Origin of the sequence: Marinomonas spartinae, from assembly GCF_016461715.1 — a bacterium.
Lineage (GTDB): Bacteria > Pseudomonadota > Gammaproteobacteria > Pseudomonadales > Marinomonadaceae > Marinomonas > Marinomonas spartinae_A.
On sequence record NZ_JAEMUI010000015.1, the window covers coordinates 1 to 57,457 of the forward strand.

Annotated in this window: 59 protein-coding genes (1 of these 59 cut by a window edge); 47 read left to right on the forward strand and 12 right to left on the reverse strand. The window is 43.2% G+C overall.

Annotation, left to right across the window (positions count from 1 at the left end; translation table 11 throughout):
• The 13 genes from JHD45_RS14095 to JHD45_RS14155 all read left to right on the forward strand — a co-directional run.
• Positions 1 to 295, forward strand: a 295-nt coding sequence (locus tag JHD45_RS14095; protein ID WP_199477151.1) for an HAD-IA family hydrolase, incomplete at its 5' end; no start/stop codon positions are given.
• A gap of 160 nt (positions 296 to 455) precedes the next feature.
• Complete coding sequence (locus JHD45_RS14100; RefSeq protein WP_199477152.1) at positions 456 to 1,058, forward strand: class I SAM-dependent methyltransferase; 603 nt, start codon at positions 456 to 458, stop codon at positions 1,056 to 1,058.
• A gap of 92 nt (positions 1,059 to 1,150) precedes the next feature.
• The gene (locus tag JHD45_RS14105; RefSeq protein ID WP_199477153.1) at positions 1,151 to 1,633 is read left to right on the forward strand and encodes a hypothetical protein; all 483 of its coding nucleotides are present in this window, start codon (positions 1,151 to 1,153) and stop codon (positions 1,631 to 1,633) included.
• A gap of 243 nt (positions 1,634 to 1,876) precedes the next feature.
• Positions 1,877 to 2,188 carry a cupin gene (locus JHD45_RS14110; protein ID WP_199477154.1) on the forward strand — a complete coding sequence of 104 codons (312 nt, stop codon included), beginning with the start codon at positions 1,877 to 1,879 and terminating at the stop codon, positions 2,186 to 2,188.
• Between the two features lie 226 nt (positions 2,189 to 2,414).
• Positions 2,415 to 3,017 (forward strand): class I SAM-dependent DNA methyltransferase, encoded by a 603-nt coding sequence (locus JHD45_RS14115; protein WP_199477155.1) that lies wholly within the window; start codon positions 2,415 to 2,417, stop codon positions 3,015 to 3,017.
• 1,118 nt (positions 3,018 to 4,135) lie between these two features.
• Complete coding sequence (locus tag JHD45_RS14120) at positions 4,136 to 5,707, forward strand: ABC transporter substrate-binding protein (protein ID WP_199477156.1); 1,572 nt, start codon at positions 4,136 to 4,138, stop codon at positions 5,705 to 5,707.
• A 61-nt stretch (positions 5,708 to 5,768) separates the two neighbouring features.
• Positions 5,769 to 7,883, forward strand: coding sequence for a methyl-accepting chemotaxis protein (locus tag JHD45_RS14125; RefSeq protein ID WP_199477157.1), 2,115 nt, complete (start codon positions 5,769 to 5,771; stop codon positions 7,881 to 7,883).
• 415 nt (positions 7,884 to 8,298) lie between these two features.
• Complete coding sequence (locus JHD45_RS14130; RefSeq protein WP_199477158.1) at positions 8,299 to 8,937, forward strand: hypothetical protein; 639 nt, start codon at positions 8,299 to 8,301, stop codon at positions 8,935 to 8,937.
• A gap of 178 nt (positions 8,938 to 9,115) precedes the next feature.
• Entirely contained in the window at positions 9,116 to 9,598 is a 483-nt protein-coding gene (locus JHD45_RS14135) for a YbaK/EbsC family protein (RefSeq protein WP_199477159.1), read from the forward strand.
• A 240-nt stretch (positions 9,599 to 9,838) separates the two neighbouring features.
• Positions 9,839 to 11,083 carry a cystathionine gamma-synthase family protein gene (locus tag JHD45_RS14140; protein WP_325097301.1) on the forward strand — a complete coding sequence of 415 codons (1,245 nt, stop codon included), beginning with the start codon at positions 9,839 to 9,841 and terminating at the stop codon, positions 11,081 to 11,083.
• 87 nt (positions 11,084 to 11,170) lie between these two features.
• Positions 11,171 to 11,401 carry a helix-hairpin-helix domain-containing protein gene (locus JHD45_RS22620; protein ID WP_199477161.1) on the forward strand — a complete coding sequence of 77 codons (231 nt, stop codon included), beginning with the start codon at positions 11,171 to 11,173 and terminating at the stop codon, positions 11,399 to 11,401.
• Positions 11,402 to 11,629: 228 nt separating this feature from the next.
• Entirely contained in the window at positions 11,630 to 12,904 is a 1,275-nt protein-coding gene (locus JHD45_RS14150) for a glycosyltransferase (RefSeq protein WP_199477162.1), read from the forward strand.
• Between the two features lie 119 nt (positions 12,905 to 13,023).
• Complete coding sequence (locus JHD45_RS14155; protein ID WP_199477163.1) at positions 13,024 to 13,509, forward strand: GNAT family N-acetyltransferase; 486 nt, start codon at positions 13,024 to 13,026, stop codon at positions 13,507 to 13,509.
• Between the two features lie 78 nt (positions 13,510 to 13,587).
• Here the strand turns inward: JHD45_RS14155 and acnA are convergent, their stop codons facing one another.
• Complete coding sequence (acnA, locus tag JHD45_RS14160; RefSeq protein WP_199477164.1) at positions 13,588 to 16,332, reverse strand: aconitate hydratase AcnA; 2,745 nt, start codon at positions 16,330 to 16,332, stop codon at positions 13,588 to 13,590.
• A gap of 624 nt (positions 16,333 to 16,956) precedes the next feature.
• A complete protein-coding gene (locus JHD45_RS14165) occupies positions 16,957 to 19,335 on the reverse strand; it encodes an aminotransferase class III-fold pyridoxal phosphate-dependent enzyme (protein ID WP_199477165.1) in 2,379 nt (792 codons plus the stop codon).
• A gap of 275 nt (positions 19,336 to 19,610) precedes the next feature.
• Between JHD45_RS14165 and JHD45_RS14170 the strand changes: the two genes are divergently transcribed.
• From JHD45_RS14170 to JHD45_RS14200, 7 genes are all read left to right on the forward strand, one after another.
• The gene (locus JHD45_RS14170) at positions 19,611 to 21,119 is read left to right on the forward strand and encodes an aldehyde dehydrogenase family protein (protein ID WP_199477166.1); all 1,509 of its coding nucleotides are present in this window, start codon (positions 19,611 to 19,613) and stop codon (positions 21,117 to 21,119) included.
• A 72-nt stretch (positions 21,120 to 21,191) separates the two neighbouring features.
• Positions 21,192 to 22,022 (forward strand): helix-turn-helix transcriptional regulator, encoded by an 831-nt coding sequence (locus JHD45_RS14175; RefSeq protein ID WP_199477167.1) that lies wholly within the window; start codon positions 21,192 to 21,194, stop codon positions 22,020 to 22,022.
• Positions 22,023 to 22,127: 105 nt separating this feature from the next.
• Positions 22,128 to 22,883, forward strand: a complete 756-nt coding sequence (locus JHD45_RS14180; RefSeq protein WP_199477168.1) for an SDR family NAD(P)-dependent oxidoreductase — start codon at positions 22,128 to 22,130, stop codon at positions 22,881 to 22,883.
• 86 nt (positions 22,884 to 22,969) lie between these two features.
• Positions 22,970 to 23,386, forward strand: a complete 417-nt coding sequence (locus JHD45_RS14185) for a GNAT family N-acetyltransferase (RefSeq protein ID WP_199477169.1) — start codon at positions 22,970 to 22,972, stop codon at positions 23,384 to 23,386.
• A gap of 133 nt (positions 23,387 to 23,519) precedes the next feature.
• Entirely contained in the window at positions 23,520 to 23,966 is a 447-nt protein-coding gene (locus tag JHD45_RS14190; protein WP_199477170.1) for a GNAT family N-acetyltransferase, read from the forward strand.
• A 120-nt stretch (positions 23,967 to 24,086) separates the two neighbouring features.
• On the forward strand, positions 24,087 to 24,302 hold the full coding sequence (locus tag JHD45_RS14195) for a DUF6434 domain-containing protein (protein WP_067020862.1): 216 nt from the start codon (positions 24,087 to 24,089) through the stop codon (positions 24,300 to 24,302).
• 113 nt (positions 24,303 to 24,415) lie between these two features.
• The gene (locus JHD45_RS14200; protein WP_199477171.1) at positions 24,416 to 24,796 is read left to right on the forward strand and encodes an OsmC family protein; all 381 of its coding nucleotides are present in this window, start codon (positions 24,416 to 24,418) and stop codon (positions 24,794 to 24,796) included.
• Positions 24,797 to 24,891: 95 nt separating this feature from the next.
• Here the strand turns inward: JHD45_RS14200 and JHD45_RS14205 are convergent, their stop codons facing one another.
• Positions 24,892 to 25,752 carry a LysR family transcriptional regulator gene (locus JHD45_RS14205; protein ID WP_199477172.1) on the reverse strand — a complete coding sequence of 287 codons (861 nt, stop codon included), beginning with the start codon at positions 25,750 to 25,752 and terminating at the stop codon, positions 24,892 to 24,894.
• Between the two features lie 325 nt (positions 25,753 to 26,077).
• Between JHD45_RS14205 and JHD45_RS14210 the strand changes: the two genes are divergently transcribed.
• Positions 26,078 to 26,833 (forward strand): sulfite exporter TauE/SafE family protein, encoded by a 756-nt coding sequence (locus JHD45_RS14210; protein ID WP_233407841.1) that lies wholly within the window; start codon positions 26,078 to 26,080, stop codon positions 26,831 to 26,833.
• A gap of 109 nt (positions 26,834 to 26,942) precedes the next feature.
• Positions 26,943 to 27,392, forward strand: coding sequence for a GNAT family N-acetyltransferase (locus tag JHD45_RS14215; protein WP_199477174.1), 450 nt, complete (start codon positions 26,943 to 26,945; stop codon positions 27,390 to 27,392).
• A gap of 196 nt (positions 27,393 to 27,588) precedes the next feature.
• On the opposite strand, the gene JHD45_RS14220 is transcribed toward JHD45_RS14215, so the two are convergent.
• Complete coding sequence (locus JHD45_RS14220; RefSeq protein ID WP_199477175.1) at positions 27,589 to 28,710, reverse strand: FAD-dependent monooxygenase; 1,122 nt, start codon at positions 28,708 to 28,710, stop codon at positions 27,589 to 27,591.
• 215 nt (positions 28,711 to 28,925) lie between these two features.
• Between JHD45_RS14220 and JHD45_RS14225 the strand changes: the two genes are divergently transcribed.
• The 6 genes from JHD45_RS14225 (at position 28,926) to JHD45_RS14250 (ending at position 32,598) form a co-directional block, all read left to right on the forward strand.
• Positions 28,926 to 29,300, forward strand: a complete 375-nt coding sequence (locus JHD45_RS14225; protein ID WP_199477176.1) for a PaaI family thioesterase — start codon at positions 28,926 to 28,928, stop codon at positions 29,298 to 29,300.
• Between the two features lie 90 nt (positions 29,301 to 29,390).
• Positions 29,391 to 29,807 (forward strand): TIGR03067 domain-containing protein, encoded by a 417-nt coding sequence (locus JHD45_RS14230; protein WP_199477177.1) that lies wholly within the window; start codon positions 29,391 to 29,393, stop codon positions 29,805 to 29,807.
• 60 nt (positions 29,808 to 29,867) lie between these two features.
• Positions 29,868 to 30,653: an alpha/beta fold hydrolase gene (locus tag JHD45_RS14235; RefSeq protein WP_199477178.1), complete on the forward strand. Its 786-nt coding sequence runs from the start codon at positions 29,868 to 29,870 to the stop codon at positions 30,651 to 30,653.
• A 376-nt stretch (positions 30,654 to 31,029) separates the two neighbouring features.
• A complete protein-coding gene (locus JHD45_RS14240) occupies positions 31,030 to 31,557 on the forward strand; it encodes a hypothetical protein (RefSeq protein ID WP_199477179.1) in 528 nt (175 codons plus the stop codon).
• Positions 31,558 to 31,620: 63 nt separating this feature from the next.
• The gene (locus JHD45_RS14245; protein ID WP_199477180.1) at positions 31,621 to 31,980 is read left to right on the forward strand and encodes a MerR family transcriptional regulator; all 360 of its coding nucleotides are present in this window, start codon (positions 31,621 to 31,623) and stop codon (positions 31,978 to 31,980) included.
• A 45-nt stretch (positions 31,981 to 32,025) separates the two neighbouring features.
• Positions 32,026 to 32,598, forward strand: a complete 573-nt coding sequence (locus tag JHD45_RS14250; RefSeq protein ID WP_199477181.1) for an NAD(P)H-dependent oxidoreductase — start codon at positions 32,026 to 32,028, stop codon at positions 32,596 to 32,598.
• 372 nt (positions 32,599 to 32,970) lie between these two features.
• Here JHD45_RS14250 and JHD45_RS14255 read toward each other — a convergent pair whose 3' ends face one another.
• Positions 32,971 to 33,747 carry an SDR family NAD(P)-dependent oxidoreductase gene (locus tag JHD45_RS14255; protein ID WP_199477182.1) on the reverse strand — a complete coding sequence of 259 codons (777 nt, stop codon included), beginning with the start codon at positions 33,745 to 33,747 and terminating at the stop codon, positions 32,971 to 32,973.
• A gap of 291 nt (positions 33,748 to 34,038) precedes the next feature.
• Here JHD45_RS14255 and gcvA point away from each other — a divergent pair, with 291 nt between their 5' ends.
• From gcvA to fos, 4 genes are all read left to right on the forward strand, one after another.
• Positions 34,039 to 34,962, forward strand: a complete 924-nt coding sequence (gene gcvA / locus JHD45_RS14260) for a transcriptional regulator GcvA (RefSeq protein WP_199477183.1) — start codon at positions 34,039 to 34,041, stop codon at positions 34,960 to 34,962.
• A gap of 221 nt (positions 34,963 to 35,183) precedes the next feature.
• Positions 35,184 to 35,564, forward strand: a complete 381-nt coding sequence (locus JHD45_RS14265) for a VOC family protein (RefSeq protein WP_199477272.1) — start codon at positions 35,184 to 35,186, stop codon at positions 35,562 to 35,564.
• A 48-nt stretch (positions 35,565 to 35,612) separates the two neighbouring features.
• Positions 35,613 to 36,398, forward strand: a complete 786-nt coding sequence (gene panB / locus JHD45_RS14270) for a 3-methyl-2-oxobutanoate hydroxymethyltransferase (protein ID WP_199477184.1) — start codon at positions 35,613 to 35,615, stop codon at positions 36,396 to 36,398.
• A 25-nt stretch (positions 36,399 to 36,423) separates the two neighbouring features.
• Positions 36,424 to 36,822 (forward strand): FosG/FosC2-related fosfomycin resistance glutathione transferase, encoded by a 399-nt coding sequence (gene fos / locus JHD45_RS14275; RefSeq protein WP_199477185.1) that lies wholly within the window; start codon positions 36,424 to 36,426, stop codon positions 36,820 to 36,822.
• A 97-nt stretch (positions 36,823 to 36,919) separates the two neighbouring features.
• Here fos and JHD45_RS14280 read toward each other — a convergent pair whose 3' ends face one another.
• Entirely contained in the window at positions 36,920 to 38,239 is a 1,320-nt protein-coding gene (locus tag JHD45_RS14280) for an APC family permease (RefSeq protein WP_199477186.1), read from the reverse strand.
• A gap of 12 nt (positions 38,240 to 38,251) precedes the next feature.
• A complete protein-coding gene (locus tag JHD45_RS14285) occupies positions 38,252 to 38,998 on the reverse strand; it encodes a carbon-nitrogen hydrolase family protein (RefSeq protein WP_199477187.1) in 747 nt (248 codons plus the stop codon).
• 176 nt (positions 38,999 to 39,174) lie between these two features.
• Here JHD45_RS14285 and JHD45_RS14290 point away from each other — a divergent pair, with 176 nt between their 5' ends.
• From JHD45_RS14290 to JHD45_RS14300, 3 genes are read left to right on the forward strand one after another with little or no spacing between them, the layout of a single operon-like run.
• On the forward strand, positions 39,175 to 40,269 hold the full coding sequence (locus tag JHD45_RS14290; protein ID WP_199477188.1) for an ABC transporter substrate-binding protein: 1,095 nt from the start codon (positions 39,175 to 39,177) through the stop codon (positions 40,267 to 40,269).
• 8 nt (positions 40,270 to 40,277) lie between these two features.
• Positions 40,278 to 42,071 carry a sensor histidine kinase gene (locus tag JHD45_RS14295; RefSeq protein WP_199477189.1) on the forward strand — a complete coding sequence of 598 codons (1,794 nt, stop codon included), beginning with the start codon at positions 40,278 to 40,280 and terminating at the stop codon, positions 42,069 to 42,071.
• Positions 42,064 to 42,708 (forward strand): response regulator transcription factor, encoded by a 645-nt coding sequence (locus tag JHD45_RS14300; protein WP_199477190.1) that lies wholly within the window; start codon positions 42,064 to 42,066, stop codon positions 42,706 to 42,708. Before JHD45_RS14295 ends, JHD45_RS14300 begins: the two co-directional genes overlap by 8 nt.
• A gap of 150 nt (positions 42,709 to 42,858) precedes the next feature.
• Here the strand turns inward: JHD45_RS14300 and JHD45_RS14305 are convergent, their stop codons facing one another.
• The 3 genes from JHD45_RS14305 to JHD45_RS14315 all read right to left on the reverse strand — a co-directional run bounded on the left by JHD45_RS14305 (position 42,859) and on the right by JHD45_RS14315 (position 45,906).
• Positions 42,859 to 43,839, reverse strand: coding sequence for a TauD/TfdA family dioxygenase (locus JHD45_RS14305; protein WP_199477191.1), 981 nt, complete (start codon positions 43,837 to 43,839; stop codon positions 42,859 to 42,861).
• Between the two features lie 176 nt (positions 43,840 to 44,015).
• On the reverse strand, positions 44,016 to 45,140 hold the full coding sequence (locus JHD45_RS14310) for a Gfo/Idh/MocA family protein (RefSeq protein ID WP_199477192.1): 1,125 nt from the start codon (positions 45,138 to 45,140) through the stop codon (positions 44,016 to 44,018).
• A gap of 43 nt (positions 45,141 to 45,183) precedes the next feature.
• Positions 45,184 to 45,906, reverse strand: a complete 723-nt coding sequence (locus JHD45_RS14315; protein ID WP_199477193.1) for a GntR family transcriptional regulator — start codon at positions 45,904 to 45,906, stop codon at positions 45,184 to 45,186.
• Positions 45,907 to 46,210: 304 nt separating this feature from the next.
• Between JHD45_RS14315 and JHD45_RS14320 the strand changes: the two genes are divergently transcribed.
• The 11 genes from JHD45_RS14320 (at position 46,211) to rho (ending at position 55,436) form a co-directional block, all read left to right on the forward strand.
• Positions 46,211 to 47,113 carry an aldo/keto reductase gene (locus JHD45_RS14320; protein WP_199477194.1) on the forward strand — a complete coding sequence of 301 codons (903 nt, stop codon included), beginning with the start codon at positions 46,211 to 46,213 and terminating at the stop codon, positions 47,111 to 47,113.
• A 36-nt stretch (positions 47,114 to 47,149) separates the two neighbouring features.
• On the forward strand, positions 47,150 to 47,704 hold the full coding sequence (locus JHD45_RS14325; RefSeq protein WP_199477195.1) for a TRAP transporter small permease: 555 nt from the start codon (positions 47,150 to 47,152) through the stop codon (positions 47,702 to 47,704).
• Between the two features lie 180 nt (positions 47,705 to 47,884).
• Positions 47,885 to 49,177, forward strand: coding sequence for a TRAP transporter large permease (locus tag JHD45_RS14330; protein ID WP_199477196.1), 1,293 nt, complete (start codon positions 47,885 to 47,887; stop codon positions 49,175 to 49,177).
• A 33-nt stretch (positions 49,178 to 49,210) separates the two neighbouring features.
• Positions 49,211 to 50,290 (forward strand): TRAP transporter substrate-binding protein DctP, encoded by a 1,080-nt coding sequence (gene dctP / locus JHD45_RS14335; RefSeq protein ID WP_199477197.1) that lies wholly within the window; start codon positions 49,211 to 49,213, stop codon positions 50,288 to 50,290.
• A gap of 488 nt (positions 50,291 to 50,778) precedes the next feature.
• The gene (locus tag JHD45_RS14340; protein WP_199477273.1) at positions 50,779 to 51,261 is read left to right on the forward strand and encodes a tetratricopeptide repeat protein; all 483 of its coding nucleotides are present in this window, start codon (positions 50,779 to 50,781) and stop codon (positions 51,259 to 51,261) included.
• 96 nt (positions 51,262 to 51,357) lie between these two features.
• Positions 51,358 to 51,972, forward strand: a complete 615-nt coding sequence (locus JHD45_RS14345; protein ID WP_199477198.1) for an FMN-binding negative transcriptional regulator — start codon at positions 51,358 to 51,360, stop codon at positions 51,970 to 51,972.
• 7 nt (positions 51,973 to 51,979) lie between these two features.
• Positions 51,980 to 52,504 (forward strand): GNAT family N-acetyltransferase, encoded by a 525-nt coding sequence (locus JHD45_RS14350; protein ID WP_199477199.1) that lies wholly within the window; start codon positions 51,980 to 51,982, stop codon positions 52,502 to 52,504.
• A gap of 114 nt (positions 52,505 to 52,618) precedes the next feature.
• Complete coding sequence (locus JHD45_RS14355; RefSeq protein WP_199477200.1) at positions 52,619 to 52,840, forward strand: hypothetical protein; 222 nt, start codon at positions 52,619 to 52,621, stop codon at positions 52,838 to 52,840.
• Positions 52,841 to 53,088: 248 nt separating this feature from the next.
• Positions 53,089 to 53,739, forward strand: coding sequence for a hypothetical protein (locus JHD45_RS14360; protein ID WP_067020790.1), 651 nt, complete (start codon positions 53,089 to 53,091; stop codon positions 53,737 to 53,739).
• A gap of 261 nt (positions 53,740 to 54,000) precedes the next feature.
• Complete coding sequence (locus JHD45_RS14365) at positions 54,001 to 54,189, forward strand: hypothetical protein (RefSeq protein WP_199477201.1); 189 nt, start codon at positions 54,001 to 54,003, stop codon at positions 54,187 to 54,189.
• 299 nt (positions 54,190 to 54,488) lie between these two features.
• Complete coding sequence (gene rho / locus JHD45_RS14370; protein WP_199477202.1) at positions 54,489 to 55,436, forward strand: transcription termination factor Rho; 948 nt, start codon at positions 54,489 to 54,491, stop codon at positions 55,434 to 55,436.
• 62 nt (positions 55,437 to 55,498) lie between these two features.
• Here the strand turns inward: rho and JHD45_RS14375 are convergent, their stop codons facing one another.
• Together JHD45_RS14375 and JHD45_RS14380 are read right to left on the reverse strand one after the other, a co-directional pair.
• A complete protein-coding gene (locus JHD45_RS14375) occupies positions 55,499 to 55,963 on the reverse strand; it encodes a bactofilin family protein (RefSeq protein WP_199477203.1) in 465 nt (154 codons plus the stop codon).
• Complete coding sequence (locus JHD45_RS14380) at positions 55,867 to 56,817, reverse strand: M23 family metallopeptidase (protein WP_199477204.1); 951 nt, start codon at positions 56,815 to 56,817, stop codon at positions 55,867 to 55,869. Before JHD45_RS14380 ends, JHD45_RS14375 begins: the two co-directional genes overlap by 97 nt.
• Before the next feature lie 607 nt (positions 56,818 to 57,424).
• Here JHD45_RS14380 and JHD45_RS22625 point away from each other — a divergent pair.
• Positions 57,425 to 57,457, forward strand: the beginning of a protein-coding gene (locus JHD45_RS22625) for a zinc ribbon-containing protein (protein WP_082038639.1). The gene runs 102 nt beyond the window's last position; only the first 33 of its 135 coding nucleotides appear in the window; it begins with the start codon at positions 57,425 to 57,427; its stop codon lies off the right edge, out of view.

Below are 57,457 nucleotides of genomic sequence, written 5' to 3' on the forward strand. Positions count from 1 at the left end.
CAATCAACAAAAGTCGAAATTAAAAAAATTACGTATAGATCATTATTTTTCTTTCGTTGTTACGCCCGCAGATGTTGGTGAGGCAAAGCCAAGCCCAAAAATATTTGAATATGCTAATAAATTAGCCGGTGTTTCAGCTGATGAATGTTGGTATGTTGGCGATGATTACGAAAATGACTATCTTGCATCAAAACAATTAAATTGGAATTCCATATGGTTAAATCGAAGAGTATCTAATAATAATCTAGAAGGTATGTATAGCAGTTTGCTAGAGTTTTCAAAAAGTATTATCTGAAAATAGATATTCACTAGCAATTTTATGGAAGTGTCACAAAACATTGAAGTCGACTGTAAACCTTCGATTTAATTTAATGTTACCCTTTCGCTATGCGACATTATAATATTAAATTTTACTGCAGTTTATTTCGGCTTAAATAGGGATTAGGCAATACATTATGAATCCTGTAGAAACAGGTAAAAACTACGATACAATTACGGATCTTTGGTCTGATGATCGGTTTAATATGAAAAACGGAATCGATCAACACAGAAGAGCCATAAACTTTATAAAGTCGAGAGGTAAGGCTCTTGATGTTGGTTGCGGAAGAACTGGGAGAATAATGGATTTGCTAGCCAAAGAAGGCTTTAAGCCAGAAGGCTTAGATATCTCAGAGAAAATGATCGCACTAGCTCGGAGTCGTAATCCAGAATGGAATTTCTACCAAGAAGATATCTGTTCCTATCCATTATCAGAAAAATATGACTTCATAACCGCTTGGGATAGTATTTGGCATATCCCATTGGATGAGCAAGTTAGTGTGATATCAAAATTGGCAAGTGCGTTAAATCCCAACGGCATCATGATATTTTCATTTGGTGGAGTTAATGAGCCAGGAAATCACACTGACGATACGATGGGGCCAATGATGTATTACTCATCTTTAGGAACAAATGGCTTTATAAAGGTTTTCCTCGATAATGGTTGTACTATCAAACACTTAGAATTTGACCAGTACCCAGAGTTACACACCTACATAGTTGCGCAAAAAATAGCCTAACAAAGCAATAAAGTGGGGCATCTAACACTCCGTTGCTTTCCAGTTATTATTGCAAAAAATGGAATTTCAATAGATCTTATGAGTCAATCAGAATGGATAAAATAAAAGCCATGATTTTGAGGCTAATTGGCAGGTCGTCAATGGCAAGTGCTAAGGGGGATATGCAGTATTATCCGTCGCCAAATGGTGCATTTGGGTTGGTAGCGCCTGTCGGCTGGCTGCAAAAAACGGACTCTGACTTCCTTTCGATCTCTAGCCCAGATGGGAGCGTTTCTATTACTGCTAATGCGTTCACTAAAAATGACGGAAATTTGGAAGAGTTTGCCGAGTATCGCTTCTGGTCATTACAAGGCTTATACACCCCTCAAAGTGAAGTCTCTCCAATTAAATACGGTGTTTTGCGCGAGTATGAAAGTGCATACCCGAGTGAGTCGGAGAAAACCTATTATGTCACAGCAGCTGTTCAGGTGAGAAATGCCTTTGTTGGTATGGCAGTGGTTACTAGTCGCAAGGACTATAACGAAAACAAGTCCATGTATATAAAGGTTTTTGAATCTATTAAAGTGAACTTATAGTAAGGCCTAAGTACATGATGGGGGCGTGTTGGCAGTGTTAGGTTTTGGGGGAGGCTATTATTCTCAAGTCGTTAGCTTCAGTGGAAAATGCCTTATAACACAGCCTTTAAAGCCGATTCTCAATGCTTAACGCTTGGCGATTTTTTTCAAATCAGTTTAGGTGTATAGGATACAATGGATTGGTCGTCTCGTTGTTCACCGCTTTACGGGGTGTTATACGCTTATTGATCATTTGGAGGCGTTATGAAAATAATCAGAAGTAAAGGGTTTAAACCTGAGCGTGCTTGGGTGGCAAAAGATATCGCTAATATGAATGGCATTACGACGCGCTTACATTGGACTGATCAGCCTTATAAGTGGCATATAAACGATGGTGAAGAGGTGTTTGTTGTTTTAGATGGTGTTGTTGAAATGCTATTTAAAGAAAATGGAATTGAGAAATCAGCGGTTTTAGAGATGGGTGATATATTTTATGCATCTATTGGTACTGAGCATGTTGCGCACCCTCGTGGTGAGGCAAGGGTATTAGTTGTAGAATCAGAAGGAAGCGTATAATTGGTTGCTTAAACGGAAAATTATAGTTGGTCATCGTTTCGAGGTTATAACCGACCATGATTTTTCGCTTAGCAAGGCATTATATAAGACCAGAATGAATAGTCCTTTAGCCAAAAAAGTGGTTTTTGCTGTTTAAAGGCAAATTAATCGAGTAAAACCAATCAAGAGAAAGTTCTATGCTTGAGGTGAGACTCGGATGTGAATGTTCCTATAGGTAGTAAGTGGTATGACAAAAGATTATTTTAAAAACAAAGCGGCTTCTTATGAAAAGGAGAGCAGAAGGGTCTCAAACGTAGACAATATCGCCAACCTGATTGTGGAAAGGTTGGATCTAGAAAAGGGCATGCATTTATTGGACTTTGGCGCGGGTACGGGGCTGTTATTGGAGCGCGTTGCACCGTATGTTGAAAAAATCACTGCGGTAGATATTTCCAAAGCCATGATTGAACAGCTTGAGCAGAAACGTGATGGGCTACACTGTGATTTAGCCATTCTTGAAGTGAATTTAGAGTCTTCGTCCATTGATCAGACATTCGATGGCATTATCTCTTCGATGACCATGCACCATGTGCAACATATCGATGCTATGTTCGAAAAGTTCTATTCCATGCTTGATGAAGGCGGAGTGATTGGTATTTCTGACTTGGATAAAGAAGATGGTAGCTTCCATGGTGAAGATACTGGTGTTTTCCACTTTGGTTTCGAGCGTGATGTTATTGCTGAGTCAGCAATAAAAGCGGGTTTTAGGGATTTGAAAGTGGAGGATGCCAGTGTCATCAGCAAACCATATGGTGATTTTCCTGTATTTTTGCTGACGGGGAGAAAGTAGAAACACAGATTGTCAAACCTCATCACAGATCGATTAAAATCAACAAATTAGTCGTTTTTGATACGAGCTTTCTGTGTTCATAAACTACCAGAGCTTATGAAAATGAGTGTTGATTCAGGTGTACTAGCCCACCCCTTAACACAGCATTATGTACACCTGTTTTCTATCTCAGTTTGCTTGAGAGCTTTCATTCGGTTCTGGAACCAAATCATGTAAAAAGCCAGCTACTGCATTGCGGCTATTCTTTAGCTTCAGCCCGCCGCGTTCAGATTGCGAATATGGCAGCTAATGCTATTGAGTGCCTACTGTAAACACAGTACCCAGCACTGGAGTGTTCTGGTTCACGCAAACCCTCTTGCTCGTAGTAATGAAAACAAGGCCCTCTGACAGCAAAATTACCCCCCAATTCCCCGAAAAGCGGCCGACGATATGCAGTGTTATGGCGGTAGAGTGGTTCAAAACAATCAATGGTAAAACCACCATAGATCGGTCGTATTACAGAACTCGTTCTCTCTTAATCATAAGTCTCTGCATCATTACAGGCGCCAGCAGTGGCACATTAAGAACCGTCAGCACGGTATTTTTGCCACGGAGTTTAACGAAGAAAAATCCAGAATAGTCATGGGAGATGCACTAGAGCATAGGCTCTATTTAAGCGTTTCGTCATGAACATACATTAAAAAAATGTGGTGAGTGAACTCGAATGATTTAGGGCGTTGATTGGCAATAGAAGACAAAGTAGATATACCGCGCCAAGCTGCCAGCAATAAAACATTAACAGAGAGTAATGATATGTAATTTTTCATTAAAATCAACATATTATTTTTGCACTCCAAAAAACAACTGCTATGCTTTTTTTGACGCGAATAGAAATAGATAAAAGCGTGATATACCTGAATTATTGACCCTAGTTATCTCCGTATAGGTACGTCAAGTCAGTGATGACCTTAGATATATGATGATGCTAGATAGTGAACAGGACTACACATCTTCCTAAGCATCATAATAGATTAATAAATCGGACTTTTTAGTCTGGTTCAATCTTTATTAAAAATACTAGATGAATGAAAAAAACGAATGAATCATTCGCCCTATGTTGCTGAATTTTGGAGAAATATATGTGTAGTTCATTTTTAAGAAACGCACGCTCATTATTTTTTGTGTTTTTGGTTTTATCTTTTTTTCCGACAGCTGGTGCAGCACCAGTGAAAGGTTCCCATGTTAAAATATATGTCTCAAGCCTTCCTTATCTTTACACATCCCATGCGGTAAATGGTTCACTTTTAAGACCCGCTAACAATGAACGTGGTTGGGAATACTATATGGCCACATCTTATTCGCAAATTAGTGATACTGTCTATGAATTTAAGTTACGCCAAGGTGTTCAGTTTCAAGATGGAACGCCATTCAATGCCGATGCCGTCATTGAAAATATGGAGTATTTTAAAAAGAAACCTTTTTTGTTTAGCAAAATTAATACCGTATATGACCGTACGGAAAAAGTTGATGATTATACAGTAAGGTTCTATCTAAAAGAAAAGTATGGGGCATTCTTGAATGATGTTATTTGGATTCAGTTTTATACAACAAAATATCTCGAAAAATTTGGTTGGAATGGTAAAGCGACCTGTCCAAATTTGGCTGAGGCTGGTCCTTATGGATTAGGCCCTTATATTCTTAGTGAAGGTTATATCGAAGGTGATAGAAAAACAGATAAAGCAGTATTGATTGCTAACCCTAATTACTATGATAAAGATTTAGTGAAAGTAGAAAAATTCACTATTTATACAAATCTAGATCCAAAGGTTGCATTTTCGGATGTTATTGAATCTGAAGGCTATCTGGATATTATGCCAATTGCATTTTCTGATGTTGAATTAGTCAATTCTTCTCCTTACGCAAAATTAGTTACAGGGCCATCAACAGATAATATAGCTATTCATATAAATATGGTTAATGGTAATGAAAAACTAAAAGATAAAAAAGTTCGTCTTGCTCTGAACAGAGCAATAGATCAACAACAGTTATTAACTTATGCGTTTTCTGGTTATGGTCAAATAAAGCCTACACTGGCTTCACCTAATTTTCCTGGTGTTAAAGATGCTGTAAAAAACCTGAAGGCTTATTCTGAAGTTGAGTCGCCAAAAGAAATACGTCAGGAACTAAAAAGCATTTTAGATGGGCTAGAGCTTAAAGTGCTAACTCAACAGAAGTTCATGTTTCTTTGGCGTTCATTAGATCGAGATTTACGCAAAGTTGGGGTAAAACTTAATTTTGAAATTGTTGATGAAACGACTATTTTTGGACAAATTCTGTCTACCAATTCAGGTAAGAATACAAAATCGTGGGATTTGATTGTGTGGGGGGATGATGATTGGTACTTCAATCATCCATGGGCTGCAACCTTTGTTTATCAACCAAATAGTGTTTGGAGTACGATGCCTGCGGATCCTCAGATGGGTAAGTATATTGATGAAATGTTTAAAGAAACCATCAACACACCGCAATTCAGTGAAGTCCTAACCAAAATGATTGATCATGTCTACAAAAATGCTTATATGCTTGTTGTTCCAGCTCCTAACAAGGTTGTTGCAGTCAATAAGAAGGTTTCTTACACCCCATTACCAATGGCTTCTCTTCCATTATGGGAAATTGAGGTGAGTGATGATCACTGGTCGATAAGACAATAACGAAGATGCATTGTCACTTGCTCAAATATTTTAAAAAATTCCTTTTTATCGGGATGGTAATATGAAAATAAAATTAAAACTTAGAAGTCAGTTGTTACTTGCTTTTTCTTTAATAGGGATATTACCAGTTGCCATTGTCGCTATCATTTCATTAATGAAATCGAGTTCGGCACTGGAGCATGATGCATTGGATCAGCTGGTAAGTTCACGAGATGTTAAGGCGAATCAAATAGAAGGTTATCTTAATAGTGCCAAAAAAGACGTTTCCATTCTATCAAATAGCAGAGATGTGCATGCGTTGTTCCGCGCGCTGCAAGTGTATCAAGAGTTAGAAGAAGTCAAATCTGAAAATGATAAGTTTGGCGTCGACAATATAGATTACAAAGCCATTTGGAAAGAAAAAAGTGATAATCTATTAAAATATGTTGATGTCCTGGGTTATCGAGATCTTTTATTATTATCCGCTGATAAAGGTCATATTATTTATAGTGTGAAAAAAGGTAAGGAACTTGGCTCAAATATAAAAAAGAATTTCGATGATAAAAACCCAATCTCGGTTTTATGGAAAAAGGTTATAGAGAAAAAAGGTGTGGCGTTTCAGGATTTTACACCCTATCACTATCGGGATAATAGCCCGAGATTCTTTATTGGTGCGCCTGTTTTTAATTTGCGTGGTGATGTCGTCGCTGTCGTTATTTTAGAGCTTTCTGGAGAAGTTATTAATGATATTATGTCTCAGCGTTCAGGACTTGGAGAAACAGGTGAAACCTACCTCGTTGGCAAAGATGGTTTAATGCGTTCCAACTCTTATTTGGATAGCGGACATCACTCTGTTGCTAATGCATTTTCTAATCCAGAAAATAATAAAGCAAAAAGTATAGCAATTCAGGCTGCACTGTCGGGTAAAACAGGCTCAAAATTGATTGACAGTTATTTAGGGCGTGAGGTGTTGTCTGCCTATGCACCATTAAAATTTGAGGGGGCAACATGGGCGATTGTCGCAGAAAAGTCACGAGGTGAAGCTTTTGCATCGGTAAGTGCAATAAAATGGGCAATCATATTTTCAATGTTGATTACAGCCGCCATCACTATTGCAATAGGTATTGTATTGAGCCGCTCTATTACCAATCCTATTCTTAAAATGACTGACATTGTTAATCAATTGGCAAGTGGTAATGTTCGTAAGAGAACAGATATAAAACGTTCAGATGAACTTGGGGATATGGCATCGTCGCTAGATAACTTTGCAGATGAGCTGGAAACAGTTTTTGTTAGTAGTTTAGAAAAAATATCAAAAGGTGATTTGACAAGTAATTTAACGTCTAAAGGCCAACAAGATGTCATCACTAATGCACTGATTAAAACAAATGCTGATCTGAAAAGTATCGTTACGGATATTTCAGGTTATACCAATAGCATCGTTGAGCAAAGCAATAAGGTCATGCTTTCTAGTGAAACAATATTATCTAACACGGCAAGTTCTGAACAATCAATACAGTCGATTTCAGCGGCGATTGTTGAGGTAAATGAACAAGTCAAGATTACGGCCAATACGGCTAAGGAGGCTGATGAGCTGGGTAAAAAAGCGCAGCAGTCGGCTACGATTGGTAGTGATCTTGTGGGCAAAACCGTGTCAGCAATGAATGATATCAGAGAGGCTAGCAGCAATATTTCTTCTATTCTTTCTGCGATAGAAGACATTGCAAATCAAACAAATCTGTTAGCCTTGAATGCGGCGATTGAGGCCGCTAGAGCGGGCGAAGCTGGAAGAGGTTTTGCTGTGGTTGCCGATGAAGTTCGTGCTTTGGCAGCACAAAGTACAAAAGCGGCAAATGAAACCGCTAGGTTAATTGAAGTGGTGGTTGAAAAAACACAAGTAGGTGCAGAAATCTCTGAAAACTCGTCTGAGAGCCTTAAAGAAATAGTTGATTCTATTGAAGTGGTCTGCAATTTGATGGGGAATATTGCCATTGCGTCCGATGAGCAGGCTAGAACGATTGATGATACGAGTAACAATTTAAACCGTATCGCGGCTAAAAATGTTGAAACAACATCTGAAGCCGAAGAGGGGGCTGGCACTTCTCAGAAATTAACAGAGATGTCGTCTGGACTTAAAGGCATTGTGGAGAAATTTACCATTAGTTCCGAGTCCACTGGTTCTAAGCGTCGGTCCTAAATATCCTATTAAAATTGCTGGCTAAAATAGTAAGCCAGTCAATACAGAGATAAACGAAAACCACTTTTCTGGGATGGAGAAGTGGTTTTTTTATAGCAGTTGATCAAGTGGACTATTGGTTACAGCAAAAGGTTGGCGCACTGACATGCGTATTGACTACGGATCGTCTGAAAAACAATCACAAGTTTGCGTGTTTGTACTGGTAGTGGCTCAAAAAGTCTTTTAGGATAAATGTGAGACTTTTGCACGACTACTGTGCTTGCCAATACTTTGTTAAAAACAGACTCAAAATGCTCATATATAGCTATAAACTCTGCTTTCTCGTCTGTTTTTGCCGCGTCTTGGCGTCGTCTCATAAAGCAATGTGCACAACAAGCGTGAGGTTGATACGTTATATTCTCAAAGGAGTTGAGTGGTGGATTTAGAGTTAGATCACGTTTTTATACTGACTGATAAACCAAAAGAAGCGGGTGATCTTTTAGTTTCTATGGGGCTTAATGAAAGCTTTAGTCGGGATCATAAGGGGCAGGGTACCTCAAATCGTCGGTTTGCATTTTCTAATGGAATGCTCGAAATACTATACGTACGTGATAGTGAAGAGTCGAATAATGGTCCAGCAAAAAAACTGAGATTCCCTGAACGGATACAAACAGAAAACGCATCTCCGTTTGGAATCGTTCTAACGCGAACTAATGACTCCAAATTAGGTATGCCGTTTAGCGGGTGGAAATATCAACCAGACTATTTTGAGCCACCCAATGCATTCCATGTGGGAGAGAATTCTGAGATATTAGAAGAGCCTTTATGTATTTACGTGCCTTTTATCGGTCCAGTTAGCAGAATTGAAGAAATAGGAACCTTTAAGTCTATTAGCAACGTGCAACTATCGGTCCCACTAGAGAAAATGTCTGATACGCTTCTTACATTGCTATCGGCGGATAGGCTTGACATTGAGCTTGGTAGTGAGCACATGGCAGTACTTACTCTGGATAATGGGCGTAGGGGATTATCCAAAGACTTGCGCCCAGTTTTGCCATTAATGATTCATTGGTAGATAGGTCAATATATGAAGAGTTTTTTCTTGCTCAACGGAATAGTAACTCGACGCTTATAAGTCCTATATTTCAACGATAACCGCCAAAATGGTTTAAATACGTCGCTCAACCTGACTCGTTAAGTATGCGACTGCGGCGTTATGTTTATCGTTGATTTACTTAGAATATGGAGGAATTATGTCAACAGAACTGAAGGCTTCATCATTGAAAGTACAAGCTTTTTTGTCTCAGCATGGACAGGACTTTGTTGTTCAGCAAATGCCTAGTTCAACTCGGACAGCGAAAGACGCCGCTGAGGCTGTTGGCTGTACGGTTTCCCAAATTGCTAAATCGTTAATTTTTAAAGATGGTGAAACAGGGGAACCTGTCTTGGTTGTCGCATCCGGTTCTAACATGGTTTGCACCGACAAAGTTAAAGAAGCAACAGGGATTACATTGGAAAAAGCAGATGCATCCTTTGTACGAGAGAAAGTTGGCTACGCTATAGGTGGGGTTCCTCCCGTAGCGCATAATGAGAAGGTCCAAACTCTCCTAGATAAAGACCTACACCAATATACAGAAATTTGGGCGGCTGCGGGTACGCCGAATTCTGTGTTTAAACTCAATCCACAGTATCTAGGTGAGCTTACGCAAGGTCAGTGGATAGATTTAGCAAAATAAGCATACCAAGTATTTAAAAAGGGTTCTTTTGGGAGGGCGCCGTTCCCTCCTTTTTGCTGCTGGCTCTGAAGGGTTTCTACTGAACAATTTGTCGTAAACAAACCGTCTAACATGGCTGTCAATACGTTCAACTTTTGTCTAAGCTGATGATGCAAAGCAAAACTCCTCTAGTGGACCAATAGAAGAGCATGATATGGTTTATCAACACCGCTACACCTTATCAAAATGAAGGCAAATCAAGTGAGTAAATCAACAGCAAAACCTTTCTCAGAATCTAAGTTATTACATGCCGACCGCCGTTCCAACACGGAGCACGGCGCAGTGCGCAAGCCGTTACATGTTTCCGCTACTTACGCTTACCCAAGTGCTCAAGCATTAGTCGATACTTTCCAAGGCAAGCAATCCGGTTATGTTTACTCGCGTCAAGGTAACCCAACGGGTGCCGCTCTAGAAGCTCAAATTAATATGCTAGAAGACAGTCACAGTACCTGCTGCTTCACCACAGGTATGGCTGCGATTTCAGGTATGATGATCGCTTTACTGCGTCATGGTGACCATATTATTTGTAGTCAATTCCTTTTTGGAAACACGAATAGCTTTATGGGAACCCTCTCTCAATTGGGAGTTGAGATAAGCTTCGTTGACGCCACAGACCCACAGCAGGTTGCATCGGCCATTCGCTCTGATACGCGTATGGTCTTTGTCGAAACGATTGCTAACCCAGGTACACAAGTCGCGGCTTTAGAAGAAATCGGCCAACTGTGCGCGCAGCACGCTATCCTTTATGTGGTAGACAGCACCATGACCACGCCTGTTTTGCTGCAATCTAAAAACATTGGTGCAAGCTTAGTTATACACTCTCTAAGTAAGGGCATCGGCGGGCATGGTAATGCCCTGGGGGGCTCTGTCTCAGATACTGGATTATTTGACTGGAGTACATACCCTAATATTTACCCGGCGTACCAAAAAGGTGACCCAGCTAAGTGGGGCATCACCCAGATTCGTAAAAAAGGTTTACGCGATATGGGGGCGACTTTAAGAGCAGAAGATGCTCATCGTATTGCCACAGGCCTTGAAACCTTGTCACTACGAGTCAAAGCGACCTGCGATAACGCATTAGCGCTGGCGACATGGTTAGAACAACAGCCACAAATCAAACGAGTCTACTATCCTGGCCTTGCTAGTCATGCACAACATGAACGAGCAGCAGAGGTCTTTAGTGGTTTATATGGCGGTTTATTAAGCTTTGAACTAGACGACACTATTGACTGTTTGGCGTTCTTAGATCGTCTACAAATGGTGATTTTATCTAGTCATCTATCAGATACCCGCACCCTAGCGATTCCAGTGGCTAGAACCATCTTCTGGGAAATGGGGCCAGAGCGCCGTGCCAGTATGGGCATAGATGACAATCTAATTCGACTATCCCTTGGGCTGGAAAATACGAATGACCTGATCGATGATTTTAGACAAGCACTTGCTTAGGGCTAAACCATCACTTGGAGAGCACATCTAGATGATAGGTGTGCTTTTCTAGGTAGAAAAAGCGGGCTTGCTAACAGAACCTATAAATTGACTGACTTGCCCAATATTGGCAAGGCTGGCGCTTCAGACTTGCAGAGTCTTGGAATCACAACCCCCAAAGAGCTTATTGGTGGTCATACACAAGTGAACGCAAGGAGTCTACTGAGTGGGTTGCTCACGTCAGCAAGCCTAATCAGACTTTGTAGCTGTCCTTGGGTAACTGGGGACTTCAAACATCTTATAAGTCCTAAACCAAACAATATGCAGCTTTGCGCTTAGCTTGCTAAAATCAGCCCAATCCACTCTTCATTTACTAATCCCTTATTACTAAAACCCTCCTAATGCACCACAGTTTAAAATAGGTCTTTTTCATTGGGCCTTTATCCTTTGATCCTAACTTGTCACTAACTCTGCTTCTCACTGGCAAACTCTATTGTATGAACTATGATTTCTTATCAATGGATGGTTTGATTTTTATTATTGGATGATATTTTAAAAGGCTCATTTATGCAGATTGTTATTTTTACGATCGGTACAGAGGGGGATGTACGCCCACTAGTTGCACTTGCTGTTGGTCTTAAAAACCAAGGTCACCATGTTAGAGTTGCCACGGATATGAGTTGTCAAAATCTTGTTGTGGATCACGGACTTGAATTTTCGCCCTTAACTGGCGATTTCATGGGCTGGATGCACTGTGACAAAGACCTGCAAAAACGCGGTTTATCAACATTCGCTATAGCGAAGGCGTTTCAATCCAAACTTTTGGAAATGAGTCAGAACTGGCCTGAACAGGGGCGGCAAGCGGCACAAGGTGCAGACTTATTGATTGGCAATGGCATGGTGTATTTTTTGGCACAATCGCTTGGTGAAGTGTTCGGAATTCCTGTCGTTGAAACGCAATTAGTACCAACCATGCCATCGCATCATGTGCCTATCATGCCTTTGCCTGGCTGGATGAAGAGCTTGCCACCGGCGATGAATGTTGGTCTTGGTCATCTTACTCGCCAGATTGTGTGGTATGTCTATCAACCAGTTTATAACAAAGTGGTGCGGCCACGGCTGGGGTTAGCAGCTTATCCACGTTTTGGTCCATACTATCAGAAGAAATTTCAGTGCCCTAAGATGTTTGCTTACAGCCCATGCCTTATTGAGCCACGCAAAAGCTGGCCTTCAAGGATTCAGACAACTGGACCATGGATGCTTGAAACGAGCGCCACTTGGAAGCCCCCGTCAGAATTGCTTGACTTTCTTCGGGCGGGGCCCAAGCCCATTTATATCGGTTTTGGCAGTATGTTCCATCATGATGCCCAAGCTTTTACGGATATGATTCAGGCCTCTATTGAAGAGACCGGACAGAGGGTTATCCTCGCGACGGGCTGGGGTGGTTTGCATGTCAAAAACATGTCTGAGGCCAGTCGAGACAAGATGTTAAGTGTTGGCCATATTCCACATGATTGGCTTTTCCCCCGCATCGCATTGGCCGTTCATCATGGTGGCGCAGGCACGACCCATGCTGTGCTCCGTGCAGGAATTCCATCGGTAGTTGTGCCTGTTTTTGGCGATCAGCCATTTTGGGCACAGCGTCTGGAAACACTTGGTGTGGCACCTAGAGCTTTGCCGCGTGAAACCTTGACCTCAGCAGACTTAACGAAGGCCATTACCGTCGCGGCTAGTGCTGAAATGCGTGCAAGGGCCCGTGTTGTTGCAACGATGCAACAGGCCGAAAATGGCGTAGACAATGCTATTAAAGCTTTGCAGAATTTTGGTCTTTTGTCCGCGTGATTTAAAAGGGTATAAATGACGAATGTACGGTCTGTTTTCTGTTGTTTTGCCATGAAGTGTTACGGCATACTTATATAATGGCGCAGGAATTTTTCTGCCGTGTATGAATCGGAGTCAGTATGTCTTTCTTGGTACCCATGTCAAAACCTTTTTTTGCACCTTATATTGAAGAGTTGATAGTGCAATACGCAAAGGAGAATGTAGAGGCGGGTCGGTGGCAAAGGTCTGGATCATTATCTCGAGCTAGGCGTGATATTGAGCGATTGTTACCGTGCGGAATAGACACGGAAAACCATCATTTTTTTGAAATGAAAGTGCCAGAAGTAAACGAAACAGTGGGTATGGTCTGGTTGTCGCTGGAGAACAGTGCAACGACGAGTACGGTGTTTATTTACGATTTAGAAGTCAAGGCTGAGCATCGTCGAAAAGGCTATGCCAAGCTTGCTTTGCGGGAAATTGAAGACTTCGCCGCGACACATAATATTGTCAATATTGGTTTGCATGTTTTTTCTAATAATGCTGCTGCACAAAAGCTTTACAATGAAATGGGTTATGAAACCGTGAGCATTAACATGGTGAAAAAAATTAGCCAAGCTGACGTTTGATTTTTAGAGAGAAAAGAGTGCAATAAAAAACATTCAGCCTAGTACGAACTAGGCTAAATGTTTATGGAATGGGTGGGACTAGTCGAGCATACTTCGTAGTACGTACTGTAATATGCCGCCGTGTTTGTAGTAATCCCATTCTTTTGGTGTATCAATGCGTATGTCAGCATTGAAGGTGATTTTATTACCCTCGCTATCGGTCGCCACAACGGTGACGTCATCGGCTTTGTCGAGTAAGCCTGTAATATCAAATTGTTCTTGTCCTGTTATACCAAGCGATTCGTAACTTTCACCGTCTTTGAATTGAAGCGGTAAGACGCCCATGCCTATTAAATTAGAGCGATGAATTCGCTCATAACTTTCTGCAATGACGGCTTTAACACCCAGTAACAATGAGCCTTTCGCCGCCCAATCCCTTGATGAACCTGTACCGTACTCTTTACCCGCTAAAATAATGAGTGGGGTATTTTCCTTATGATAGGTCACTGAGGCGTCATAAATGCTGGCTAAGTTATTGTCAGGCTGAGTACGCGTAATGCCGCCTTCGGTGCCAGGGGCAAGCAGATTTTTCAGCCTTACGTTGGCGAAAGTACCGCGGACCATGACTTCGTGGTTGCCTCGGCGCGAGCCGTATGAATTAAACTGCGCTTTTTCGACACCATGCTCTTGCAGATACAAACCCGCTGGTGAGTCCGCTTTGATTGAACCCGCTGGAGAAATATGGTCGGTAGTGACTGAGTCTCCAAGTTTGGCTAAGCAGCGAGCCCCTTCAATGGTTGGAACACCTGGAGGGTCAATACTCATACCATCAAAAAAGGTGACTTTTTTGATGTAGGTTGATGCGTCGTTCCAGTCGTAAAGTTTGCCATCGGGTATTTTAATTTGTTGCCAGCGGCTATCACCTTTGTATACGTTAGCGTAGCTTTTTGCGAACATTTCTTTGGTCACGATGTCTTTGACAAGATCACTGACTTCTTGAACACTTGGCCAAATGTCTTTTAGGTAAATCTCTTTGCCGTTTGTGTCTTGCGCTAGGGGTTCCTTATACACATCGATATCGGTACGACCAGCAAGGGCATAAGCGACTACAAGCGGTGGTGAGGCGAGGAAGTTCATTTTCACATCTTGGTGAATTCGCCCTTCAAAATTTCGGTTACCCGATAAAATGGCACTGACGATCAGTTTGTTTTTTTGAATGGCGTCGGATATTTCACTGGCTAATGGACCTGAGTTACCGATACAAGTGGTGCAGCCATAGCCGACAAGGTTAAAGCCAAGGCTTTCTAGGTCATCCATTAATCCCGCTTTTTCTAAGTAGTCGGTGACCACTTTAGAGCCAGGTGCCAGTGATGTTTTAACCCAAGGTTTAACATTAATCCCCAATTCTTTTGCTTTTTTAGCCACTAAACCTGCCGCTAAAATAACGCTTGGATTGGAAGTATTGGTACAGCTGGTAATAGCCGCGATAACACAAGCGCCATCACTCAATTCAAATTCTTGGCCGTTATAATGTACGATGGCGGCACCTTTTATGGGGGCTTCATCAACGGATTCATCAGGATGGGTGACAGGGCCTTCGCCTTCTATACGAATGTGTTCTTCACTGCTCTTTTCTTTACGCGCCAGACGCTCGTCCTGAAAGCCTTTTAAATGTTGGCGAATCGCTTCACCTGCTTTATCAAGAGCAATTCTGTCCTGTGGGCGTTTAGGGCCAGCAAGGCTTGGTACAACACTAGCAAGATCCAGTTCAAGGGCATCGGTATAGTCGGCTTCATCACCATCATTACGCCATAGCCCTTGGTGTTTTGCGTAGTCCTCAATTAGGCTAAGTTGTGTTTCGTCACGGTTGGTTAAACGCAGGTAATTAATGGTTTCGTCATCAATCGGGAAAATACCACAGGTTGCCCCATATTCTGGCGCCATATTAGCAATGGTTGCTCTATCAGCAAGGGGTAAATCAGCGAGACCGTCACCATAAAATTCGACAAATTTACCAACAACGCCATGTTTCCGCAGCATTTCAGTGATGGTTAGAACGAGGTCTGTGGCGGTGGTGCCTTCTGGTAGGCGGCCGCTTAATTTAACGCCAACGACCTGAGGGATCAGTAAACTAATGGGTTGACCAAGCATAGCCGCTTCGGCTTCAATGCCACCCACTCCCCAGCCCAGAATGCCTAAGCCGTTTATCATGGTGGTATGAGAGTCAGTGCCTACTAAGGTATCTGGATAAGCAAATTTTTGGCCGTCCCGATCTTCGTTAAATACCACACGGGCCAGATATTCTAAATTGACTTGGTGAACAATGCCGGTAGCAGGCGGCACGACTTTAAGGTTATTAAAGGCGCTTTGACCCCAGCGTAAGAACTCGTAGCGTTCTTTGTTTCTTTCATATTCCAGTTTGGTGTTTAAATCAAAAGCACGAGAATTACCGTAACCATCGACTTGCACGGAGTGGTCAATCACCAGTTCCGCAGGCGATAACGGGTTGATTTTAGCGGGATCACCGCCTAACTTTTCCATGGCGTCACGCATAGCCGCCAGATCCACAATGGCTGGGACACCTGTAAAATCTTGCATGACAACTCGGGCGGGGGTAAAAGCAACTTCGGAAGTAGGTTTGGCTTGAGGGTCCCAGTCTAGTAAAGCCTGGATATCGTGTTCTTTGATATTAACGCCATCTTCATTGCGAAGAAGATTTTCGAGCAATATTTTTAAAGAAAATGGCAGTCGTTTGGCTTTATCGCCAAGCCCTTTTAAGGAAAGGATATGAAATTGCTCGCCGTTAACAGTGATCTGTTGTTGGGTATCGAAACTATTGTTCATCTTGTTCCCCTTTGGTTTTAGAGATCATTGCACGATTACTGCGTTTGCCACCTTGTGGTTAAAAAGAGCCTCCCATTGGCGTGCTTGCGATTTCGTACAAAGGTTTCTATTCGGCAGATATATTTAAAAACACCTCTACTTATAGTGCAGTTCGATGAAAGAAAAAAGTGTAACAATACTTTTTTACTTAGACGACCTCATTTGCATGATATGCCTCCTTTTGCTTGCTTTCACCCAATCTTTTAGACCTGTGTGATAAACACGAACCTTAATTCTTTCGCATTTAATTTTTAGGGCAATTGGGTGGCTAAGTGTGCCCTTCGTCGCAGAAAACCTTAGCGTGTCAGGCTCTCGTTTATGCTTCTAGAGGAGAGAGCTGCATCGCATTCACCTAACAAAAAGCAAAAAAGTTGAAAAATGATTGATCTGTCTTCTTTTTGATGAAGAAAGTGTCGTTCCCTTCCATTAAATAAGGGGAGGGAACTGGAAATGCCAACGAAAAAGACAAGTTTAACCCTAACACATTTTAAATAGTCTTGTTGTTTATAATAGCCTGGCCGATTCGGCCAGGCTATTTAGTGACAGAGTGTCTTCTTGCTTCCTTAAAAGTGCGGAGTCGCTAATTTAGCCAAGCGCCTTCAGGCTTTCGTCCATTGCGTTGATAAAGAAATCCACTTCCTTTTTCCCCCAGGTCAGTGATGGCCGAATTTTTAGGGTGCCCGGAAGGGATTTTCCGATCATGACTTGACGTTGGATCATCTCATTAATTAACTGCTCCGTTTCTTCTGCCGCTGGAGTGCGGTTCTCCCTGTTTGTCACGAGCTCCAAACCTACTAACATCCCGCGCCCGCGGACATCACCGATAAGGGGGTGTTTTTCCGCCAACTGGCGGAGTCTTGCGCGTAGCTGGTCGCCAATGTCATTGGATTTCTGTACCAGTTTTTCACGTTCGATGACGTCAAGCACGGCCATTCCTGCCGCACAGGCAACGGTATTTCCGCCAAAGGTACTGAACAGAAGAGGGTGGGTGCCACCGATGAACTGCTTCATCATCTTGCTAGAAAGAATCACCACTCCCAGTGGATGGCCGTTAGCGACAGGCTTACCCATGGTAATAAAATCGACTTTTTCTGGGTTCAATCCCGCTCCCATGAAGCCCCAAAAAGTTCCCATTCGTCCGAGGCCTGCTTGCACTTCATCGGCGATGACATAACCGCCCGCCGCGTGGGCTTTATCGGCAATTCGGTCAAAGTAGCTGTCGGGCGGAGTGATGACACCGTGGGCACACATGGCCGTATCGACGATAAGGGCGGCTGGCTGAAAGCCGCGCTGATTTAGAGCCTGTATGGCACGGTCAGCATCCGCTGCGTAAAGGGCTGCCGCATCGGGATGGTTCGCGTAAGGGCCGTTGTACATATCCGGCTCGATTAGACACTCGATCTGTGTTGGGTATTGAGCTTCTGGCAGATGCAGCCATGACTCTGGAGAATATTTTGTCGTCAGTTCAGTACAACCATGATAGGCGTTATTAAGGACTAAGCCACCCTGATGACCACTTAGAGACTGGGCTATCTGTATCGCTAGGTCGTTGGCTTCGCTGCCGGAATTGACAAAAATGCAAGTGTCCAGATGGTCGGGAAGGTCTTTGGTCAGTCTTGCGGCGTAGTCCGCGACAATGTCACACATATAGCGTGTATTGGTGTTCAGTGCCTCGGCCTGACGAGCGATTGCTTTGACAATATGCGGGTTACAGTGGCCCATTTGGGGAACGTTATTGTAAGCATCAAGATAGGCTGTGCCATCTGCACTGTACATCCAGCCGCCTTGAGCGCGCGTGATGTGTAATGGTTGATCATAAAAATGCCAAATTTTACCCAGATGTTGCTCTCTGTGTTGGACTAACTCATCTTGATGATCTGAAAATTGGGGCCCCTTGTTGTCAATTGGGCTGTAGACGGGGAAGCGTAAGGCGTCACGCAACCGACGAGTAACGGTTTCTTGGCCCATTTCGTTCAGCTTGAATAGCATCTTGGTAAAGAGGCGATCTTCCAGATGGGTTCCTGCCTCGGGGTCGTTGAGTTTGCGGTAGTTGATGATAAGAGAGGCTATCGCTAGTCGTAGATGCATCACATCAAACAGTAAATCAACTTCTTGTCCTGTGAGGGGATAGGCGCTGTCGTACCCTTGGGCAACATGCAATAAGGGGCGGATGGGGTCTTCCTCGTCTTCGGCGTAGGTCTCAGATATGGTAACGATTTCTGCCAAAATGCTGTTAAATGCCACATCTCCGAAGTCCAGAACCGCGGCTATTTCAGTCGGATCGTCATGACTTACCATCACATTGGCGTCGTTAGCGTCCTGATGAACTAATTGGCAACGTGTTTTTTTCAGGGCTGGCAGGGTGTGATGTTCTGCTTTATCGAAGGTAGAAGTGAGCAGATCGCGCAGTTCCCCTTCTGGTAGGCCGGGGAGCATATCGCGTAATTGCAGACAATGTCCTAGATCCCAAAGGTGCTGGTTACTGCCTGCATAGGGGTGATAAAAACTTTGTAGCGCGGCGTTCATCCGTCCCATGGTGGCACCGATATTAAAGTAATACTCATCGCAATAGGCTTCTGGGGTATTTTCCACAACACGGCCATCCATAAAGGCAATCAGGCGGATCATATGACGCTCACCACTTAGCTCGGACGTAATCCACTCGTAGGCGTTATGCTGACGGGTTGGTATAACAGGAGGTACGACCAATGTCGGGTCTTGCTCAAGGATATGTTCGACCGCCTTTATTTGAAGGTCAACAATCCCCTCGGGTTCTTGCGCATTGGAAATTTTGATCACTCCTTGAGGGCCCTCTTCATTACGAACCAGCCAAGCGAGATCCCGTTCGCTATTCAGTGCGGTGAAGCTACCTTCTAGACCATACAGTTCTCTGACCAGAGATTTAATCTGAGAGAGTTCAAACTGAGGTGGATTTCGCTTCGCTAGAGATAAGTGATTCGTCATAGTGTTGTCCTTTCAAGAAGTAAGTAGCCGCTGTCTGCATGGGGTCATCGCAGACCATTGAGCTTATTCTGAGGTGAGGTCGAAAAGAAGAAAATAACCCCTATGGCGTAGTTGACTGTGATTCGGTGCAAAAAAATACCCTGCAAAGGGTATACCGCTTTGGCCCGGAGGGATTCAGAGTAGTGGAGGTTGTGTTGAGCGGTAAGCGGAAGCCTTGACGCTAATTCAACCGACCCCCTTCGTTTGATTTCCACAAAAACAGGATGAAAACCGCTATGAATGAGACGATTAAAGCAATGCTGGAAAAATACAATGTCACACCAGAGACCCGCGCTTTTATTGAAGCTGGTCATCAGAAGATGTTTATCGACGGTCAATTTGTCGATAGCGAGGATGGAGCGACGCTCAATATTGAAGACCCGTCCAATGGTGCGCATTTGTTGACAGTACCTAAAGCGACTGTAGCCGATTTGGACCGGGCCGTTGCCGCCGCTAACCGCGCATTCAGAACGGGCCCATGGGCAGAGATGAAGCCAAATGAGCGTCAAGCACTATTATTCCGCATGGCCGATGTGATGGAAGCTCACGCTCAGACTTTGGCTGAACTGGAAGCAATTGACGCGGGTAAGGCGATCAGTGGTTGTCATGAAGTGGATATTGCTGGGTCGATCGACTTTTTGCGTTACATGGCCGGATGGACGACGAAGATAGAAGGCAGCACCCGTAACGTCTCCTGTCCTGGGGAAGCGTTTGGTTTTACCTTGAAAGAACCGATTGGCGTTGTTGGTGCGATTGTGCCATGGAACTGGCCGCTGAACATGGCGATGTGGAAAATGTGCGCACCGCTGGTGGTGGGTTGTACGATTGTGCTGAAACCTGCAGAGATCACGCCGATGAGTATGATCTATTTAATGAGAATCTGGCAGGAAGCTGGATTACCGGATGGTGTGGTGAATATTGTCATTGGCACGGGGACTGAGATTGGTAGCCCTCTGGCCGGCCATCCAGGAATCAACAAAGTATCCTTCACTGGCTCAACACCCGTGGGTAAGCTGGTGGGGAAAGCCGCTTTGGAAAACATGAATCCTGCTACGTTAGAGTTAGGCGGAAAATCTGCCATGGTTGCTTTTGATGATGCCAATCTAGAGGATATCGTCACAGGAACATTGCAATCCGTTTTCTTTAATTCTGGTCAGACCTGTTCTGCTGGTTCGCGTCTATATGTTCAGCGTGGCTTATATGACCAAGCCGTTGCTGCCGTTGCAAAAGCGGCCAATGAGATGGTGATTGGCGATCCGCTTGATACGAGCATTACGCAAGGGCCACAAATTAGTCGTCGTCAACTGGATAAGATACTTAACTATATTGAATCGGGTAAAGCCGAAGGCGCTCGATTGGTGTGCGGTGGCGAACAAGTGGATCGCCCTGGCTATTACATGCAGGCGACGGTATTTGCCGATTGTAATAATTCAATGAAAATCGTACGCGAAGAGATCTTTGGCCCTGTACTGGCTGTTATTCCGTTTGAGACGGAAGAAGAGGCGGTGCGCCTAGCGAATGATTCGGATTATGGTCTTACAGCCTCTGTGTTTACTCAGGACGTGAGCCGAGCACATCGACTGATTAAGAAAATGGAAGCCGGTACGGTCTTTGTGAACACCCATGATGCGATGGATTCTTCGTTGCCGTTTGGTGGTTACAAACAGTCGGGTATCGGCCGTGATTTGGGGCCTGAGCAATTAGAACACTTCCTACAAGTAAAAACGGTGATCATGCAGTTATAATGGGCTATTCGTTGCTGGGGGAATTTGTATGTCCTGCAACGGATAAAGCAGGCACATACAAATGAGGTACTGATGAGCAGAACAATACACCCAACAGCCATAGCAATGATTACCCGTTTGTCCGAAGGTTTGATCCAGCTCGTTCCACAGATCGGTAGTGAGGACTTTCCTCACTTACTGGTTGAAGTGATCAAGCTATTTGTTCCTGCGGATGAGATAACACTGATTTTATTTGAGGATAAGCCTGAAGTTTTGGTGTCGGAGAAAACCGAGCAGATAGGTAATCAGTCAATTGATATGTATCTTGCGGGGGCCTATTTACTGGACCCATTTTACCGCGCGAGTGTCGAGTTGACGCAAAGCCAATTTTTCACTTATGACGAACTCGTCCCTGATGGGTTTCGTCAGAGTGAGTTCTACAAGCAGTATTTGGTTAAGATTGGACTTGAAGATGAGTGTGGCTATCTGATTATCTTCCCAGGAGGGCAGTTTCTGCATCTGAGTATTGGTCATGGTAGAGGGAGTTCGTCTCGCTTAACCCCCTCAGAACAGCAACTGCTTGACATTTTGACGCCTCTTATTGATATGTTGTGTCAACAGCATTGGGGGGAACAACTGTCGAAACCCCTTAACCGTCAGTTAGATCAGGCATTAGCTAATTTTGGCTCCTCAAAACTGACAGAACGGGAATGTGCTGTTATCCGCATGGTATTACAGGGGTATTCTCCAGCAGCCATTGCCGACAAGCTATTTATCTCTCCGGGAACCGTACGGGTTCACTTGCGTAATAGCTACAAAAAACTTGATATCGGTTCTCAGCTTGATCTGCATAATTTGTTTATAGGTGCTTTGATGCAGTTTGAACACTATGAGGGAGGCGATCCGTTAGAAGGGTTTTTCTGACCGCTCGATGCTTGTTGATGTTGTATCAAAAAGTAGGACGTTAGGAAAACGCTATATAATATCATCGGCACTGGCATTATCGCCGACACAATTTTAGAGGTATGAATGTTTTCTCTTAAAGGATTAAATGCCCTGATTACAGGTGGTACTTCAGGTATCGGATTGGCAAGCGCAAGACGCTTTGCCGCTGCAGGCGCCAAGGTGGCGATCGTTGGTCGTCGTGATGGAACACATCTCGCCGATGAAATAAACGGAATATTCCTGCAAGCAGATGTGACCGATGAGGATCAGTTGCGCGCGTGTTTCGAGGAAGCGCAGGCACGCATGGGCAAGCTCGATATTGTTATGAACAATGCCGGAATTGAAAATTCTGGGCCGACCATTGCCGAGCAAAGTGCCGATGAGTTTCAACGAATCTTGGAGATCAATGTAAAAGCGGTCTTCAACGGCTTGCGCTTTGCGCCGCTACATATGAATGACGGTGGGTCGATTATCAATACGTCGTCCGACGTGTCAAAAGTCGGTTATCCCGGTTACGGTCAATACTCCGCAACCAAGTCAGCGGTTTGTAGTTTAACGCGAGTGGCTGCTATGGAATTGGTTCCGCGAAAGATTCGAGTGAATGCGATCTGCCCAGCCTCCATATGGACCGAGATGCTGTATCCTGGCCATCCTGAAGTGGTAATGACCGAGCGAACAAGCCCCATGAGCAGGGTTGGTCAACCTGAGGAGGTGGCGGCACTATGTCATTTTCTTGCTGCGCCTGACTGTAGCTACTTGACGGGTCAATCAATCAACGTCGATGGCGGACTGTCGGCAGGTATGGCAGATCACACTTTTGAGAGATTGATGCGGGACTGAAAGCGTTTAGAAGGAGGCCGGACAAATTAAGCAAGCTGACGCTAAAATGCGCAGCTTCATTCAGCATTATGTGATTGGAGATTACATTGAATATCGAATACAAAGTGAATAAGCAAATTTCGGCCGAGGAATTTATAGACTTACTTAAGCGCTCAACATTGGGGGAGCGCAGACCAATTGAAAACATCAAATGTATCAATGGTATGCTGGAAAACAGCAATCTTATTATCACAGCGTGGGACGGCAGCAAGCTTGTTGGTGTTGCTCGCTCTGTTACAGATTTCCATTATTGCTGCTATCTGTCAGATCTAGCGGTTGATGAAGAATATCAAAGGTTGGGTATAGGTAAGCAGTTACAGGTTCAAACACAAGGCCACATAGAGCCGACTTGTAAACTGTTTCTCATCGCCGCCCCGGCAGCCAATGACTATTATGGGCCACTTGGTTACACCAAAAATGAGCGTTGTTGGGTGCTAGAACGTGGCCGTAAAATTATCACATAACAATCATTAAGAGGGATTTTTAACGCTTGACATGGTCAGTCTGAGTCAGTTTTAGTGTTTACGGCACAATGCACAAGCCTTTGTATTGTGTTATCTGCTACTTAACAAGTCGGTATGTGAAGGAATAGGTAACATGGAAATTAAGAAGCTTCAAAAAGCCGATCTAGAAGGGTTGTTACGACTTTACAGGCACCTTCATCTTGATGACGAACACCTCGAATTTGAAAAGGCTTCAGAAATATGGGCACAGTCAGCGAAAAACGACGCTATTTCCTACTGGGGCCTTTTTCTAAAAAGTACGCTTGTGAGTTCCTGTCAGCTAGTTCAAGTGCCAAATCTGACTCGGGGTGGTAGACCGTATTGTTTGATAGAGAATGTGGTGACGCACCCAGAGTACAGAAATAGAGGATATGGTAAAACACTTTTAACCTCAGTTTTGGACTATGTCTGGTCACAGGGATGTTATAAAACGATGTTAATGACAGGTCGTAGCGAGGAAAGTGTATTGGAATTCTATGAAAGGGTGGGATTTAATGGTCGTGAAAAACAGGCATTCATCGCAAAGCCAAGCAATATATAACCGTTTCCCCATGTGCGATATCCGTTCCGTCGCCTTTTTTGTGATAGCTATACCACAAAAAATTCCAACGACACTACGGCGCCATTGGTGGGCGTTACACAAAAAGGAGATTTCAAAACCATGGAAAAGTTTGATTGGCATAAAAATCCAATAGATGATTATACAATAATCACGGATAGTTATAAAACAACCCAGAATGTCCGTAGATATTTCAAATCGAAATTTGGTGAATCGTTTAAATTTGATCGTACTTTTATGGATTGGATGAAGAATGCAACTGGCTTGACTATGGCTGACGCTGCACAAGAGTGGATTAGACGCCAAGCATCAAAATAAGTTATTAACCAAACATTCTTACTTATGTAGGGTCGCGTAGAGAGGTCTTGTATAACAAAATATTAGCCTCAAAATGCCCTACGAGCGAATAAAAAATTTGGTAGGATTTAATTATGATTACAGCAGATAGTGAATTAAAACCCTATAAAACAAAATTTACAAACAGTGCGGCTACCTCATTTAGCGATAATACAGCAGATAAAGGCGGAGATGGTGACGGCTTCAGACCTCATGAGCTACTTGAAGCTGCATTTGCTTGTTGCATGAATATGTCGGTACGAATGTACGCAGACAAACAGTCAATCAACCTAGACTCTGTTACAACACATGTCACTATTGATCGAACTGAACCTGGTGAAGCGTGCTTTGAGTACAGTATTCAATTAAATGGAGATATATCGGAAAAAGAAACCAACGATATTTTGGAAATGGTAAAAAATTGTCCTGTTCGAAAAACGCTGTCATCAACATTATCGTTTAAAATAAAAGGCTAATAAAGTGTTGTTACGCTACCCCATGGAATAGGAAGCTAGCCTCGTGGGAAGTTATTATGTCTGAGCAATCAAACCTATGGATCAGCTACTCAAATCTACATTTCAGATTTTATAAGCGTTAAAAAAGCCTCTTTGGCGGGATGGTGACCTGTTTCCTTGTTCCATATAAAATAATTATGGATGGGGTTCAATGCCGCAAAAGAATACCCTTTTATCCCGCCAATAAGCTTGAACTGTTCAAATACTCCCTTGGGAACTAAGGAGACGCCTGCACCGGAGCTCACGCAGCCAAGAATGGTGCCATAGCTTGCGATGCTTGTTATGGGCACTGAAATACCACTTTCTGATAACCAATTCTCCAAGGCTTTTCGATAGGGACAACCTTCAGGCCACATATAGATGTTTTTACCAACGAGGCTTTCAGGAGACTCAATATTGTTAAAGGCGGAAGAAGCAATCACAACCAGATCCTCCCAATAAATGGCTTCACAATGCAGTGATGGGTGAGCTGTCTTGACCGCAATAATGGCACCGTCCAGTTCATGCTTTACGACCTTGTTCTCCAAATTTTTCCATGTGTCGGTAGAAAATTCGATATTCACCGATGGATACGATAGATGATAAGACGACAATAACTTCGGTAGTCTGCTCGTTGCTGAGGACTCTATTGCACCAATACTAAGTGTCCCTATAGGAGAGGATCCAGCGCCAATGGACCTTTTGGCCTCTTCACAAAGTGAGAGGATTTTATTTGTATATTCTAAGAAAACTTCACCAGAAGGACTAAGAACCAGGCCACGTCCTTTTCTAATAAACAGTGGCTCTCCTAACTCTTCCTCTAAATTCTTAATTCTAGTGGTTATGTTCGAAGGGACACAGTGAAGCTGCTCAGCCGCTCTTGCAATGCTGCCATTATCTGTAATTTTCTTGAACATGCGCAGTTGAGATAATTCCATGACCGATCACTTAAAATGAATTTACCAATCAATATAAGTCACTTTTATTTATCTTTCTAGCCGATTAATTTGGGTATGTATCAAGGCGTCATATAAAGGCGCGGCAAATCATGCAAATTGAGACCGACGAAAGGGACTGACATGAATAAAACGACGCTAGAAAGATCAGCAGATTGTTTGCTTTCTGAACAAACGACCTCTTATGGAATGCTGGAATTTGAGCAGACTTTTCTTGCAAAACGGCCATTAACGAAATAACGCCTCCCTTCAATATACCCCTTGTCACCGTTTTGGCAGGGCGCTCTAGGGTAAGAAAAATATGGTAATGGATCTTTATACATTAGGGTTCTTTTCTTTTTGTGGTGGGCTAATTGATGCCGCTGTCGGTGGTGGCGGATTAGTTTTGATGCCTGCCTTGCTCCATGCGTTACCAGATTACGGGTTAACGACGGTATTTGGCACAAACAAATTTGCCGTATGGGCTGGAACGCTCTCTTCTATATTTCGGTATGCAAAAGGTGTCAAGATCGTATGGAAAATCATGATTCCGACTGCTTTGTCTGCTTTCTTTTTTTCTTACTTAGGCGCCATGTCTGTTTCTTTGATTCCCAAAGAAACGATGCAGGTTGTGGTGTTTATTCTTCTTGTCACAATGGCCATATATACCTTCATAAAAAAGGATCTAGGAAGGGAGCATCAGCACGTAGAAGTCAGTAGCAAAGAGATCGCCAAGGGAATAATCTTTGGAAGTTTGATTGGCTTTTACGATGGGTTATTCGGACCAGGTAGTGGTAGCTTTCTCATTTTCCTATTTGTTCGAGGGTTTGGATTCGATTTCTTAAATGCCTCGGCATCGGCAAAATTAATTAATATGGGAACGTTCACAGCAGCCCTTTTGTTCTTTATCCCGTCAGGCAATGTCCTATGGGATGTGGGCCTCTTCGTCGCTGGTTGCAATATTCTTGGGGCTCTTGTTGGTGTATTTCTGGCAATTAGGTATGGAAGTCGCTTTATCCGCATTGGCTTTTTAATTCTGCTTACTTTCTTGATTGGAAGAATGGGACTGAATATTTTGCTTTAATCGTGGTATACAGAACTCTATATTAGCTGGTAAAGGCTTTAGGGGGGACAACAGAACGAGTAAACATAGCAAGGCAAGGTAAAAATGATTGAGGTGTTATGTGGAAAGTATGAAATTCGAACACAAGAAAGTAGAACCTAGTAACGAAGACTTTCAATTGCTTGTTGCTGAGTTGAACAGGTCGCTTAGTCGGATTACTGGTGATTCAGGTGAAAGCTCGTTTTTACCTGAGGTTTTTGATTCATCGAAAGATGGGTGTATTGTAGTCTATCTAAACAAATTCTCTGTAGCGTGTGGGGTATTTAGACATTATCAAAATGAAGTCTGTGAACTAAAGCGAATGTACTCTAATACATCTGGTGCGGGGTCTTATTTGCTTGAGCAGCTTGAATGTTATGCGGTTGAAAAAGGCTATAAAAAAGCTGTTCTGTCTACACGTAGAGTGAACTTAAAAGCGGTAAACTTCTATCAACGTAACTCTTACTCAGAATCGCGTGCATACGGTAAATATGTTGGCGTAAAACGGTCAATTTGTTTATCAAAGGTGCTAGTTACATAACAATTTATATCTACGTATCACAAAAGTTTGACTATAAATTCGAAGGGCGGTTCGTTGTTTCCTTTTAATTTAATTGTTCGCGTTGCGAAACTTAATTCTCCGCTCATTCTGGGAGAATTAAGTTATGAACCCATTATCTATACTCCTTCACAACTTGTGGCCGAAAACAGATCAGGCTAAATTAATGCCGTGTTTTTTAATCCATCTCCGTTAGCAATTTTCGCCATCCTACAACATTGGCAGGGCCTTTTAGACGAATTATGGTATTGCGAATAAATCGCCCGATAGGCGAGCGGCCTAGACCTGCTAACTTAATAATTTTATTCGACTCTTTAACGGTCCAAGTGACTCTGTCGGCTCTTTTCTGCTGATATTGTTTTAAAGCATCATGCAGTTCATGTTGCTCTAAAAAATCCGCTAAACAGTTGATATCTTCTAAAGACATGCCAGCCCCTTGTTGCAAACTTGGCGGACAACCATGTAAGGCATCACCGACTAACACCACCCGATTAAAAAGCGGCTCTGTGTGTTGCACGGTCTTTAACTGACCAAGCACTATGTGTTGATCCTCATTCAGGCTGTTAACGCATTCAGTAACGGGTGATGCATACTCAGAAAAAACTTCTTGAATGGCTTTATTGCTTGCTAACGAGGCAAACTTGCCGTCTTCATCCATAATTTGGCCGTAACAATAGACTTCATCTTCACTGATGGGGTAAATCATAAAGGCTGATTCATTACCAACATAGTAAGTTGGCTGAATACCTACCACAGGCTTTTTAGCCGTGAATCTCCAGTTGGTGACTTTATGAGTTAGGGGTGCAGAATTGGGTTGCACCATCTGTCTAACTGAAGAATTAATACCATCCGCTGCGACCACCAAATCATAGGTTTTTGTCTCACCAGATTGGAAAGTCACAAGTACTTCGTTGTTATCTTGTTTAATGTCTTCAGGCCATGTGTTTAGTTGCACATCTTCTGCTATGTCCTTTCTCAACAAAGACATAAGGTCATCGCGCTTCAACGCAACAAAAGGGGCTTTATTTAATGGGGCGGTATGCAAAGAAGCGCTCGCCAAGGTTTTGCCTGATGATAAGGCATATTCAATTTGATCAACTTGATAGGCAAGATTGAGAACGGGTTTACTCAGGCCTAGTTTATCCAGTGCCAGCATGGCGTTAGCGGGCAAACATATTGCTGCACCTTCGCTACTGAGTGTTGCTGACTTTTCAATGATATCTATTGTGAAACCTAATGGTTTCAAACGTCGATATAATGCACAGCCTGCCACTCCGGCCCCGACAATTAACACCCGCATTAAATGACTCTCTTGGTTGATTTAAGTTGGCCGTATTTTATAACGAGAGGCGATCAACTATCGATAGTCTCAGTATTATAAAACTAAAAAAGTCATATAAATTATAGTTTTATGCGTTTAGGGAGCGTGATAGAGTTGGCAAAGACCTCGTTTAGGCATGGGGTTTTCAGCCTATATTCGTGGAGGTTTCTTCTGAAGGGAAAAGGGGATGATGTATGAAAGTCAAAGGAAACATTGAGTTTACCATCAAAGAGCACTCAGAAAGTATTGTGATCTCAGAGATGCCTGTCTCCGCAGGTATCAAAAATCCATTCGGTACAGCGCACGCTGGGGCGATACTTTGGTTTGCTGATGTTACTGCTACCGTGTTGGTTATGGGAGGTGTTGAAGCTAAAGAAGGCATGCAGGGCTTTCCTTTGGCGATCAATTTGAATGCCAACCTCGTTTCAAACCAAACAAGCGGCGAATTTGTGGCAAAATCGGAGTTTGTTAAACGTGGCAAAACGGTAAGTATCGTGCGCACAACAGTCACTGGTGCTGGTGACAAATTGATTGCTGATGTGACGACAAGTCATGTTCTTTCCAAGTAAGTGCGCTTGCTGATCTAACAGGGTCTTGAACCACACTTTTGGCTATCCTGATAATGAGACAATGACTGTCAAAAGTGAGGCATTCATCGTATGGGCATAACATCGGCTATGAACAAAGAAGAGCATTTAATTGCAAATGAAATAGAAATACTCCAAGGCGCGTGGCAACAGGTTGCTTTGGAAGCGGATGGCGAAGTCAACCCTCCAGATGAGCACTCGGTTCCTGGAGCGCTTTGCTATTTTTTCGGGACGCAGTTCTCTGTCCGTACGCCCGACGGAACGGTTTTGATTGAAGGGGATTTCGACATCGATCCTTCTGCACATCCGAAGCGTATTACATGGATCGATTCCATAGGACCTGATGTGGGAAAACGACTGCCTGCCATATACGCTATTGAGGGCGATCACTTCGTATTTGTCGCAGCTGATGAAGGGCAGCCATGGCCCACTGAGTTTAAGACGGTTCCAGGTCTGACAATGCGTTCATTTATACGACATCACCCTTAGAACTCAATGTGCTAACGCAGGCCACAGTTGGGAGTGTTAGTTCTTTAAGGAGGAATTATAATGCAATGTACTCGAGAAGGTAGAGGGGATTACCTCGTTTTGGTGCATGGGGCGCTTACTGATTGTTCAATGTGGAACGATCATTTGGAGTATTTAACCTCTGATTTTGAGATAGTATCAATTACTTTACGTTGTTTTGATGAAAGTGATGTCGAAGGTTTTGGTTTAAATACTCACGCCACTGATTTAGCAAAGTTAGTTAATGAACTGTCAAAAGATAAATCTGTAAATATAGTTGGCTGGTCTTATGGGGCGGATGTAGTGTTGAATGCCCTGGTAAAACAAGTCTTGCCTGTATCCAAGGCTTTTCTTTATGAGCCAGGTTATCCTGGGTGTTTGCAGGAGCCACATTTGAGTGCTTGGCAGCTTGATGCTAACAAAATGTTTGGTCCAATTTTTGATCAACTGTCAAATGATAACCTTGAGAAAGCAGTGGAGTCATTGGTTGATGGTTCAGGAAATAAACAAGGGTATTTCCAAAATCAAAGTAAGGCAGTAAAAGCTCTGCAACTTGCGAAAAGTGGTACTTTGAAACATCAGTTAAATCAAAAGGAACAGCCTTTGATAAATACCGACACCATATCAAGAGTCAGTATTCCAATTATTCTTGGTTATGGTGAACAAACTCGCGATCTTTTTAAGTTGGTGACAGTTAGAACTTCAGAGCTATTAATCAATGCTGAACTAAAAGAAATACTTGGTGAAAGCCATATGCTGCCTCAAGAGAAGCCTAAAGAGTTTGCAAAAAATATTAAGAGTGTTCTTTCACCGAGTACAACCGATTAAGAGCGATTGGCAAGTCTCGGTATGCTTGGTTTAGGTAAGAGGCTAATGCTAGCAAAAATATGAATTGACTAGTATAAAAGTCCTAGGAGCGTTTTTAACAAGCTACCATGTTAAAAAGTTGGCAAAGAGGTTAAAGAAGTCGGTTTTTTCATTATTTAGTACCAAAAGCGATAACGTATAACCGAAGAGTCAGGCATGAACTCTGGAGGGCCATATTAAAGGAATAATACTTGCTATCTGCATTTTGATTGGAGGCGTTGCCACATATTTCTATTGTGATGCAATTGATTCTCAGCGGTTGCGTAATGCTCAGTTCCTCGGAGATAGGGATAGTCATTCTGTTGTTATCTATCTACATGGGATGGATCTACCTAATGTGTCAGATCAAGAGCTGGCTAATCGTCAAAAGCTAGATGAAATTGGCCATGTCTTGTCTATTAAATTCTATTTACCTCGATCGGATACTAAATGTCATCAAAATGATAATCAGCTTTGCTGGCCACAGGATAATGTAGATGAGTTGGCAAGGACGCTTTCGACGATAACAAGTAGTGCCAACTTTGAGCGTGGGGATAAGCTTGAGGGGATAATTGGCTTTTCTAATGGTGGCTTTTTTACCAGTAAGCTTATTCAAAATTGCTTGCTTCCTGATGATTTTTGGGTGGTATCTATTGGAAGTGCTGGTGCTTGGGGGGACTCAGAAAAAGATTTATCAAATTGTGGTCGTGTAATTTCCATCATAGGAAAAAATGATCGTTGGCATTATTCTTACATGCTAAATTTTCACCGACATCTTCAATCCGTTGGCGCAAAATCAAAACTAATTGAATTTAATGGTGGGCATGAAATGCCACTAAGCGAGTTAAAAAGAGAGCTTGCTTTATTGCTTACGAAAAATCAGTAAAAAGGTATAGCGAGAGATTATGCCCACCTTACTTTATTTTCGTTTCTAAAACAGGAGGCTTAAGTGTTTATAAAGGAAGCATCTGAGGTATCTGGGGCAACTCAAAGAGCCATACGATTATATGAATCATTAGGCTTACTGAAGGTTCCTCGCTCCGGCAGGTATCGTGTGTATAACGAGTCGAACATCAACTTAATTAAGATCATAAAAGAAGCGCAGAGTATAGGGATCAAACTTTCAGAATTAGTTGCCTTAAAATGTGAAGAAGAGGATTTTCAATGGCAAAGAGTGAGTGAATTTCTTAGTAAAAGACACTCCGATGTTGAAGCTCAGATAAAGGCATTAAACGTTCAGAAGCAACGCATTGAGGAATATAAGAAATCAATTGATGCCTGTCTTCAAGGAGTTGACTCTGACCTATAGGTAAGACCTTACACTATGCTTTTATTCAAGAGGGATGTGATATCCATGAAAAAAGTATTAGTTGTTAATGCAAATCCTAAGTCCAATAGTTTGTGCAAAAACTTAGCTGAGCGTTACGCGCATTCTGCATCGGTAAGGCATCAAGTCAAACGGATTGACATTGGTGAAATGAACTTCGAGATTAGTTTAGAGCAAGGGTATGATAAAACCGTTTTATTAGAGCCAGATTTATTACGATTTCAGGAATTGGTTAAATGGTCTGAACATATTGTGATTGTTAGTCCTGTTTGGTGGGGGACGGTACCTGCAAAGTTCAAAGGTATGATCGATAGAAGCTTTCTGCCCAATTTTGCATTCAAATATATTGAGGGTAAGGCCGTACCAGAAAAGTTACTGAAAGGGCGAACATCTGAGCTGATTGTTACACTTGATACGCCTCCATTTTGGTATAAATACGTCCAAGGGAATGTCATATACAAACACCTAAAGAGCGCTATATTGGAATTTTCAGGCATAAAAAATCGGGCGTCGACTTATTTTGGTCCAGTAATGCATTCTACTAGCGTCAAGCGAGCAGTTTGGTTGGATAAAGTCAGCCGTCTAGCGGAGAAGATATAGTACCGGAGAGGATATAGTACCTGTCTCGGTGGTTGATGTAATAAGAGTACTATTAACGGTACTAGTTCGGAGCTGATCTGACTGTTACCTCACTCACTGTTATCTTTTTATATCTGTATTATTAAAGGCCAGCCTTGTGGGAGTCACTATGTTGTCTTCCCTGAATCATGGCGTTTCAGCCAAGAAACGCCATGTTATTTTTCTTCTTGTCTCATGACAAAATCCTTTTTAGCCACGCCGTAAAAATGTCCCAGATTTAGAGTACAATAAAGCCTTTAACTTGTTTGATTGCTTTTCTCATCTGCTCATTTCTGTGATATTGATGTCTATCGTGCATTTAGACTCAAAGATTTTGAGGGCGTCTGTCACACTTCATTTGTTACGACCAGCCATTACACCGCCGTCAACATCCCACACAGCGCCAGTGACCCAGTCTGCTTTGTCAGAGAATAGGAAAGTAATGGCATTTGCGACATCTTGAGAGGTTCCCACACGGCCAATTGGATGAAAGTCATTGAAGCCTTGAAGCGCTTGGTGAACTTCTTCTTTAGGAATAAAACCTTCATAAATTGGTGTTTGTACCACCGCTGGTGATACCGCGTTGACACGAATATTGTTGGCAGCCAATTCCATTGCTAGGTGTTGAGTCAGAGAATGCAGACCTGCTTTCGCCATGGAATAAGCTGACGATGGTGTCGCGGCAATCGCTTGTTTAGCCCACATAGAGCCTACATTGACGATAACACCTGGACGGTTTCCTGCGATCAGGTTGGCGGCAACTTTTTGTGTAATAAAGAAAAATGCACGGTTAATTTGCATGTATTGATCGTAATCAGATGCGCTATGTTCTAAGAAGGGTTTAGGGAAGAACACACCTGCTGCGTTGAGCAATAAGTCAACGTCTGAATGTTTGTCATCAATGACTTTTAGTAGCGCTTGCGTACCTTCATCTGTGGTCAGGTCGGCGGTCAACGTTTCGACTGCCCCTAGAGAAGACAGCTCAGTGCGTGCTGTTTCTGCCTTGTCTGCGCGGCGGCCTATGATCACAGCTTGACCTCCTTGTTCAAGGGCCATTCGTGCCGTTTCTAAGCCTATTCCGCTTGTTCCACCGATAACCAGTAGTTTTTTACCTGCAAATTGATTGTTCATCGCTTAATCTCTCTTTAGCCGCACAACGCGGGACTTGTTGGTGTTGAGTAGGACGGTTGTGTCGTGTCCTCACTCTTTGCTGTTTACGTTTTTATTCGGCCTTCTGACCGTTATTTCTGATGTATTACTATAAAGAAAAACTTTTCAGAGACTCTTTTAGATAAATACTGTTTACTCACCGATGCTGGCAAAGGGGCATTTATTTATCGGCTTGATGGGTATTCTTCACGGATTTACTTCCATTCACAAACGAGATAATCTGTATTACCGCTAAAGAAAAAGTTTATCGTTATGAAGCTGCCTATACACCTTAATGCGCTCCGGGCCTTCGAAGCCAGTGCCCGGCATCAGAGTTTCTCAGCGGCAGCAGAAGAGCTGCATGTGACCCCCGCTGCCGTGGGACAACTCGTTCGCTCATTGGAAGAATGGCTTGATGCACCTCTTTTTCATCGGATGAACAGTGGGAAAATTCGGTTGATTCCTACAGAAACCGCAGAGCGAGCATTGCCTGACATTCGAGCGGGGTTTGATAAATTAACCATTGGGCTAGAGCGCTTGCAGGAAAGCTCCGTAAGCGGTGTTCTGACGGTGACAGTGAGTCCGGCATTTGCCGCTAAATGGTTATTGCCACGACTGGATCGGTTTCAGGATATATGTTCAGAAACCGATGTTCGTTTGGATACCAACCTAAAGCCCGTCGACTTTGCAGTTCAACGCGTCGATATTGGGGTTCGCTATGGATTGGGGAATTGGTCGGGGTTGAAAGCTGAGAAGCTGATGGACGAAGAGGTGTATCCTGTTTGCTCTCCTAGACTATTGCGTGAACAGCATCGTTTTCATCATCCCAGTGAACTGCTTCGAGAAACCTTGATTCATGATTTGTCTATGGATGCCCACACGGGATTCCCGACTTGGTCGGAGTGGTTAAAAAAAGCGGGAGTGACAGATCATGCGACAGCCCACAATATTCAAATCAATAATTCCGCAGCCGTCCTTCAGTCGGCTATAGATGGGCGAGGAATAGCCCTTGCTCGTAGTGTTATGGTCCGAGATGACCTAGCATCGGGGCATTTGATTCGTTTGTTTCCAGAGATTAAATTCCATTCGCCTTTAGCATATTACGTGGTTTATCGCTCGGAATGTGCTGCGTTACCAAGAATGCTGGCTTTCCGAGAATGGTTATTTAGTGAAGTGAGTCAAGACAAAGAGCAATAAAAACCTTTTATACATGCTTTAAAAATCATCTTACTTGTTGACGTTTATGCTGCCATCGATGGATCCGAATACATAGTTTGCAGTCGTACGCTTTTAATTCATAACGTTTCACTCAGAGCTGATCTGACCGTCACCTCACTGTCATCTTTTTTATATTGATCTGTGTGTTATTAGAGGCTAGCCTCGTGGAGAGTCACTACGACGATGTACTTGGAGTAACAGTGGAACTTAATCAGGTCACTTTACCGGTTAGCAATATGGCAGACGCCGTGCAGTTTTATCTAAAACTGGGCTTTACGCAAATAGTTGATGCCCCTCAATATGCTCGTTTTTCTTGCCCAGATGGGACTTCAACATTTTCTCTTTCTCTTGAAAGCGATACATTTGAAAATCATTCGGTTATCTATTTTGAACATGAAGCCCTTGATGAGCTGTGTGAGGATCTAGCTCAAAAAGGGATTGTCTTTGAACAAGCGCCAACAGAACAACCTTACCTTTGGAAAGAAGCGATCATTAAAGATCCGTCTGGTAATAAAATTAAGTTGTATTGGGCGGGGGAGAACCGTTTAAACCCACCATGGAAAGTGGAAAAACGCGCTTAACAAACCTTGGTGTTAGTTTCTTAGCAACAAAAACAGGAGAAGAAAACAATGAAAATGAATCCGCAAGATTTTGTAGCAATGAAGGGAACAAAGCCTATCCCCATGCTAACTGCTTATACTTGCCCGGTTGCCAGAAGTCTTGAGGAAGCTGGGATTCCAGTGATTCTTGTTGGTGACACCGTGGGGATGGTTGAAATGGGCTTTGATAGCACCCGTGAGGTCACTATAGAACATATGGAATATCACATCGGGGCAGTACGTCGCGGTGCGAAGCAAACCCATATAATAGGAGACCTACCTTATGGCACAGATATTGATCCGGAAACCGCCTTCTCCAACGCTCAGCGGCTTATCCAAGCGGGGGCAGATAGCGTGAAACTGGAAGGCGCTAATATCCAAGTTATCCAGCACTTAGTGAAGCACAATATTCCAGTGGTCGGGCATACGGGGTTGCTCCCCCAAACGGCCAAAAATTTCAAGCAAGTTGGCCAGTCTAGCGAGGAAGCGAAGAAAATCATCAATGAAGCTCAAGCGATTGAGAATGCCGGGGCGTTTATGGTAGTGCTTGAGCATATCCCTTATGCGCTAGCAGGTGATATCACCGAGGCGTTGTCTATTCCTACCATCGGTATCGGTGCGGGCCCTGATACCGATGGACAAGTTTTGGTCATTAACGATGCTCTGGGGCTTGGTGATTATTGGCCGCCATTTTCGAAGCAGTATGCTTATGTGAGCAAAACCGTTTCGAAAGTAGCGAAGGAGTTTGCCGGTGAAGTTGAGTCAATGACGTTTCCGAGCAATATCATTCCGCTCACAGGAACCAACGGACGTTAATAAGCGCATGTTGTTGGAGTAAACCGTGATTCTAGGCCTTAATCATATCACCATCGCAGTGAGTGACTTGGAACGTTCTCTAGGGTTTTATCGAGATACTTTAGGCTTCACTGCTCACGTTAAGTGGGACAAGGGGGCGTACTTGTCGGTAGGTGAACTTTGGTTCTGTCTTTCTTGTGATGAGCCTTGCCCTAAAAGCGATTACACCCATATCGCCTTTGATATCGCTCCGAACGAATTTCAAGCCTTTACAAAACGCATCGTTTCGCAAGGTGTTGACGTCTGGAAAGAAAACAAGAGTGAAGGGCAGTCGTTGTATATTTTAGACCCTGATGGTCACAAATTAGAGTTACATTCAGGCTCACTGAAAAGTAGGCTAGAAGCCCTGACAACAAAGCCATATAGCGGACTTGTTTGGCTGTAAATAGAAAAGCCTTTAAGGTCAATTGCGTTTATTAAAAAAGGCCAAGTGTTGCTAAAAACTAGCAAACACTTGGCCTTTTTGTGTGACGCTTATAACGTTATTTTATTTCTAATTCGAGTTTTGCGCCGCGTTTTAGTAAAAACAGCATAATGCATACTCCCAAGGTTAACCAACATAGGCCTAAGGTAATGGCATCTTCATCAAGGCTAACAAGCAGTTTTAGGATACAAAGAATACCTAATACTGGTGCTGCCACATGAGTAAGGAAAGTGCCCACTGATTTCTCAGATTGTGGCATGCGGAAGTAAGAGACGACTGCACAAAGGTTGACAAACATAAAGGCCAAGAAAGCACCAAAGTTGATAAAGGATGTGGAGGTGGTAACACTGAGTTTCAATGCTAAGAAACCCACAACACCCACTAAAAGAATGCTCACATAAGGGGTTTTAAAGCGCTCGTGTAACCCTCCAAACCAGCTATTTGGCAACACGCCATCACGGCCCATGGCGTAGATTAAGCGTGAGGCACCAGCTTGAGCACTTAGACCTGATGTAAACTGAGCGATTACCAAGGTGGCTACAAAGATAGACGAGAAGACAATACCGCCCACTTGTTTTGCCATATCCGCAGCCGCAGAGTCTGAATTGAAAATAGAAATATCTGGAAAAGCCGTACTCATAATGAAAGACGCCGCAGCGAAGATGACACCGCCAATTACGGTTACCCAAATGATGGCTTTAGGAACGTTTTTCACTGGGTTTTCTGTTTCTTCCGCCATCGTTGAAACCGCATCAAAGCCCAAGAAAGAGTAGCAGGCAATCGCGGCACCAACGAACACCAGGCTAACGTGAGGGTGGGTAGGGGCCGTTGTCGTTGTCACGACAGCTGCATGGCTTGGGTCGGACACCATCATCATAGCCAAAGCACAGAAAGCGATGATGACGGCCAATTGCAGGATCATCAGCACAAGATTGACCTTTTTGGCGACGCCAAAGCCAACAATGTTTAGTCCTGTCGTCAGCACGATAAACGCGACTAACCAGAACCAACCTGGAATGGAGGGCGCGTAAGCTTCTAGATACACACCGCCGATGAGCCAAATTACCATAGGCAAGAAAAGGTAATCCAGCAAGATCACCCAGCCAATCAAAAAGCCGAATTTGGTGCCAAAGGTTTTGCTTACATAACCATAAGATGAACCGGATTCAGGGATTTTCTTCGCCATCACCGCATAGCCAATCGCAGTAAACAGCATAGCAATCATGGCAACGACATAGGACGATGCCACTTGGCCGCCGGATTGTTTGTAAATAACGCCATAGGTACCGAAGACAATCATCGGGGCCATATAGGCCAAACCAAACAGTATTAGGCTGCCGAGCCCAAGTGTTTTTTTCAGTTGTGTGTTCGCTTTCATGATGTTTTCACTCTATTGGTGGTTTATGTATTGATAATCCTTTCGGGATAACTGGACTTGTTCCATGTCCAGTTGCAGGGTTTGAATCGATTCCTCCTCGTTCATTTGAAGCAGCACTTCTCCAAACGGAGACACCACTAAGCTCTCGCCTGCGAATTGGCCGCCGTGACCAGAACCTACACGGTTGCAGGTAGCGACAAAGACTTGATTTTCGATGGCGCGAGCTTGGCTCAAAATAAAATGGGTATTTTCGTATGGGTGCATATTGCTATTAGGCATTAGGATCAGATCGGCGCCTTGTTGTGCAAGCGCTCGGCTGCCTTCAGGAAACTCCAAGTCAAAGCAGATTTGTGCGCCAACGTTGGCATTTAGAATGTGTACCAGTGAAGAGCGATTGCCTTGTGTGAATAAGCCAATATCGTCCAGCCAGAGATGCGCTTTGCGATGTAAAACTTGGTGTTTCCCTTGGTGGATCAAAAACGCACTGTTGTAGAAGGCTGTGCCGTCTTGCTCTATTTGACCTATTAGAATGTGGCTTTGTGTGGTAAGTGTTGCTTGGCAAATACGTTCAAAAGCGTCTTGAGATTGGGTAAATTTATCTTCTAGATTGTCTGCTGTAGGGAAACCCGTAACAGCCAATTCAGGAAAGAGGATAATGTTTGAACGAGTATGGTTTTCGATGATATGAACGATCTTCTCGGCATTTTTTGTAAAATCGTTGTCATCTATTTCAATCTGAGCAAGTGTTATTTTCATCATTATTTTGCCTAGTTGTTGACGCTTTTTTCTATTCTTGGCGAGTTTCATACAGAAAGAAATGAGGGAGAAGTGCAATGGGGTTGGTATTTGTGTGCAAACACGATAGGTATTTATACCTATTGAACAATGTCAAAAGGTAAGGGACACTGATGCCTGTTTTACTTTTGACCATCTAGATGAACCGACGTCGTTTTCTTCAATTAAGCGCTATTTTTCTGGGGAATGCTGCTTTTTCGCGGCAGGCTTTTGCTCAACCCCTTGTTTTGCGTTATTTGTGCTGGGATGGCTATGATTTACCCGCGTTGCTTAATGAGTTTGAGCATTTGAATAAATGTGATGTGTTGAGTGAGGTTATCAATGACAGTCCGGCGGCTTATGTAAAATTAAGCGGTGAGGGCCATTTAGATTACGACGTGACCTCTATTGATAGCCCTTGGTTAGAACGATTAGACCGTGAAGGATCTCTGGCTACAATTTCAGATTCCTTGAGGCAATCACGTTATGAGCAATACTATCCCCAGTTTCGCGAGCAGTTTTTGCCAAAACAAAATCCGCCCAGGAATTGGTTACCCACTCGTTGGGGCTGGATTGGCCCAACGATTAATACCGCCTATGTTAAAGAGGAAGACTACCAGAGCTATGCGCCCTGTTTTGCCCGAAAAAACCGCGGCAAAATTGGTGTCATGGACTGGGGGGATTGGCCGATTTTACCGATAGCGCTTTATTTAGGCATTGACCCTTACCAACCGCTAGATAAGTATGCGTTAGAGACTTTGCGGCAAGCATTTCGGGCTTTATTCAAGAATCAACCTATTTTTGTGCCTGATATTAGTATCGGTCAAAAAGGCATCGTGGATGGTTCGTTAAAAACGATAATAGGAGCAGGTACCTATCTTACTTCTGCGCTAAGACGGGCGGGTTTTAGTCAAATCAAGACTGTCTTACCCGTGCCCCGCAATGGTTTGAAGCAAGGCATTATTTGGACGGAAGGATCCGCCGCGATGAAAGGGAATCCTAACGAGGCGTTGGCAATGAAATTAGTGGAATACACAACCTCAATTCACGCGTCCTATATTCTGTCCTATTTAGGGGCTACCTGTAATTTAACGCCTAATATTGAAGTAGAAAAAATGTATTCCGCGAAACAAAGAGCCAGCTTGCAAGTTGATGATGTGGCGTATGTGTTGAAAAATAGTCTAGTCAATCGAACCTCTCCAGACATTGGCCAAATGCTACAAATTTGGCAATCGGAATTGTTTAAAGCGTCATGATATATTTTATGGCCTTGTTGCTTTCTCTTACGGCTTTTTTCTCCACTTGTGTCAAAGCAGAAGCGCCTAAAATCGTTGATCCAACCGTTATTTCTATGTCTTCTTGGGAGGTTTATCAAGGTAAGGGAAACCCTTCTATGGATAGCTATGGCCGTCCAACGTCGTTATCTCAGTGGCAGAAAATCACAGACTATAAACCGCCATATTTTCATTTTCCTCTACTGACTCAACGCTGGTTTCGTTCCACGTTCTTGGTCGGATGGCATTATAAAAATGCCCAATTAGCCTTGTCATTAGGTCCTTTGTTTGCCGATGCGCAAGTGTATGTGAATGGCGTGAAGCTCACTCAATTAGAGGAAAACCGTGCCGCACGTTTTTATCGACATTCACAAACGCGGATTTATCTTCTACCACGCCATAAACTGTGGTTTAGTTTTCTCGATTTTCGCAGAGAGAACCAAATTTTGGTTCATCTTATCGGTAACAAAGAGCCCCTAACACTTAATCCTAAACAGGTTCAAGTTGGCAATTATGAAACCCTTGCGTTAAAAGCCAAAGACTCGGATACCTTGATCAAAATAGCCCAAGGTAGCATGGTTGCTCTGTTACTTTCCTTTTGTCTATTCTCGATTTTTATGCGGGCGGTGGGGTTTAAAGAGCGGGATAACTCCCTGTTTGGTGCTTACGTTGTGTGTGTTGCTGGTGGGATTTTAAGTGACTCTTTGCTGCTTCCAGACACACTGGGTTATGGTTCTGCTCATTCGCCGTTTCCTGCTCTATTTTCGACCTTTGCCGTTTTTGTTTTGGTCGTTCTCTTATCCCCAAGGCAGCGAGTAGCGCGTTTAACCGGCTTGCTGTTTTTGATCAATCTATTTGTATTATTGTGCCTATTTTTAGAACCCTACAATGGGACTTTCTATCAAGGGTTACTGGTGTGTAACCAGGTATTAAGTGCGGCCATTTTGCTTCATGCACTATTTAGACACGCTTTTTTCAAGCGAACAGAAAGTAAATCCCCGTTTTCTGGCCGTCTTTTGTTGATATTGACGTCTTTAGGGTGGCTAGCCCAGTTTTTCTGGGCCTTTAACTATAGTCCAGCTCAGCCTTTGAATATCACATTATTTATTGCTGCTATTATATTATTACTTAATGTAGCGCAGCGCTTTAGAGCGATGGCGAGTTCCTTATTAACCTTATCTAACCGTTTGGTATCGATCCGTGAGATTGAGCGCGAAAGGCTAACACGGGACATTCATGATGGGGTTGGCCAAGGGCTGTCTACACTTAAGCTGTTAATCAACCTCAATGCGTCTAAGCTAGAGTCCAATTTGGGGGAGATGCTTAAGTCTGAAGTCGCCAATACCTCGAATACATTGAAATCCGTCATTCGTAATCTAAAACCTATAGAGGTTATGTCAGGTTCACCGACGCAAGCCATTATCAGTTTGGCACAGCATAACTGCAGTTTGGCTGGCATAACTCTCAAAATATTTTCGAAAGATGAAGTTACTTTGAGTCAAGAGGGCGCTTATCAGGTGTATCGTATTGGACAAGAAGCCTTGAATAATGCGATTAAACACAGCAGTGCACAAGAAATTACCTTATCGTTTCGCGTAACAGGCAATATCTATCGAGTGCAGATAACGGATGATGGTAAAGGTATGGAAGAGGAGACCGCGGAAGACAGTTATGGTATGAACTCGATGAACGAGCGAAGTATGATTCTTGGGGCAAGTTTAAGTGTTGATAGCCAAGGTTCCAATGGAACCACTATATTGTTAGAGGTGCCAATTCATGATTAATGCGGTTGTGGTAGATGATCATGTGATGTTTCAGCAGGGCGTTAAAGCCTTGTTGGAAGAGTCTCAGCAAATTAGTGTGGTCGATACGGCTACCAATGTCATTGACGCTGAGCGAATCATCATGGGGAAAAAACCTGATGTTTGTGTGTTGGATATTTCCTTAACACAGGGAAATGGTTTGGAGCTTGCCGAGCGCTTACGTTCTCGTGGTTATCAAGGTGCCATCGTTATGCTGACCATGCATACTGAGCTGAGTATTTTTAAGCGCGCCTCGTCTATCGCTAAGATTGACGGTTATGTGCTTAAGCTGGATGCCTCAGAAGATCTGGTAAAGGCCATCATGGGGGCTATGAGCGGAAAGCGTTTTGTCAGCCCAGCGATTGCTCAAGAAATGGCCTGGCAGGATGGTCAAAATAATCTAGATGAAAGCCCGCTTAGCACGCGTGAAATCGAAGTGCTTACCTTGGTCGCTGAAGGACACGGCAGTGAAGCCATCGCGTCACGATTAAAACTAAGTAAGCGTACGGTGGATAATCATAGGGCGAATATTCGTAAAAAACTGGGTTTAACCAACTCAGCGGAATTAACGCGTTATGCCATTGAGCAGGGGTTACTGCTTAACCTAAATGCCCGCTAAGCTAAAGATATAAACATCAACGTTTTAAGGCGTATTGAGGCTATTTAACATTATTCTTGCCGATAGGGGGGAAAGACCTTTGCTTGGCGTCGCTCGTGACATCGTGCAAAGGTCTCTGGTTAATCAAATCCTGTCTATTGTGGTCAGTGTTTATTTGCAGGCAATAGAGACGAGAATGCGCCGTTCTCCTTCGAATGGTTGACGAGCATGCAGTACAGTATGATTATTCACCCAGAGTACATCCCCCGCTTGCCATTTGAAGTTAACGCAGCTTTCGTCCATTTCGGTCATCAGTTGTTGTAAAACAGCTTCGTCCATGACATCGCCGTTGGCGGTGGACACCGCCTTTTTACCTTCGTTTCGGGCATCATTCCAACCGGTATAAACCGCGACGATGGAGTTAAAGAAGACTTTTTGTTGTGTTTCTTCATCAAAACGAATGGCTTTTAAGATCGCTGTTTCTGTTTTCAAGTTACCGTTTTCAAGCCATTCCCAGCTCATGCCAGCTTCGCGCATTTTTTCTTCGGCTTGCTCTCGGGTTTCTACGTTGAAGGTTTCTTTCCACGAGCGACCAATTGCAGAATTGTTATCCGTTTGTTCAGGCATAACACGAATATAGCGTACGCCTTGCTCTTCAATTTTTTGCGCGAAATCTTCATCGATTTCGAAAAACTTCTGACAGATCTCACCTGAATGAAGTAGGGAGGTCGCCCCGCCTTTGTTAGCGGGTGTTTCACAATAAAAGAAAATATAACCCGGTGGAGTGGGGACTTGTGCCATCTCATGATGAAAGGGAATGGTTTCAGAAGCGGGCGATTCATTGGCGGTGACAATACGCGACGCCGTTACTTTTTCTCGTGGGGCAGCGCCACCCACATAGGGCATATTTTCATAGTCCGTCTGGTTGAGCATTTCTTCAAAAGATTGTGACGAGTCAACAGGAAAGCCTCTAAACAGGATAGCGCCGTGCTTAATGAGTAAATCATGAAGTTCCGCTTTATTCTCAGACACCCAGTCTAGAAAGCTTGGTTCATCCTTTTGGACATCATGATTAGGCGGTGTGACAAGCAATGGAAAGTCGAGACCGTTTACCTGCTTTTGTTCTGCCAGTTTGGAAATTATCACACTCATAGCTACTCCCGAAAATTTTATTATTATTGGATCTGATACACCATAGATAGTGAATCAATGGTGAATCAATTTGTCTGTTCACTTTAATCTTCTGTTTTTAAAAAGTAAATCAATAGTGAATGAATTTTTCTTATCGTGACAAGTTTATCCAGCTTACCTATTGATTTAAAAGCTTTTTAAGAAAAGTGAAAACCATCATCCGTTAGGTTAACTGATTGGCCTGTTTGGGCGGAATGCTGGGCGGCTAAACCGATGACCACCGCTCGAAGTCCATCTTCAATGGAGACATCGACGGCTGCTCCTTCGGTAATCGCTTTGAAAAATCCCAGATGCTGATAAAACGTTGAACCATTATGGTCGCCAGCGGCAAGTAACCTATCATCCACTGGAATATCTTTTTCAATGGGGCCTTTGGGGGAGCGTGGACTCAACACGACTTTTGGTACCGGAGCGGGGCCCAGTGTTTCGCTTGGCCAAAAACGCCCAGGGCCTGGAACAAAGCACTCCAATTTGGCTTTTGGACCAATGGCGCAGATTTCTTCTTGGTAGCGAGAGCCTTCAGCAAACATATTGAGATCTAAAGAAGCCCGTTGACCGCTTGCAAAATCGACGATAACAAAGGCGTTGTCTATAATATCGGGCGTCATACCGTCGTAGCGCTCGTCGAGGTGGTTGCAATCTTGCCCGGTAGAAGCATAGATACGTTTGGCTTCTGATCCTGTCAGCAAGCGCATTAAATCAAAAAAGTGGCAGCATTTTTCAACTAATGTGCCTCCCGTTTTTTCGTTAAAACGGTTCCAATCGTTTACTTTTTCTAGGAAGGGAAAGCGATGCTCACGGATGTTGAGCATTTTCATCTCACCAATATCGCCATCCTGTATTTGCTGGCGGAACAGACTGACAGGGGGCATGTAGCGATATTCCATGGCAACCCAAATAGGGGCAGGGTGTTTGGCGGCAGCGGCACGGATGTTGGCGACTTGTTCCAAGCTTGTTACCACGGGTTTTTCCACTAAGATGGGTAACGCTGTTTTACTAAACAATTCCAATAACTGGTTAGCATGCTGGTAGTTTGGTGTGGCAATGACAATGGCTTCTAACCCCAGATCAGCATTTAGCATATCATCCAGTGTTTGGAAGTAGTGGGCGTCCGGCACTAACTCAGCACAACGACGTTGCATGGTTGGGTCCGGTTCGGTGATGGCGATGACGTCTGCGCCATCAATAAGAGCAAGGTTGCGTAAATGTTCTTGGCCCATCATTCCGCAGCCGAGCATGCCGTATCTTACAGATTTACTCATGTTTAACCTCTTATTTTTATTTGTGAGCGGTGGTTAGAAATGACTAGTGCCATCGTGCTATGTATCTGGCTTTTTCAGGGTGATACCAAGTGAATGAAAACTCTTCAATATTGCCTTCGTTGGACCAGCTTCTACGTTGCACTCTTGGCAACACAGTCTCTGGGGCGAGTCCCAGTCCTTGCGTTACCCATTCAGATGGGCAGATGCAATCAATCTCGTCTTCTACTCGACTAATCCAAAAGGAAAAATTTTCGCGATAATGGAGATATAAGGATTCGTGTAGATCGGATGCTTGTAGGGATTTGGCATGGGCGTGACGGAACCAAATTTGTTCCATGGCGACCAATTGACGGTTTAAATAGCGCTCACGTTTGATACACCAAAGTTGATGGGGCTCGTCTTCTTTTAGGGCCAGTTGCTTGGACACGTAGTCGTTGTCATCAACAGAAACACTCAGGGTACTTGCCGTCGGAATGCCGCCACCTTCATGTAATTCAAGGTGGAAGAACTGGTAAATAGCTTGTCCATCGGGGGCGCGTTTTACATAGTTTCCTGACCCTTGACGACGTTCAAGCAAGCCATCTTCTTCCAATTTTGCTAGAGACTTTCTCAAGGTGCCAACGGCGACACCGAGTTTTGTGGCAAGCTCCGCTTCAATTGGCAGTTTGTCACCTGGAAGCCAATGGCCTGCCGCAATTTCTCGGTGTAAGAGCTCACTGATTTGAATGTATATCGGTAATTGTTTTGCTGTGTTGTTGTTTTTCACTTACTCACCCAATTTACTGAAAATAGTCATATTTATTTTATAAGTCAGCATGCTCTGTGTAAGTTGAAATGTCCGATACTCCTCGGACAGAACTTTAACTTCATCACTAGTAAAGTGTTTTTACAATAAATTCATTCACTATTGATTTACATCAAGAGCATACACTGATAGGGTAAATATACAACCAATTCTGTCGCCTTCTGAAGCTGAGAGCGATCTAGATAGGGCAATAATAAAAATAAATGAGCCAGAGTTGCTTAGGGCGAATCTGGCTATTAAGTGTGTTATTCGGGAGTAACAATTCATGGAAAAGTTGCAAATTGGTCGGTCTGATCTGCAGTTTAGTCGTTTGGTATACGGTGTATGGCGCTTAGCCGATGCGGTGGATACATCTCATGTTCATATCCGAGAGAAAGTGGATGCTTGTCTTGATCAAGGCATAACAACGTTCGATCATGCTGATATTTATGGCGATTATGAGTGTGAGCGGCTGTTTGGGCAGATATTAGAAAAAGATTCCTCGCTACGTTCCCGAATGGAACTCATTTCCAAGTGTGATATTGCGCTTTTGTCAGACAAATTCCCTGGTCGTCGCGTCAAATACTACGATACCAGCGCTCACTATATTGAAAAGAGCGTTGAGCAAAGCTTAAAAAACCTTCATACCGATTATTTAGATCTCCTACTGATCCATCGACCTGATCCTTTCATGAATGCCGCTGAAACAGGCCATGCTCTTGATGCTCTTATTGATAGCGGTAAGGTTCGCGCGGTTGGGGTGTCAAATTTTTCCGTTTGGGATTGGCGATTATTGCAAGCCAACATGACGCATTCCCTTGTGGCAAACCAAGTGGAAATGAGTTTGTTGCATCGTGATGAGTTTACCAATGGCAACCTTTCCGCCATGCAAATTGACGGTATGACACCGATGGCTTGGTCACCTCTTGCTGGTGGTGGGCTGTTTAGTTCGTCACCAGAAACACAACGTTTAGCCCCCATTTTTGAGCGTATGGCTGACATACAAGATTGCACAGTGGATCAAATCGCACTCGCTTGGTTGTTAGCACACCCAGCTTGCATTGTTCCTGTGGTCGGAACGAACAATTTGGATCGCATCAAAGCCTTATCCCATGTCTCAAATATAGACATAGATCGTGAAACTTGGTTTGAGTTATGGACGGCCGCTGCGGGTCAGGAAGTGCCTTAATCACAATAAAAACAGCCCTTAAAAGGGGAGCGCACGATGATAGTGATAAAAATATTGGTGACCGTTTTAGCTCGCATCAATGAGTGGATCAGCTGTATTGGCAGACAAATCGCTTGGGTTTTGGTCAGCGCGATGTTTGGCATAATCTTGCTTCAGGTGTTTTGTCGTTACGTTTTAAATAACGCTCTGCCTTGGCCTGAAGAGGCGGCCCGTGCTTTGATGATCTGGATGATGGCGATGGTAGCGGGAGAGGCTTATCGAAGAGGTTCCTTTGTCGCCATTGATATGTTTGTGCATGCCTTGCCAGAAAAAGCATCCAGCCTACTTAAACTCTTTTTGTTTGTTGTATCCGGTATTGTGCTGTTAAAGCTCAGCTTTTTAGGCGTGGATTTTTTTGAGCGGGGTTTTAGGGTGAGAGCGGCTTCAATGCCTATTGCTCGTGCGTGGATTTATCTGGCCATGCCGATTTGTTTTGCGACCATGCTGCTCGCCAACATTGAACTTTGTCTAAGGGAGCTTGGATGTTTAATGGGTTATAAAAAAGACTTTGAACTGCATTTTTTATCCTCAGAAAACGTTAGTGCAGAATAGTTTAAATACAGAGCGTTACTTAAAAAGAGACCTTTGCACGATGTCACGAGCGACGCCAAGACGCGGTAAAAACAGACGAGAAAGCGATAAATGAGCATTTTGAGTCTGTTTTTAACAAAGTATTGGCAAGCGCAGTAGTCATGTAAACGTCTCAAAAAAAATAAAAAAGAGAGAGTCAGTATGCTAGCCCTGTTTTTACCTTTATTTTTAGTACTATTGTTAATCGGCATGCCTGTTTTTTTTGCCATGCTGGTAGCTCCCGGTTTTATGTTGTTTTCTACTGGAATGGAGCGAGATATCTCTCTGCTGTTCCGCAATATTTATAATGGTATTGATTCTTTTCCTTTAATGGCGATTCCCTTTTTTATGCTCGCAGGCGAGATCATGAATCGAGGGGGAATCACTTATAATCTTGTGCAATTTTCTCAATCATTTATTGGGCATGTCCGTGGTGGTTTGGCCCATGTCAATATTCTGTCGAGTATGTTGTTTGCTGGCTTGTCCGGTTCAGCAGTGGCCGATACGTCAGCCATTGGTTCCATGATGATCCCCGCCATGCAGAAGAATGGCTATTCTCGTAAGTTTGCTGCGGCCATCACTGCGGCTTCCTCCGTCATTGGGCCCATTATTCCGCCCTCTGGCATCATGATTATTTACGCTTATACCATGCAGGTGTCTGTCGCATCGTTATTTGCCGCCGGTATTGTGCCAGGGATCTTGATCGGCCTTTCTTTGATGCTTATGGTGGCCTTAATGGCGAAAAAGTACAATTTTCCAGCCGCTGGTGCGAAAGCCAGTTGGCCTGAGCGTGCAACGGCAACACGTAAGGCTATTTTTCCGCTTCTGGCACCGGTCATTATTTTAGGTGGGATTATTGGTGGTTTATTTACCCCGACGGAAGCGTCCGCCATTGCAACTGCCTATGCGCTGATTATCAGTGTTTGGGTGATGAAAACGGTCAAGCTAAAGGATTTACCTGCAATTTTTGTCAAAGGGGCTCAGTCATCGGCAGTGGTTTTATTACTGGTTGGCGCGGCGATTGCCTTTAAAACCGTGGTCAGCTTGTCGCATAGTGCAGAAATTTTAGCCAACTGGGTGTTGTCTTTGAGTAGCAACCCGCTCGTTCTGTTATTTCTGATCAACGTGTTGTTGTTTATTGTCGGCATGTTTTTAGACGCAGGGCCGGCCATTATTATTTTAGGGCCGATTCTCGCTCCGATCTTTATCCACCTTGGCGTCGATCCCATCCATTTTGCCATTATCATGAGCGTTAACTTGACCGTTGGCTTAGCAACCCCGCCAATGGGCTTGGTGTTATTTGTCGCTTCCAGTGTCTCAGGTGAGCGAGTGGAAACCATTTCACGGGCAATTTTGCCGTTTTTGGCGGTTGAAATCGCCATTATATTCTTAATAACGTTTTTCCCTTCCATATCCATGACCGTGCCAAGACTACTTGGTTTGGTCGCTGGATAGTGCTATCAAGCAAACAATACAGAGGACTTGTCAATGTTACCTAAAATAAAAATAAATCATGTGATTGCCTCCGCTCTGATAGGCGTGTGTGTCATGCTGGGTGGAATTCAACAAGCGTATGCCGCAGAGTTTAATCTTCGAGCTGTTTCTAACGCCAATGAAAGTGATGAGGATTACGATGGCTTAATTGTCTTTAAGGATTATGTGGAGTCCCATTCAAATGGGAAAATTGGCGTGGATATTTACATGGGAACTCAGCTTTGTAGTAACGGTGTTGAGTGCCTTGAAGCGCTAGAGTCCGGATCGATCGATATCTATATCTCGACGTCTGGCGGCGCGGCATCTATGTTCCCATACATTCAAGTGTTGGATTTGCCTTATATCTTGCCAAATGACCGTGTGGCTGAAACCGTCTTTAGAACGGGCGATTTTACTCGAGCGCTGCGTCAGCAAATTTTAAAAGACTCTGGTAATTCGGTTCGTCTAATGACAATAGGGAATACAGGCGGCTGGCGTAATTTTGCGAATACCAAACATACGGTGAAAACACCTGCTGATTTAAAAGGCATGAAGATACGTACGATTGTTGCCGATCTACCACAGCAACTGGTTCGCGCTATGGGAGCAAGCCCAACACCGATTCCATGGGGCGATCTCTTTACTTCTTTGCAAACTGGTGTAGTGGATGGTTCCAAAAATGGCATTACCGATATAATGGGAATGAAATTTACCGATGCGGGTTTGAAATACCTAACGCTTGATGGGCATGCTTATATGTCGGCGCTTTGGTTCATGAACAATGATGTGTTTGAGAAAATGCCAAAAGACCTGCGTAAAGTCGTGGTGGATGGTTTTTATAATTTGCAGCAAGCGACCTTTGCCTCGCCAAAACGGAAATCCATTCAAGCTTATAAAGACTTTAAGAAAGCTGGTGGTGAAGTTTATGTCCCAACGCCTGCGGAAAAAGCTCAGTTTAAAGAAGCCGCTAAGCCTGTTTATGCCTGGTTTGAGAAGAACGTGAAAAACGGTGACAAGTGGTATAACTTGCTAAACAACGCCGCTATAAAAGCCGAGAAGCAGGTTAATGCGGATGATGCAAAAGATTTAAAATGAGACTTTCGCACGACTACTGTGCTTGCCAATACTTTGTTAAAAACAGGCTCAAAATGCTCATTTATAGCGATAAACTCCGCTTTCTCGTCTGTTTTTGCCGCGTCTTGGCGTCGCTCGTGACATCGTGCAAAGGTCTCAAAATAACCTTCCTTTGTTTCGTTCTCGTGGTGGGTCGTCTCGATATCACGAGAACCTTCAATCTCGTCATAAGTCGCCACTATGTACTATGTAGCCAAGGTAAATGGCTACATAGTATCCTACCTTTCCTAATATCGGCGGATAGGGCAAACTTAAGCCGATCTTGTTTAGTCTCCTGCGTGAATTCTTGATCTGCAGCGGTTTATTTTAGCGGTCGTCTCTAACGTCACTTTTGGTATATTGAACGCATAGAACATGGTTATTGTGTCCAAGTGGTTGTGGATGCCGTACGAGATACTCTTCATAAAATAACGGAATAAGAGGTTTGGCTGAATGAGGTTAAAGAATTGATGGAGTCGGTTTTAGAAGAAGCGATAGCACTGCGTCAGTCTGGTCAATATGACGACTCCAGAAGGCGGCTTAATACCTTGTTATACGATGAAGATTGGAAGGCAAAGGCGCATCTACAGATTGCTTGGTCTTATGACAATGAAGGTAGGGAGCATGAGGCCATTGTCCACTATGAATCGGCATTGTCTGGCTTGCTCTCAAAGCAAGAGCGTTTCGATGCACTGTTTGGGTTAGCGAGTACTCTTAGAGGTATTGGCTCTTATAAGGAGGCTCTTCACTACTTTGAGTTAACGCTTGCTGAGTATCCCAATGAGGTTGAAGTCAAACCTTTTTATGCTATGTGTTTGTATAACCTAGGTCGTCATAAAGAAGCCACTGCATTATTGCTTGAGTTGTTGATATCGACGACGAATCATGAGTCAATCAAAACCTATCAACAAGCCATAATGTTGTATGCAAAGGATTTAGATAAGGTGTGGTAAGGCGAATTAATGGCTCAATTATGATACTTTCTTTTCTCCCAACGTTGGTATTTTATCTCTAACTGAAAACGCCTCAGTCCTAGGAGTAAAGAGCGTATGTATATTCCGAAAAATATGGAAATGGTTGACGAAAAATCGATTTTTGATTTTATCAGTGAGTTTGGTTTTGCTTTGCTTGTTTCTTCCACATTAGATGCCACTCATCTTCCTCTTATTTATAAAGCCTCTCAACATTCAAAGGGATGTCTATATGGTCATTTTGCAAAAGCGAATGCTCAATGGGAAGCATTAGAGCAGCAGCGTGTTTTAGCTGTTTTCAGTGGCCCACACTCGTATATTTCGCCCACGTGGTATGCGACTCAGCCTGCGGTTCCCACATGGAATTATGCATCAGTTCACTGCTATGGAAGCGTGGAACTATTAAGTGATCGTGATACTGCCATATTCATGGATGAATTAGTCTCTAAATATGAGCCAGAACTTCATAATAACAATGAACTCATGCCATTGGCGTTTAAACAAACGTTATCTCAAGCGATTGTTGGTTTTAGGATCGTTATTGATGATATTCAAGCGAAGGACAAATTAGGTCAACACCGAAAACAGGATGATCAAATTGGTGTCTATCGTGCCCTTAGTGAAAGTACGCATGGTGATTCTCTTGCGTTAGCAAGCTATATGAATAAAAGACACTTAGGGACAGGGGAATAAAAGTATCTTGATCGCTATCCAAACCGCTAGACAAGTCATGAAGGTCTCATTGATCAACATTGAGTCGACATCACGACGTGTACTGGAGAACTTATTCCATTACTATGTGTATGATATGTCTGAATTCATGGGATGGGCGCCAAATGATCAGGGGCAGTTTCCATTCCGGTTGTCTCAGTTTGATGTTTACTGGCAAAGAGAAGATCATTTTCCATATTTTATCTATGTGGAGGGGGAATTAGCGGGTTTTGCCCTGGTACGCAAATATCCTGCTAATAGGTCTGTCTACGATATTGAGCAGTTCTTTGTGTTACGCAAATTTACAGGGCAGGGCGTTGGTAAGCAAGTTCTTGAACTGATTCTCAAATCCTATCCAGGGAAGTGGCAAATCCGTGTTTTAAAAGAAAATACTGGCGCGCTTCATTTTTGGAAGTCCGCGGTGTCTCGTATTGTTGGCAGTGACTATCGCCTCTTCGAAGATATCGATGTGGATTTGACGATGCATTTTATTCGCTTTCAAGTGTCGACCTAACCTAAATAGTCAAATAAGCTGTTTTGAATGATAAAATGCTGGGTAAATGTGTTTAAAAACCTAAATAATTTTATGGTAATCAAATTAAAATTTTATTTTTGAATGGAACTTACAATGAGTGAAGAAGATCAACAAGCTATATTGGAAGCACTAAAGATTGCTTTTACCTACATGCCACAAGCGATAGAAGTGAATAAGTATGAGTACGGTGATCGTTATCAGTTGGTACTTCAACATGTAGAAATGGTAAGGGAAACTTTGCTAATTAATGGTATCGATCCTGATGAAGTTGATGGCGAAGTAAATGGCGATATTGCCCCAAATTCAAGCTATTAAAGTTGGGGTGGCGTGTTTTATAAGTCTACAACCATTTTGGGCACAGCGTCTGATTACATTGAATATCGAATAGAAGGTTAATAAGCAAGTTTCGGCTGACGAGTTTATAAACTTACTTAAGCGCTCAACACTAGGGGAACGCAGACCGATTGAAAATATTAAATGTATGTTGGAAAAATAAATAGGATTGGATTTATTTATCTAATTTAAATTATAGTCTCTTAATATTCTGAATTATAGGAAGTAGCATGGGATATGATATTACATTTCATTCAATATCTAAGAATGAACTAAAACAGTTTTTCTTCGACATTATAATAGACCCTTCGTGTGCAGAAGCAAGAAGCAAATCTATTCCTGCATCGGAAGAAAAACAGAAGGCAATGTATGAACATCTCTACAAAGATAATCTAGTGCCATGGGGGGAGTTGGTAAGACAAGGAAAGGGAGAGACTATGGGTGATATTTCACCAAGTTTCTCAATGGCAGCAGCTGCAATATCTGGATATCTACACCCGTACCACTACTCAAGAAACTTTTCTCTTTCGCTCATCTCAGACAAATTTCCTGAGGTCAGAGGCTACTTCACCAGCTTAACTAATGTAGATGGTAGTCCACTGGTTGGTCTTTCCGATAGCGATAATGGTCTGATATCCTCAAATTACTGTAGTAGTGGAGTTTCCGATAAGCCGTCCAGCATCCTAGAATTTATCAAAAATAATGAAGAGTCGCTAATAACCGAATATGGTAGTGATGAAATATCAGCAATCAAATGTTGTCTTGATTACTGTATCAGTAATGATCTTTTGTTTATTGAAGCCGCAGAAATTGTATTTCCGCTAGGGGATGAGTGTTTTTCAGATATTGACAATCTGAGAGCATATTTTCTGAATCAATAGGGTTGGAGTCATGGATATTATCTAATTAAAAAATGGTCTTTTCATGAATCAATGAAACCGACTCGATTCATCCGAAAAGTGTTCCTGTCATTAATGAGATATGCATCTTAAGAAAATAGTATGTTTAACTTGGGGTCCTGTTGTTATGATTGCAAACAGTGGGGCTTCAATAAACCTTATGAGTGAATCAGAATAGATAACGTCAAAGCCATGATTTTGAGGCTAATTGGCTGATCGACAATGGCAAGTTCTGGGGAAGGTATGAAGTATTATCCGTCGCCAAGTGGTGCGCTTGCCATGGTGGCACCTGTTGGCTGTCAGCAAAAAATGGACTCTGACTTCCTAGCGATCTCTAGCTCAGATGGTAGTGTTTCTATTACTGACAATACGTTCAGCAAAAACGGCGGACATTTCGAAGCGTTTGCCGAGTATTGTTTCAGTTCAGTATAAGATTTATACATCCCTCAAAGTGACGTCTCTCCAATTAAATGCGATGTCTTGCGTGAATATGAAAGTACATGCCAGAATGAGGCTGGGCACTCTTGTTATTGCAGCAGTTCAGGTTGGACATGTCTTTGTTAGCATTGCTGCGATCACTAATTGCAAGGACTATAACGAAAACTAATTATTAAAGTTGGGGTAGCGTGTTTTATAAGTCTATAGATTCATTAGTTCATCTCAAAAATACTTCGTCATAAGACGATAAACAGATCCATTCACTTTGTTACCAAAGGCGATCCATCGATATTATGGCGAGAAAAATATTAAGTTTGAAAGGCAAAAGACAGGTAGATGTAGCTCCGATTGACGATGTGGTCGAGGATCAATTTCCTAATGATCCAGAGAAGCGTTTTTTCAATGGCGTTGTTGTTCATCCTTCTCCTTGTCTTCATTTAGCGTCTGGTTCTAAGCAGCGCACTGTGCGAGCGATGGATTTGATTACGCCAATTGGTATGGGGCAGCGCGGGTTGATTGTCGCGCCGCCGGGATCCGGCAAAACGACGATGTTAAAACACATCTGTCAGGCGGTGGCAGCAGCTTACCCTGAGATCAAGCTGTATGCCTTGCTAATTGATGAGCGTCCTGAAGAAGTAACGGATTTTAAACGCAGTGTGTCGGCAGAAGTGCATGCGTCGTCTTCGGACGAAAACTACACCCAGCATGTTCGTGTGGCGGATAAGCTGCTTGAAACGGCTCGCAAACAAGCTGGCGAAGGCAAGGATTTGATGATAGTTATCGACTCGCTGACAAGGCTCTCTCGCATACACAACGCAGAGCAGCGAGGTAATGGCCGAACCATGTCGGGCGGGCTGGATAGTCGAGCGTTGGAAATACCGCGTAAACTGTTTGGCGCGGCAAGAAAGATTGAAAATGGTGGGTCGTTGACCATTTTAGCTACCGTGCTGGTGGAAACGGGAAGCCGCATGGATCAGGTGATTTTCGAAGAGTTTAAAGGTACGGGGAATATGGAGATCGTATTATCCCGTGAAGTGGCGAATCAACGGGTTTTCCCTGCAATCGATATTGCTAAAAGCAGTACCCGTCGTGAAGAGCTGCTGATTGATGCTAAAGATATTGAAAAGGTGCGAACCTTGCGACGTGCACTGACTCATCTTACGCCATTAGAAGGCGCTCAGAAGTTAGTGGCCTTATTGGAAAAGTACCCAACCAACGCCGAACTCTTGGATGCATTCTGACGTCCATGAATCCTAGTGGTGTTATCATTTCTAGATTACTAGCCTCATCCTGAGTAATGCTATTAAGAGCTAGGGCTATTGCTGATTAGGGAAACCTTTTTATCGATATCCTTAGTTTCTTGTTTTGAATGCTTGGTTTGAGCTAGCCCCTCAATTTCTTGCTTTGATGCCGCTGTTTTAGCTGGTTTTGTGTTGCCAACAAACTTACCGCCAGCTTCGATGCTTAAGTTGTCACTGTAAATGGTGCCCACGACATCACCACTGCTTAAAATTTCCACGTAATTCGCGTAGCAGGTGCCTTCAAAATGACCATTGATAATCAGGCGTTCTGTGGTAATTTCTCCTGATACCTTGCCAGATGCACTGATTTTAATTTGATTAATGACCTCTATTTGGCCTTCAACATGCCCATCAATCTGTAGTCGGTTGGCTACTTGAATGTTGCCGTTGATTGTGCAACCTTCTGCGATGAGAGTTGTAGCTGCTGACTGACTCTTAACTCTATTTTGCCCACCAAAGATTCCCATCCCACACCTCTTGTACTGTTAAAAATGCTATCAAAATTATCGACGTTCCAAGCCAAAAATGGTTTGGGATTTAATGATCGTCCGACAAATCGTATTTCATAATGAAGGTGTGGCCCAGAAGAAAGGCCACTGCTTCCTGAATAACCAATTAAATCGCCTTTGCTCACGAAATCCCCTCTTTTCACCGCGAATTTACTTAAGTGAGAATAAGAGCTTGAAAAACCGTAAGAGTGCTGCAAACGAAGAAAATTACCAGACCCTTTATTTCCTGGTCGTATTACTTCGACAGTTCCATCCGCAGGGGCATAAATCGGCGTGCCTGTATTCACAGCAAAATCTTGTCCACGATGAAAGGTTATTTTCCCTGTGATCGGATGGACGCGTTTTCCGTAGCCTGAAGAAATTCTAGCATTTTTTACGGGAGGCCCGCTGGGTATTTGTGTCAGCATTGCCACCCGTATTGATGAGGTGATGGCAGCGGTATCCAAACGAGATTCTAGTCCAGCTTTGCTGTCACTATCCATGCCCAGCGTTTTTTCTAGATCATCTAGCCGGTCTGTAACCAACTGCATTTTTTCTTCTCGTTCCGATAATTCCTGTTCTAAGTTTGTTTTTAATGTTGTTAGCGAGGTGACTTCTTTATTGAGATAGGAGGACTTATCCTCTAATTCGCGCAGCTTAAGTTTAGAAAATTCTGCATCGTTAATTAAATAGTAGATGACGCCAGCCGTGAAGAGAATGCCAATAAAAATCAAGTAGCTCATGAGCTTGAAGGTGTGACGGCTTCTTTTACCGAAGCTGAAATGCTTGGTTCCATGAATTGAAGAAATGGATATCGTAATATTGTCTTTCATCGTCTTATGTATTGGCCAACATCAAAATATAGTATTGTGAGAGATAACATAATAACTGCCTTTGTTCGGCTTTCTAAGCGAAAATTTCAATAATATCGGTTAGGCCAGACACTTAGAGTAAGCGCGGTAAATTAATGTCTGTCAGGTTATAGAAAAGAAGTGCTTATAACTGATGTTATTGAATCACTCTGTCAGCTTCGCCCAAGAGCATGACTTTTAGCCCATCATTTGAATAGTCGTTAACAGACTCAGGCATAAATACATTACCTTGAAAGCGGATCAGGTCATGGAACCTGAGGATCGAGTATTGCCTAATGCTTAGGATTCGAGTAAAAAGAGTCAGGTTGTGATAAAAAATAAACGTAAATCATGCCTAAATTTTGGGAATATCCCTTAGCAAGAGAGAAAAAGCACTGCGATATTAACAGGGACGTCGCCAATTCTGAAAAAGCAAATTCCCTATAGATAACGCGGCCGTTCAACAGACGGTTATAGCCATGGCTTCGCCACTGTATAACCGCTTAGTAGTTAAATTTCTTGGCATCTTTCCGCGTATCCCTCACGGTAAGTGCAGTGCCATTTCAAGGGAAGTGAATGGAGAAACGATATGTCTACTACTGGGGAAAAACCAGGAAAAGGT

Coding starts and splice junctions, on each gene's coding strand:
- JHD45_RS14105 (WP_199477153.1), top strand. CDS start 1,151: ATGGATAAAATAAAAGCCATGATTTTGAGGCTAATTGGCAGGTCGTCA.
- JHD45_RS14380 (WP_199477204.1), bottom strand. CDS start 56,817: ATGAAAGACAATATTACGATATCCATTTCTTCAATTCATGGAACCAAG.
- JHD45_RS14180 (WP_199477168.1), top strand. CDS start 22,128: ATGTTTTCTCTTAAAGGATTAAATGCCCTGATTACAGGTGGTACTTCA.
- JHD45_RS14235 (WP_199477178.1), top strand. CDS start 29,868: ATGCAATGTACTCGAGAAGGTAGAGGGGATTACCTCGTTTTGGTGCAT.
- JHD45_RS14215 (WP_199477174.1), top strand. CDS start 26,943: ATGAAATTCGAACACAAGAAAGTAGAACCTAGTAACGAAGACTTTCAA.
- JHD45_RS14115 (WP_199477155.1), top strand. CDS start 2,415: ATGACAAAAGATTATTTTAAAAACAAAGCGGCTTCTTATGAAAAGGAG.
- JHD45_RS14280 (WP_199477186.1), bottom strand. CDS start 38,239: ATGAAAGCGAACACACAACTGAAAAAAACACTTGGGCTCGGCAGCCTA.
- JHD45_RS14225 (WP_199477176.1), top strand. CDS start 28,926: ATGAAAGTCAAAGGAAACATTGAGTTTACCATCAAAGAGCACTCAGAA.
- JHD45_RS14135 (WP_199477159.1), top strand. CDS start 9,116: ATGTCAACAGAACTGAAGGCTTCATCATTGAAAGTACAAGCTTTTTTG.
- JHD45_RS14110 (WP_199477154.1), top strand. CDS start 1,877: ATGAAAATAATCAGAAGTAAAGGGTTTAAACCTGAGCGTGCTTGGGTG.
- rho (WP_199477202.1), top strand. CDS start 54,489: ATGGCGAGAAAAATATTAAGTTTGAAAGGCAAAAGACAGGTAGATGTA.
- JHD45_RS14190 (WP_199477170.1), top strand. CDS start 23,520: ATGGAAATTAAGAAGCTTCAAAAAGCCGATCTAGAAGGGTTGTTACGA.
- gcvA (WP_199477183.1), top strand. CDS start 34,039: ATGAAGCTGCCTATACACCTTAATGCGCTCCGGGCCTTCGAAGCCAGT.
- JHD45_RS14195 (WP_067020862.1), top strand. CDS start 24,087: ATGGAAAAGTTTGATTGGCATAAAAATCCAATAGATGATTATACAATA.
- JHD45_RS14125 (WP_199477157.1), top strand. CDS start 5,769: ATGAAAATAAAATTAAAACTTAGAAGTCAGTTGTTACTTGCTTTTTCT.
- panB (WP_199477184.1), top strand. CDS start 35,613: ATGAAAATGAATCCGCAAGATTTTGTAGCAATGAAGGGAACAAAGCCT.
- JHD45_RS14305 (WP_199477191.1), bottom strand. CDS start 43,839: ATGAGTGTGATAATTTCCAAACTGGCAGAACAAAAGCAGGTAAACGGT.
- JHD45_RS14100 (WP_199477152.1), top strand. CDS start 456: ATGAATCCTGTAGAAACAGGTAAAAACTACGATACAATTACGGATCTT.
- JHD45_RS14150 (WP_199477162.1), top strand. CDS start 11,630: ATGCAGATTGTTATTTTTACGATCGGTACAGAGGGGGATGTACGCCCA.
- JHD45_RS14375 (WP_199477203.1), bottom strand. CDS start 55,963: ATGGGAATCTTTGGTGGGCAAAATAGAGTTAAGAGTCAGTCAGCAGCT.
- JHD45_RS14290 (WP_199477188.1), top strand. CDS start 39,175: ATGAACCGACGTCGTTTTCTTCAATTAAGCGCTATTTTTCTGGGGAAT.
- JHD45_RS14205 (WP_199477172.1), bottom strand. CDS start 25,752: ATGGAATTATCTCAACTGCGCATGTTCAAGAAAATTACAGATAATGGC.
- JHD45_RS14255 (WP_199477182.1), bottom strand. CDS start 33,747: ATGAACAATCAATTTGCAGGTAAAAAACTACTGGTTATCGGTGGAACA.
- JHD45_RS14355 (WP_199477200.1), top strand. CDS start 52,619: ATGAGTGAAGAAGATCAACAAGCTATATTGGAAGCACTAAAGATTGCT.
- JHD45_RS14120 (WP_199477156.1), top strand. CDS start 4,136: ATGTGTAGTTCATTTTTAAGAAACGCACGCTCATTATTTTTTGTGTTT.
- JHD45_RS14330 (WP_199477196.1), top strand. CDS start 47,885: ATGCTAGCCCTGTTTTTACCTTTATTTTTAGTACTATTGTTAATCGGC.
- JHD45_RS14365 (WP_199477201.1), top strand. CDS start 54,001: ATGAAGTATTATCCGTCGCCAAGTGGTGCGCTTGCCATGGTGGCACCT.
- JHD45_RS14220 (WP_199477175.1), bottom strand. CDS start 28,710: ATGCGGGTGTTAATTGTCGGGGCCGGAGTGGCAGGCTGTGCATTATAT.
- JHD45_RS14250 (WP_199477181.1), top strand. CDS start 32,026: ATGAAAAAAGTATTAGTTGTTAATGCAAATCCTAAGTCCAATAGTTTG.
- JHD45_RS14175 (WP_199477167.1), top strand. CDS start 21,192: ATGAGCAGAACAATACACCCAACAGCCATAGCAATGATTACCCGTTTG.
- JHD45_RS14310 (WP_199477192.1), bottom strand. CDS start 45,140: ATGAGTAAATCTGTAAGATACGGCATGCTCGGCTGCGGAATGATGGGC.
- dctP (WP_199477197.1), top strand. CDS start 49,211: ATGTTACCTAAAATAAAAATAAATCATGTGATTGCCTCCGCTCTGATA.
- JHD45_RS14210 (WP_233407841.1), top strand. CDS start 26,078: ATGGATCTTTATACATTAGGGTTCTTTTCTTTTTGTGGTGGGCTAATT.
- JHD45_RS14340 (WP_199477273.1), top strand. CDS start 50,779: ATGGAGTCGGTTTTAGAAGAAGCGATAGCACTGCGTCAGTCTGGTCAA.
- JHD45_RS14285 (WP_199477187.1), bottom strand. CDS start 38,998: ATGATGAAAATAACACTTGCTCAGATTGAAATAGATGACAACGATTTT.
- JHD45_RS14345 (WP_199477198.1), top strand. CDS start 51,358: ATGTATATTCCGAAAAATATGGAAATGGTTGACGAAAAATCGATTTTT.
- JHD45_RS14170 (WP_199477166.1), top strand. CDS start 19,611: ATGAATGAGACGATTAAAGCAATGCTGGAAAAATACAATGTCACACCA.
- JHD45_RS14200 (WP_199477171.1), top strand. CDS start 24,416: ATGATTACAGCAGATAGTGAATTAAAACCCTATAAAACAAAATTTACA.
- JHD45_RS14295 (WP_199477189.1), top strand. CDS start 40,278: ATGGCCTTGTTGCTTTCTCTTACGGCTTTTTTCTCCACTTGTGTCAAA.
- acnA (WP_199477164.1), bottom strand. CDS start 16,332: ATGAACAATAGTTTCGATACCCAACAACAGATCACTGTTAACGGCGAG.
- JHD45_RS14320 (WP_199477194.1), top strand. CDS start 46,211: ATGGAAAAGTTGCAAATTGGTCGGTCTGATCTGCAGTTTAGTCGTTTG.
- JHD45_RS14360 (WP_067020790.1), top strand. CDS start 53,089: ATGGGATATGATATTACATTTCATTCAATATCTAAGAATGAACTAAAA.
- JHD45_RS14230 (WP_199477177.1), top strand. CDS start 29,391: ATGGGCATAACATCGGCTATGAACAAAGAAGAGCATTTAATTGCAAAT.
- JHD45_RS14165 (WP_199477165.1), bottom strand. CDS start 19,335: ATGACGAATCACTTATCTCTAGCGAAGCGAAATCCACCTCAGTTTGAA.
- JHD45_RS14300 (WP_199477190.1), top strand. CDS start 42,064: ATGATTAATGCGGTTGTGGTAGATGATCATGTGATGTTTCAGCAGGGC.
- JHD45_RS14155 (WP_199477163.1), top strand. CDS start 13,024: ATGTCTTTCTTGGTACCCATGTCAAAACCTTTTTTTGCACCTTATATT.
- JHD45_RS14325 (WP_199477195.1), top strand. CDS start 47,150: ATGATAGTGATAAAAATATTGGTGACCGTTTTAGCTCGCATCAATGAG.